Origin of the sequence: Empedobacter sp. UBA7611 (assembly GCF_002484365.1) — a bacterium.
In the GTDB taxonomy this organism is placed as follows: Bacteria; Bacteroidota; Bacteroidia; order Flavobacteriales; family Weeksellaceae; genus Empedobacter; species Empedobacter falsenii_B.
On the sequence record NZ_DLJR01000002.1, the window covers coordinates 1 to 48,878 of the forward strand.

The 48,878-nt window shown below is 31.5% G+C and carries 46 protein-coding genes; 26 read left to right on the top strand and 20 right to left on the bottom strand.

Translation table 11 applies throughout. From position 1 onward, the window contains the following. Positions 1 to 691 precede the first annotated feature (691 nt). The 6 genes from B3R94_RS00075 (at position 692) to B3R94_RS00100 (ending at position 6,290) form a co-directional block, all read left to right on the top strand. On the top strand, positions 692 to 2,074 hold the full coding sequence (locus tag B3R94_RS00075; protein ID WP_291074237.1) for an NAD(P)-binding domain-containing protein: 1,383 nt from the start codon (positions 692 to 694) through the stop codon (positions 2,072 to 2,074). Positions 2,075 to 2,201: 127 nt separating this feature from the next. Next, positions 2,202 to 2,810, top strand: coding sequence for a trimeric intracellular cation channel family protein (locus B3R94_RS00080; protein WP_280036959.1), 609 nt, complete (start codon positions 2,202 to 2,204; stop codon positions 2,808 to 2,810). A 38-nt stretch (positions 2,811 to 2,848) separates the two neighbouring features. Beyond that, positions 2,849 to 3,454 (top strand): trimeric intracellular cation channel family protein, encoded by a 606-nt coding sequence (locus tag B3R94_RS00085; RefSeq protein ID WP_125350023.1) that lies wholly within the window; start codon positions 2,849 to 2,851, stop codon positions 3,452 to 3,454. Between the two features lie 2 nt (positions 3,455 to 3,456). Then, the gene (gene hutG / locus B3R94_RS00090; RefSeq protein ID WP_219035272.1) at positions 3,457 to 4,398 is read left to right on the top strand and encodes a formimidoylglutamase; all 942 of its coding nucleotides are present in this window, start codon (positions 3,457 to 3,459) and stop codon (positions 4,396 to 4,398) included. 124 nt (positions 4,399 to 4,522) lie between these two features. Further along, the gene (locus B3R94_RS00095) at positions 4,523 to 5,389 is read left to right on the top strand and encodes a sigma-70 family RNA polymerase sigma factor (RefSeq protein WP_019975176.1); all 867 of its coding nucleotides are present in this window, start codon (positions 4,523 to 4,525) and stop codon (positions 5,387 to 5,389) included. Positions 5,390 to 5,444: 55 nt separating this feature from the next. Continuing rightward, positions 5,445 to 6,290 carry a lipocalin family protein gene (locus B3R94_RS00100; protein WP_219035271.1) on the top strand — a complete coding sequence of 282 codons (846 nt, stop codon included), beginning with the start codon at positions 5,445 to 5,447 and terminating at the stop codon, positions 6,288 to 6,290. 37 nt (positions 6,291 to 6,327) lie between these two features. On the opposite strand, the gene mgtE is transcribed toward B3R94_RS00100, so the two are convergent. Continuing rightward, the gene (mgtE, locus tag B3R94_RS00105; RefSeq protein WP_125350025.1) at positions 6,328 to 7,647 is read right to left on the bottom strand and encodes a magnesium transporter; all 1,320 of its coding nucleotides are present in this window, start codon (positions 7,645 to 7,647) and stop codon (positions 6,328 to 6,330) included. Positions 7,648 to 7,743: 96 nt separating this feature from the next. Between mgtE and B3R94_RS00110 the strand changes: the two genes are divergently transcribed. The 6 genes from B3R94_RS00110 to B3R94_RS00135 all read left to right on the top strand — a co-directional run bounded on the left by B3R94_RS00110 (position 7,744) and on the right by B3R94_RS00135 (position 11,559). Beyond that, entirely contained in the window at positions 7,744 to 8,133 is a 390-nt protein-coding gene (locus B3R94_RS00110) for a hypothetical protein (protein WP_125350026.1), read from the top strand. A gap of 60 nt (positions 8,134 to 8,193) precedes the next feature. Continuing rightward, positions 8,194 to 8,781 (top strand): hypothetical protein, encoded by a 588-nt coding sequence (locus tag B3R94_RS00115; protein WP_114997834.1) that lies wholly within the window; start codon positions 8,194 to 8,196, stop codon positions 8,779 to 8,781. An 85-nt stretch (positions 8,782 to 8,866) separates the two neighbouring features. After that, positions 8,867 to 9,514 (top strand): ribulose-phosphate 3-epimerase, encoded by a 648-nt coding sequence (gene rpe / locus B3R94_RS00120; protein WP_125350028.1) that lies wholly within the window; start codon positions 8,867 to 8,869, stop codon positions 9,512 to 9,514. 188 nt (positions 9,515 to 9,702) lie between these two features. Next, on the top strand, positions 9,703 to 10,203 hold the full coding sequence (locus B3R94_RS00125) for a regulatory protein RecX (protein ID WP_291047174.1): 501 nt from the start codon (positions 9,703 to 9,705) through the stop codon (positions 10,201 to 10,203). 94 nt (positions 10,204 to 10,297) lie between these two features. Next, on the top strand, positions 10,298 to 10,945 hold the full coding sequence (locus B3R94_RS00130) for a hypothetical protein (protein ID WP_291047175.1): 648 nt from the start codon (positions 10,298 to 10,300) through the stop codon (positions 10,943 to 10,945). Between the two features lie 23 nt (positions 10,946 to 10,968). Further along, positions 10,969 to 11,559 (top strand): hypothetical protein, encoded by a 591-nt coding sequence (locus B3R94_RS00135; protein ID WP_291062286.1) that lies wholly within the window; start codon positions 10,969 to 10,971, stop codon positions 11,557 to 11,559. A gap of 40 nt (positions 11,560 to 11,599) precedes the next feature. Here B3R94_RS00135 and B3R94_RS00140 read toward each other — a convergent pair whose 3' ends face one another. The 4 genes from B3R94_RS00140 to B3R94_RS00155 all read right to left on the bottom strand — a co-directional run bounded on the left by B3R94_RS00140 (position 11,600) and on the right by B3R94_RS00155 (position 14,746). Continuing rightward, positions 11,600 to 12,232, bottom strand: coding sequence for a CatA-like O-acetyltransferase (locus B3R94_RS00140; protein WP_291097801.1), 633 nt, complete (start codon positions 12,230 to 12,232; stop codon positions 11,600 to 11,602). Between the two features lie 29 nt (positions 12,233 to 12,261). Then, positions 12,262 to 12,561 (bottom strand): DMT family transporter, encoded by a 300-nt coding sequence (locus B3R94_RS00145; protein ID WP_260392005.1) that lies wholly within the window; start codon positions 12,559 to 12,561, stop codon positions 12,262 to 12,264. Next, a complete protein-coding gene (locus B3R94_RS00150; protein WP_260392006.1) occupies positions 12,558 to 13,145 on the bottom strand; it encodes a DMT family transporter in 588 nt (195 codons plus the stop codon). The genes B3R94_RS00145 and B3R94_RS00150 overlap by 4 nt, the downstream gene beginning before the upstream one ends. Positions 13,146 to 13,207: 62 nt before the next feature. Next, the gene (locus B3R94_RS00155; RefSeq protein ID WP_291097804.1) at positions 13,208 to 14,746 is read right to left on the bottom strand and encodes a serine hydrolase; all 1,539 of its coding nucleotides are present in this window, start codon (positions 14,744 to 14,746) and stop codon (positions 13,208 to 13,210) included. A gap of 173 nt (positions 14,747 to 14,919) precedes the next feature. Between B3R94_RS00155 and B3R94_RS00160 the strand changes: the two genes are divergently transcribed. Continuing rightward, entirely contained in the window at positions 14,920 to 15,912 is a 993-nt protein-coding gene (locus tag B3R94_RS00160; RefSeq protein ID WP_114997809.1) for a 2-hydroxyacid dehydrogenase, read from the top strand. On the opposite strand, the gene B3R94_RS00165 is transcribed toward B3R94_RS00160, so the two are convergent. The 4 genes from B3R94_RS00165 to B3R94_RS00180 all read right to left on the bottom strand — a co-directional run bounded on the left by B3R94_RS00165 (position 15,907) and on the right by B3R94_RS00180 (position 18,971). Continuing rightward, positions 15,907 to 16,251: a DUF4260 domain-containing protein gene (locus B3R94_RS00165; RefSeq protein ID WP_114997808.1), complete on the bottom strand. Its 345-nt coding sequence runs from the start codon at positions 16,249 to 16,251 to the stop codon at positions 15,907 to 15,909. The two genes, B3R94_RS00160 and B3R94_RS00165, sit on opposite strands and share 6 nt — an antisense overlap. Before the next feature lie 87 nt (positions 16,252 to 16,338). Beyond that, positions 16,339 to 16,662, bottom strand: a complete 324-nt coding sequence (locus tag B3R94_RS00170; protein ID WP_221408221.1) for a monooxygenase — start codon at positions 16,660 to 16,662, stop codon at positions 16,339 to 16,341. Between the two features lie 95 nt (positions 16,663 to 16,757). After that, positions 16,758 to 18,554, bottom strand: coding sequence for a translation elongation factor 4 (gene lepA / locus B3R94_RS00175; RefSeq protein WP_038332533.1), 1,797 nt, complete (start codon positions 18,552 to 18,554; stop codon positions 16,758 to 16,760). A 126-nt stretch (positions 18,555 to 18,680) separates the two neighbouring features. After that, positions 18,681 to 18,971: a helix-turn-helix transcriptional regulator gene (locus tag B3R94_RS00180; RefSeq protein WP_125350036.1), complete on the bottom strand. Its 291-nt coding sequence runs from the start codon at positions 18,969 to 18,971 to the stop codon at positions 18,681 to 18,683. 263 nt (positions 18,972 to 19,234) lie between these two features. On the opposite strand from B3R94_RS00180, the gene B3R94_RS00185 reads away from it, so the two are divergent. From B3R94_RS00185 to prfH, 5 genes are all read left to right on the top strand, one after another. Beyond that, complete coding sequence (locus B3R94_RS00185) at positions 19,235 to 19,798, top strand: glycosyl hydrolase 2 galactose-binding domain-containing protein (protein ID WP_280049416.1); 564 nt, start codon at positions 19,235 to 19,237, stop codon at positions 19,796 to 19,798. Continuing rightward, positions 19,723 to 21,714: a beta-mannosidase gene (locus tag B3R94_RS00190; protein ID WP_407933556.1), complete on the top strand. Its 1,992-nt coding sequence runs from the start codon at positions 19,723 to 19,725 to the stop codon at positions 21,712 to 21,714. The genes B3R94_RS00185 and B3R94_RS00190 overlap by 76 nt, the downstream gene beginning before the upstream one ends. 357 nt (positions 21,715 to 22,071) lie before the next feature. Next, positions 22,072 to 22,833 carry a hypothetical protein gene (locus B3R94_RS00195; protein ID WP_125350038.1) on the top strand — a complete coding sequence of 254 codons (762 nt, stop codon included), beginning with the start codon at positions 22,072 to 22,074 and terminating at the stop codon, positions 22,831 to 22,833. Between the two features lie 2 nt (positions 22,834 to 22,835). Then, positions 22,836 to 24,227 carry an RtcB family protein gene (locus B3R94_RS00200; RefSeq protein ID WP_125350039.1) on the top strand — a complete coding sequence of 464 codons (1,392 nt, stop codon included), beginning with the start codon at positions 22,836 to 22,838 and terminating at the stop codon, positions 24,225 to 24,227. Next, entirely contained in the window at positions 24,227 to 24,853 is a 627-nt protein-coding gene (gene prfH, locus B3R94_RS00205; protein WP_260392007.1) for a peptide chain release factor H, read from the top strand. Before B3R94_RS00200 ends, prfH begins: the two co-directional genes overlap by 1 nt. Before the next feature lie 36 nt (positions 24,854 to 24,889). Here the strand turns inward: prfH and B3R94_RS00210 are convergent, their stop codons facing one another. The 7 genes from B3R94_RS00210 to B3R94_RS00240 form a co-directional block, all read right to left on the bottom strand. Next, the gene (locus tag B3R94_RS00210) at positions 24,890 to 27,277 is read right to left on the bottom strand and encodes a hypothetical protein (RefSeq protein ID WP_114997789.1); all 2,388 of its coding nucleotides are present in this window, start codon (positions 27,275 to 27,277) and stop codon (positions 24,890 to 24,892) included. A gap of 63 nt (positions 27,278 to 27,340) precedes the next feature. Continuing rightward, a complete protein-coding gene (locus tag B3R94_RS00215) occupies positions 27,341 to 32,176 on the bottom strand; it encodes a DNA repair ATPase (protein ID WP_291097814.1) in 4,836 nt (1,611 codons plus the stop codon). Positions 32,177 to 32,261: 85 nt separating this feature from the next. Beyond that, positions 32,262 to 34,346, bottom strand: a complete 2,085-nt coding sequence (locus B3R94_RS00220) for a flotillin family protein (protein ID WP_291097817.1) — start codon at positions 34,344 to 34,346, stop codon at positions 32,262 to 32,264. A gap of 99 nt (positions 34,347 to 34,445) precedes the next feature. Further along, positions 34,446 to 35,138, bottom strand: a complete 693-nt coding sequence (locus B3R94_RS00225) for an OB-fold-containig protein (RefSeq protein WP_291097820.1) — start codon at positions 35,136 to 35,138, stop codon at positions 34,446 to 34,448. A 19-nt stretch (positions 35,139 to 35,157) separates the two neighbouring features. Beyond that, positions 35,158 to 35,355 carry a DUF4177 domain-containing protein gene (locus B3R94_RS00230; protein ID WP_125350043.1) on the bottom strand — a complete coding sequence of 66 codons (198 nt, stop codon included), beginning with the start codon at positions 35,353 to 35,355 and terminating at the stop codon, positions 35,158 to 35,160. A gap of 69 nt (positions 35,356 to 35,424) precedes the next feature. Beyond that, positions 35,425 to 36,129 carry a PspA/IM30 family protein gene (locus tag B3R94_RS00235; protein WP_125350044.1) on the bottom strand — a complete coding sequence of 235 codons (705 nt, stop codon included), beginning with the start codon at positions 36,127 to 36,129 and terminating at the stop codon, positions 35,425 to 35,427. A gap of 12 nt (positions 36,130 to 36,141) precedes the next feature. Continuing rightward, complete coding sequence (locus B3R94_RS00240; protein ID WP_115001905.1) at positions 36,142 to 36,534, bottom strand: molecular chaperone Tir; 393 nt, start codon at positions 36,532 to 36,534, stop codon at positions 36,142 to 36,144. A 93-nt stretch (positions 36,535 to 36,627) separates the two neighbouring features. Here B3R94_RS00240 and B3R94_RS00245 point away from each other — a divergent pair, with 93 nt between their 5' ends. Next, complete coding sequence (locus B3R94_RS00245) at positions 36,628 to 37,287, top strand: helix-turn-helix domain-containing protein (protein ID WP_114997774.1); 660 nt, start codon at positions 36,628 to 36,630, stop codon at positions 37,285 to 37,287. A 162-nt stretch (positions 37,288 to 37,449) separates the two neighbouring features. On the opposite strand, the gene B3R94_RS00250 is transcribed toward B3R94_RS00245, so the two are convergent. Continuing rightward, on the bottom strand, positions 37,450 to 38,658 hold the full coding sequence (locus B3R94_RS00250; protein WP_114997771.1) for an acyltransferase family protein: 1,209 nt from the start codon (positions 38,656 to 38,658) through the stop codon (positions 37,450 to 37,452). 108 nt (positions 38,659 to 38,766) lie between these two features. Here B3R94_RS00250 and aspA point away from each other — a divergent pair, with 108 nt between their 5' ends. Beyond that, a complete protein-coding gene (aspA, locus tag B3R94_RS00255) occupies positions 38,767 to 40,164 on the top strand; it encodes an aspartate ammonia-lyase (RefSeq protein ID WP_291097834.1) in 1,398 nt (465 codons plus the stop codon). 97 nt (positions 40,165 to 40,261) lie between these two features. Here the strand turns inward: aspA and B3R94_RS00260 are convergent, their stop codons facing one another. Beyond that, positions 40,262 to 41,404, bottom strand: coding sequence for a DEAD/DEAH box helicase (locus B3R94_RS00260; protein WP_114997763.1), 1,143 nt, complete (start codon positions 41,402 to 41,404; stop codon positions 40,262 to 40,264). A 243-nt stretch (positions 41,405 to 41,647) separates the two neighbouring features. Between B3R94_RS00260 and B3R94_RS00265 the strand changes: the two genes are divergently transcribed. Both B3R94_RS00265 and B3R94_RS00270 read left to right on the top strand, forming a co-directional pair. Beyond that, positions 41,648 to 42,823 carry a trans-sulfuration enzyme family protein gene (locus B3R94_RS00265; RefSeq protein ID WP_291066683.1) on the top strand — a complete coding sequence of 392 codons (1,176 nt, stop codon included), beginning with the start codon at positions 41,648 to 41,650 and terminating at the stop codon, positions 42,821 to 42,823. Positions 42,824 to 42,916: 93 nt separating this feature from the next. Further along, the gene (locus tag B3R94_RS00270; RefSeq protein ID WP_221854496.1) at positions 42,917 to 43,426 is read left to right on the top strand and encodes a hypothetical protein; all 510 of its coding nucleotides are present in this window, start codon (positions 42,917 to 42,919) and stop codon (positions 43,424 to 43,426) included. A 38-nt stretch (positions 43,427 to 43,464) separates the two neighbouring features. Here B3R94_RS00270 and B3R94_RS00275 read toward each other — a convergent pair whose 3' ends face one another. Continuing rightward, positions 43,465 to 44,481 carry a threonine aldolase family protein gene (locus B3R94_RS00275; protein WP_291097825.1) on the bottom strand — a complete coding sequence of 339 codons (1,017 nt, stop codon included), beginning with the start codon at positions 44,479 to 44,481 and terminating at the stop codon, positions 43,465 to 43,467. A 94-nt stretch (positions 44,482 to 44,575) separates the two neighbouring features. Between B3R94_RS00275 and B3R94_RS00280 the strand changes: the two genes are divergently transcribed. The 3 genes from B3R94_RS00280 to B3R94_RS00290 all read left to right on the top strand — a co-directional run bounded on the left by B3R94_RS00280 (position 44,576) and on the right by B3R94_RS00290 (position 47,016). Beyond that, entirely contained in the window at positions 44,576 to 45,247 is a 672-nt protein-coding gene (locus B3R94_RS00280) for a response regulator transcription factor (RefSeq protein ID WP_221854497.1), read from the top strand. Position 45,248: 1 nt separating this feature from the next. Beyond that, positions 45,249 to 46,523 carry a sensor histidine kinase gene (locus B3R94_RS00285; protein WP_286475721.1) on the top strand — a complete coding sequence of 425 codons (1,275 nt, stop codon included), beginning with the start codon at positions 45,249 to 45,251 and terminating at the stop codon, positions 46,521 to 46,523. Positions 46,524 to 46,587: 64 nt separating this feature from the next. Further along, positions 46,588 to 47,016 (top strand): PepSY-like domain-containing protein, encoded by a 429-nt coding sequence (locus B3R94_RS00290; RefSeq protein WP_180905227.1) that lies wholly within the window; start codon positions 46,588 to 46,590, stop codon positions 47,014 to 47,016. A gap of 55 nt (positions 47,017 to 47,071) precedes the next feature. Here the strand turns inward: B3R94_RS00290 and B3R94_RS00295 are convergent, their stop codons facing one another. Then, on the bottom strand, positions 47,072 to 47,719 hold the full coding sequence (locus tag B3R94_RS00295) for a protein-L-isoaspartate(D-aspartate) O-methyltransferase (RefSeq protein WP_291097828.1): 648 nt from the start codon (positions 47,717 to 47,719) through the stop codon (positions 47,072 to 47,074). A 71-nt stretch (positions 47,720 to 47,790) separates the two neighbouring features. Between B3R94_RS00295 and B3R94_RS00300 the strand changes: the two genes are divergently transcribed. Continuing rightward, positions 47,791 to 48,795, top strand: a complete 1,005-nt coding sequence (locus B3R94_RS00300; RefSeq protein ID WP_291097831.1) for a Gfo/Idh/MocA family protein — start codon at positions 47,791 to 47,793, stop codon at positions 48,793 to 48,795. Positions 48,796 to 48,878 lie beyond the last annotated feature (83 nt).

The following is a 48,878-nucleotide window of genomic DNA, read 5'->3' on the forward strand; positions in this document are numbered from 1 at the left end:
TTTATTAAAAGCCTCAAGATTTATTTCTTGAGGCTTTTTTTGTGGTTATACGTCGCGCTTTAGCTGAACGCTGTAAGCTTTACGCATCTCCAGACTATGTTTTATAAAAAAAGAAGCTTGCTTTCATCCAACAAGAAGCTTCTTCTTAATAAAAAGGAAGCTTCCTTTATAACTTACAACTCATAAATCGAAAAGCCCCTATTTCCCTCAAGTGGATATTTTAACTTCTACTTCTATTCCTGTAAGTCTTAAATCTTATGTCTTATAAATTATAACTTATCACTCAAAACTTACAACTTACAACCCGCGTTAGGGATAGTAGTGGAAATCCTTTTGGAGGAATTGGTTTTCCTGTAATCACTTCCAATTTTCTTCTACAAAAGATTGCAACGGATAGCCCGACCGAAGGGAACGCCTATATAATTACCCTTAGCTTTATGTTTCATTAATATTTGTCCATCTGCTATAATTTTAGTACATTGAAGAATAATTTAATTTGAATAAAATTTTATTTATTCAGCAAGAGGTTTTCTATCTCTTTATATGTTGTAATCATTAGATTACTCATTCTATTCTGTTTTACACAGTTTTTATAGAAGTTAGTTTCTATATCAGGTCGTTTCAGACATAAAAATCAATTACTATCGAGAGATAGTTGAGTAGTTCATATAAGTTTAATTAAAAACAATTCATGAGTTTAAAAGTAGGCATTATCGGGGCTGGACCAAGTGGTTTGGCAATGTTAAGAGCATTTGAGTCAGAAGAGAAAAAAGGTAACAAAATTCCAGAAATTAAATGTTTTGAGAAGCAAGACAACTGGGGAGGAATGTGGAACTACACTTGGCGTACAGGAGTAGGTAAATACGGAGAGCCATTGCATGGCAGTATGTATAAATATTTATGGTCGAATGGACCAAAAGAATGCTTAGAATTTGCAGATTATACATTTTCTGAACACTTTGGTCAAACAATATCTTCTTATCCACCTAGAGAAGTATTATTCGATTATATAGAAGGGAGAATTAAACAAAGTAATGCGCGAAAGTACATTCAGTTTAATACCGTTGCAAGGTGGGTAGATTATGTAGAGGATAAAAAACAGTTTCGCGTTGTTTTTGATGATTTAAAGAAAAATGAAACTTTCGAAGAATATTTCGATTATTTAATTGTCGGAACTGGACATTTTTCTACACCAAATATGCCTTATTTTAAAGGTATCGAGAATTATACAGGAAATGTAATGCATGCGCATGATTTTCGCGGAGCTGATCCATTTAGAGGCAAAGAAATTTTATTGATTGGTAGTAGTTATTCGGCAGAAGATATTGCGGTACAATGCTATAAACACGGAACTAAATCGGTCATAATTTCTTATCGTACAAACCCGATTGATTGTAAATGGCCCGAAGGGATAAAAGAATTGCCTTTAGTGACACATTTTGAAGATAAGAAAGCATTTTTCAAAGACGGAACATCAAAAGAGTTTGATGCAGTAATTATGTGTACAGGTTATCAACACAAATTTCCGTTTTTACCAGATAATTTCCGTTTAAAAACAAAAAACTGTTTGTATCCAGAAGGAATGTATAAAGGTGTAATATCAGATGTTAATGCTCAATTGTTATTTTTGGGAATGCAGGATCAATATTACACATTTAATATGTTTGATGCGCAAGCATGGTTTGCACGTGATTATATTTTAGGACGAATTAATTTACCTTCAAAAGAAGAAATTCAAAAAGATATTCAGAAATGGGTTGATTATGAAAAACAATCGATTTCTGCTGATGATCATGTTGATTTTCAAACTGATTATTTGAAGGATTTAATTCATTTAACTGATTATCCTATGTTCGATTTGGATAAAGTTGCTAATATGTTCAAATCTTGGTTAAAAGATAAAGAAGAAAATATTTTAACTTATCGAGATAAAACCTATACCTCAGTTATGGACGAAACGAAAGCAGAAAAACATCACACACCTTGGATGAAAGAGTTGGATGATAGTTTAGAACGCTATTTGGATGAAGATCCGATTGATGAAAAACAATTAGAAAAAACAAATTATTATTAATATTAACAAAAAGACTAACAAATGTGTTGGTCTTTTTTTATTTTCGATTGTATATTTAAACATCGTTAAAAAAGAAAAGTGTTTATTTTTGACAGAGCACAACACAATATGATTTAATACAATAGAAATGGAGATTCAATATTTTTTCGAATTATTTGGTACACTTTTTTTTGGAATTTCGGGCGCTTTAGCAGCAGATGAAAAATCTGGTAACGATTGGTTTGGTGTAACCTTTATTGCTTTCCTAACTTCAATTGGAGGTGGTACAATTCGTGATATTTTACTTTCCGTTGAAATTATGTGGATAAAGGATGTTAATCTTATTTATGCAGTAGGGATTGGTGTTATTTTAGCGGCAATTTTCTATGAGCCTCTGTTGAAACTTCGTAAAACATTTATGCTTTTTGATACGTTAGGAATTGCTTTATTTACGATTGTTGGTTTAGAAAAAGCTCTAAATCTTGGAATTCATCCTGTAATTGCACCTGTAATGGGAATGTTTACGGCGGTTTTTGGATCCATTATTCGCGATATGATGTTGAACGAAGTTCCTATTATTTTCAAGAAAGAAATTTATGCGTTTGCATGTCTTTGTGGTGCAGTTATTTATATGATTTTATGGAAATTGGGACTTGATCGTAACATCAATTTCTTTATTTCGGGGGCTGTAATTGTCGCAATTCGTTTGACTGCAATTAAGTATAACTTATCATTACCGAAATTCAAAAGCCATTAATTTATAGATTCGTATCTTAGCGAACTAATTTTTTATAGATGGAAATTCAATACATTTTTGAATTATTTGGGACGGTTGTGTTTGCTATTTCTGGTGCTTTAGCTGGAGATGAAAGACAAAAACATGATTGGTTCGGAATTGCTTGTTTTGCTTTTATAACGGCTGTTGGTGGTGGAACTTTACGCGATCTATTTCTTAACAGTTATCCGTTAGTTTGGATAAATGATATGAATGTCATTTACGCAGTTTTTGCTGGAATTTTGTTGGCAGGATTATTTTTTAAATATTTTTCACGATTAAGAATAACATTAATGCTTTTCGATACATTGGGAATTGCTTTATTTACAATTGTAGGTTTGGAAAAAGCGCATTCTTTGGGCGCAAATGATTTTATTTCTGTGATGATGGGAATGATGACCGCTGTAATGGGAGGAATGTTAAGAGATGTTTTGATGAATAGAACGCCTACAGTTTTTGTGAAAGAAATTTATGCAATGGCATGTGTCGCAGGAGGTGTAATGTATTTAATTTTTGAAAGTTTTGGATTAGATCGTAATATCAATTTTATTGTTTCGGGAGCTATTATTGCCGCAATTCGTATTGTTACTGTAAAATATAATTTGTCGTTACCTAAATTTTATTAATCATGCAAAAAACACCATTTAATCAAGAAAATTGGACAGGAAGAATTGATTCTGAAGATGGAGAATTAGGTTTAAGAATTCATCAAGTAATTTCTGATTATGATAAATTTGAATCATCATCTGTTCAACCAAAAGTACTGTTAGGATTTTGTTCGGAAGAAGGTGTTAAACGGAATAAGGGTAGAATTGGTGCGAAAGATTCACCAGATTTGATTCGAAAAAGTTTGGCGAATTTACCTTTACATTTTTCCGAAACTGATTTTATTTTTGATGCTGGAAATATTCATTGTGATGATAATAATTTAGAATCTGCACGTGAAGAACAAATCAATCAAGTGGATAAAATTATCCAACAAAATCATTTTCCGATTGTAATTGGTGGTGGACACGAAACAGCTTTGGGTGATTTTTTGGCTTTAGCAAAATCATACAAAAATATTGGAATTATCAATCTTGATGCGCATTTTGATTTGAGAACGCCAAATCCGCAATCAACTTCTGGAACGCCTTTTTACGAAATGGCAAAGTATTGCGAAGAAAATGAAATGAAGTTCAATTATATTCCAATCGGTATTCAAGAATTAGGAAATACGAAAGCATTATTTCAACGTGCTGAAAATATAGGAGTTAATTTTATTTTGGCAGATGAAGTGCATTTCAATTTGAATAAAGTATTAGATGATTTGAAAACGATTGTTCAACAATTTGATGTGCTTTATGTTTCGTTGGATATGGATGTTTTTGATGCAGCTTATGCGCCAGGTGTAAGTGCAACGACAATTAATGGTTTGACACCTTTTCAGGTTAAATATATTTTGAAGGTTCTAATGAACTCAAACAAAGTGAAAATATTTGATTTAGTTGAATATAATTCGCTTTTTGATGTTGATAACTCGACAGCGAAACTCTCTGCTCAAATGATTTACGAAGTTTTAAGATATTAATTCTGAAATAATTTACAATATTTTGTAACCTTTTTCAGTTATCTGCGTATACATATATAGTGGTGTTGATAAAATGCCAAAAGAAATCGATAATAATCATTAATAATAGGAGGGTTTTAGTTAAATGAGACAGCTTAAAATTACAAAGCAGGTAACAAATCGTGAAACTGCGTCGTTGGATAAATACTTACAAGAGATTGGTAAAGTAGATTTGATTACAGCGGAGGAGGAAGTAGAGTTAGCACAACGTATCAAAGCAGGAGATCGTGTTGCCTTAGAAAAATTAACAAAAGCAAACTTACGTTTCGTGGTATCTGTTGCGAAACAATATCAAAATCAAGGTTTAAGTTTACCAGATTTAATTAATGAAGGAAATTTAGGTTTGATTAAAGCTGCACAACGTTTTGACGAAACACGTGGTTTCAAATTTATCTCGTATGCAGTTTGGTGGATTCGTCAATCTATCTTACAAGCATTAGCAGAGCAATCTCGTATTGTACGTTTACCATTAAATAAAATTGGATCGATCAATAAAATTAATAAAGCCTATGCTTTATTAGAGCAAGAACATGAACGTGCTCCATCTGCAGAAGAAATTTCTGAAGTTTTGGATATGTCTGAAGGTGATGTAAAAGAGTCGATGAAAAACTCTGGTCGTCACGTCTCAATGGACGCACCATTAGTAGAAGGAGAAGATTCTAACTTATACGATGTATTAAACATTGGTGAATCTCCATCTCCAGACGTTCAATTGATGATTGAATCTTTACGTGTAGAGATTGAGCGTGCATTACAAACATTAACGCCTCGCGAAGCTGATTTAATTCGTTTATACTTCGGATTAAACGGTCAACATCCAATGACGTTAGAAGAAATTGGAGAAACGTTTGATTTAACAAGAGAACGTGTTCGTCAAATTAAAGAAAAAGCAATTCGTCGTTTAAAACATACTTCAAGATCTAAGATTTTGAAAACGTATATTGGACGATAGAAACATAAGAAAGCAGCTAAATAAGCTGCTTTTTTTATAAATACTAAAACACTTTATGAGAAACTTTATTTTACTATTTACTCTTATACTTTTTTCAACTTATACTTTCGGTCAAAAGAAAGTTGATCAAAATTTAGTTGGATTTTGGTCTTCTTCAATTCCTAAAACAAAAGCTGATCCTATTGATGGAAAATGGTTAATCAACCGTAAAAATGATGGAACATTTATTTTATATTTTGAGTTGTTGAGTGGTCGAGATTCTATTTATGCAAAAGAAACAGGAACTTGGTGGACAGATAATAATCAGTATTTTGAGGAAGGAAATGAATTAAACTTCAATGATATTTATTTGTATAAAATCAATGAAAATAAAATTGAGTATAGATTAGAAAAAGGAAAATTACCAAGAGGTTTTAAAACGACTAAATATTCAGAAGAAAAAAGTAATAATTTGACAGATTATTATGAAGAAAAGTATTCTGTATATAAAGCTAAAACCATGAAAAAAATCTTTGATATGGAAAGCTCTGTAGATGGGTTTGCATATGATCAGACAGATGGTGAAGCAGACGAACGTTTTGTAGGTATTTGGATAGGTTCGGAAAAAGATAATCAAGTGAAAGGATTATCTAAAGAATGGGCAATGACAAGAAATGCAGACGGAACTTTTGTTTTGGATTTTAAAACTAAAATGAAAGGAAGAAAAACAGAAAATTCTATAGAAAAAGGAAAATGGTGGGTAAAAGATAATAAGTTTTACGAATACCACGAAGATTCTGAATCAACAGATGTTTATGAGTTTCAGATTTTAAATGAAAATCAGATAAAGTTTAAAGCATTTAATATGGCTTTTGAACAAGAAAATGAAACGTACGAATTTATTGATACAAGAAAAAAATAAATGAAAAACTCCAACTAAATTTAGTTGGAGTTTTTTGTTATAATAATTTTCCGCTTAGTAAAATTGCAGCAATTGTAAAATAAATAATCAATCCTGAAACATCAACCAAGGTTGCGACGAAAGGCGAGGATGCTGTTGCGGGATCAAATCCAATTTTTCTCAAAATAAATGGAACTAAAGATCCAGAAAGTGTTCCCCATAAAACAATGACGATTAAAGATAAAGCGACTGTTAAAGCTACATATAGCCAATATTCTCCATAACTATAAATTCCAGTTTTTTGCCAAATTAAGATTCTGATAAAACCAACAAATCCTAGAATTGCACCTAAGATTAATCCCGAAGCAAACTCTTTCTTCATTACATACCACCAATCTTTTAGTTTCAATTCACCCAAAGCCATTGCTCGGATAATTAGTGAAGCCGCTTGAGAACCAGAATTTCCACCACTCGAAATAATCAATGGAACAAATAAAGCCAACACAACTGCTTTTTCGATTTCCTGGTCATAATAACTCATTGCAGAAGCCGTAAACATTTCGCCAATAAATAAGATAACCAGCCAACCTGCGCGCTTTTTGATTAATTCCGCAATAGGTGTTTTAGTATACGAAACATCCAATTCTTCCATACCTCCAAATTTCTGAATATCTTCTGTATCACGCATTTTCATACGATCCAAGATATCGTCAAATGTTACAATTCCGACCAAAACATCATTTTCTGTCACAATTGGCATCGCAGAACGATCGTATTTATCAAAAACTTCTAACGCATCTTCTAAAGGAGTCGTCGTCTTGATTGAAACAAAATTATGATCGATCAAATCTTCTACTTTCGTATCTTCATCAGCCAAAAGAATTTCGCCAATTTTTAAATCATCAATCAATCTATTTTTTCCATCAACAATAAAAATATACGTCAACGTTTCCGCTTTTTTTCCATATTTTTTGATGTGAGCCAAAACTTGTTTTACCGTATAATGTTCTTTTACCTGAATATAATTTGGTGTCATTAAACGTGCAATCGAATCTTCTTTGTATCCAATCAAATTCAGTGCTGTAGCACGTTCTTCAGGATTTAAAAGATTAATGGAATGTTTGATTAATTGATCTGGGAAATTTTCAAAAAGTTCTGTTCGGTCATCAGGATCAAGATTGTTCAAAACCTCGGCTAAATCTTCGTCCGTCAAACTTTTTACAATTTCGTACTGAATATCGGGTTCAAAATAGGAGAATACTTCAACTTTATCATCATTCAAAAGCGAGTAAAAAGCGATGTTTCTTTCTTTTACGTTCAGTGCAGTTAATTGTTCGGCAATATCTGCTGGATGTTGATTAAGCATATTATTTTCCATAAATTTGTTTTTTTATCCCGAGCTGCAAATTAAGTCTTTTTGAGATGAGAAGAAGTATAGATTGGCTACTTTTAAGCTAATTTTAATATAGAAATTATGATGAACAAAGCTGATCAAAACCAAATGAAAGAATATATAAAATCTATGGATGTAGATGACAGATTCGTTGGAATTTGGTCTGGAACTGATCATGGAAAATTTTTTAAAGGCGAAACAAATAGTTGGTTGGTGAATAGAAAAGCTGACGGCACAATGACGGTTAACTTTAAAACGATTTATAGTGATGATCGTGTAACTTTTTCTGAAGACGAAGGCGTTTGGTGTACAATTGGTGATGAATATTACGAGTTTAGAGATTCTGATGAGATGGCAGATATTTATACTTATATTTTTATGTCAAAAGATTCGATTCATTTTATTATCAACGAAGAATTGAAAGACGAAGAACCTTATAACTTTATTGATAATAGAGTTTTCTTGGATTAAAAATAATTTTACTGAATCATTTTTTCTGTTATATTCGTATTGTATTAATTAACACTGAAAATGAAAAAACTATTATTTACTCTCTTATTATCAACTTCACTATTTGCTCAAGAAAAAGCAACAGATTTGTTTAATGCAAACGTTAGTTTTATTGGAATCGGAATTCAATATGAAAAAGCTTTATCCGAAAATTTTACAGCTGTAGGATCTTTAGACTATTTGGGAGGTTTTAAATACAGTTATAGCGATTTTTATGGGAGTGATTTTGAGTATATTTTGACAACAAATATAGCTTTAGAAGGACGTTATTATTATAATTTTGACCGAAGAATTGACAAAGGAAAAAATACCAAAAATAATTCTGGGAATTATATTGCTGTAAAAGGAACTTATACGCCAGATTGGTTAACAATTTCTAATAGTGATAATTTAGGTGTTAATCCACAAGGTTCTATTACGTTCAATTATGGATTTAAACGTTCTTTTGCTCAAAACTTTTTTTATGAGTTTTATACGGGATTAGGACTTTCTCTTTATCAAGAAACATATACAAACTATGATTTTGATAATTATACAACATCAGAAGTAAAGAGTACAAATACAGGAGTTGCCTTAGACTTAGGCTTTCGAGTTGGTTACAATTTCTAAAAAAATATAAATCGTTGAGTTTTCAACGATTTTTTTATTTCATTACCTTTGCACCACAAAATACAAACAAACAACAAATAAGATTATGCCAATAGTAGCACCATCAATTTTAGCAGCCGATTTCGGAAATTTAGCAAAAGACATCGAAATGGTTAATAATTCTCAAGCCGAATGGTTTCATTTAGATGTAATGGACGGCGTTTTTGTTCCGAATATCTCTTACGGAATGCCAATTATTGAGAAAATAAATTCGTTAACAGATAAAGTTTTGGATGTACATTTAATGATTGTTGATCCAGATCGTTACATCTCAACTTTCAAACAAGTTGGCGCAGATATTTTAACGGTACATTACGAAGCGTGTACACATTTACATCGTACAATTCAGGCTATAAAAGCAGAAGGAATGAAAGCAGGAGTGGCGCTTAATCCGCATACACCAGTATCTGTTTTAGAAGATGTGATTAACGATTTAGATTTAGTTCTAATCATGAGTGTTAATCCTGGTTTTGGAGGTCAAAAATTCATTGAAAATACTTACAACAAAGTTTCTAAATTGAAAAAAATGATTACAGAAGCAAATGCAAATGTTATCATCGAAATTGATGGAGGAGTTGGAGTACAAAATGCATCAAAATTGGTAGAAGCTGGTGCAGATGCTTTAGTTGCTGGTTCGGCAGTTTTCAATGCTGAGAATCCAACGGAATATATTGCAGAATTACAAAAAGCTTAATAAAATAGTATTGAGATGTGAGAAATTAGAATTGAGAAGTTCATATTTTTTCCTTCAACTATTTAAAATAAATAATAAAAAACTGAATCAGAAATGATTCAGTTTTTTTGTTGATTCATCTTAAACTTGTTTTGGTATCTTATAAAGTTAATCAAATAATTCTCTCATTAAAATCTTAACTTTGTTGCATGAATTTCTCTAAAGACAACCCAAAAAAGATTTATACGATTGATGAAATCAAAGATAAAATGGCAAAATATTGTCTTTATCAAGATCGTTGTCATTGGGAAGTAGAGAAAAAACTTCGTGATTTTGATTTGATTCCAGAAGCGAAAGATGAGATTATTTTTAAGCTAATTCATTACGGATTCCTGAATGAAGAACGATTTGTTCATAATTTTGTTCGAGGAAAAGTCAATCAAAAAATGTGGGGAAGAAATCGTCTTCGTCAAGAATTAAAAATGCGTCAAATTGATCAAAAATTAATTGAAAAAGCATTTAAAGAAGAAATTGATTTGGATAAATATTGGAATAATTTATTGCATTTAACACAAAAAAAGTTCAATTTATTAGCTTCTGAGCGAGAATCTTTCAAGAAAATAAACAAAGTAAAAGCATATTTAGCGTACAAAGGTTACGAGTTCGATTTGATGAATGATGCTATAGAAACAGTGAAAACAAAAGAGTAATACAATTCATCCTTAAAATTCGACAATTCGGTCAACTATTTTTAAAATTAAAAACGACTTCACTTAATTTTATTCCATAATAAATAAACACATTATGGAAAATTTAGTCAACATCATTATTTACATTCACGCATTTTTTGGAGGAATTGGCTTGGTTGCTGGAACAGCTGTTATGATTATAAAAAAAGGAAATTCGACACACAAAAAAGTGGGAAAAATATTTTCGATTGGTATGTTAGTCAGTTCTGTTCTTTCGTTGATTATTTGTGCTTTTCCAAATCACCACAATTCTTTTCTTTTAATGATTGGTATTTTCACGATTTATATGATTTTGATCGGAAATAGAATTCTAAATTATAAGCGCAAAAACTATTCTAATAATTTGGATAAAATCATTTCTGGAGCAATGTTTATCACATCTATTGTGATGATTGTTTTTGGATTACTTCCACTTTTCACAAGCAATGCAATTGGATTATTGTATTTAATTTTTGGGTTTTTAGGAGGGTTTATGTGTTATCGAGATTTTGTTTTTTACAAGAATACAGAGAATTATAAAAAATGGACAATGAATCATGTTGGAAAAATGGTTGGTGCTTATATCGCTTCAGTAACAGCGTTTTTGGTTGCAGGCGCTGGATTTGGAGACAATATTTATTTTTGGATTGTGCCTTCAATTATCGGAACGATTTATATTTTTTCTTGGTCAAAAAAACTAAATAAAAAAGTTGCAGTGAATTGATTATCTTTAATCAAAACACTTATATGAAGAATTTATATTTTTTACTCTTATTCATTCTTTTTGTTCAATGTGAGCAACCGAGCAGTCAATCTGCTAAAGGTTGGGAAAAGAAGAATGAAATAAAAGCAGATTCAGTTTTTAAAGATGAGAATGTAAATGAAGTTATTGAACAAGCTATTGATATTACAAAAAGTAATCATATACCAATTAGAACAATCTCTCTCTTTTTCGCAAAAGAAAAATTTTATTTATATATTTCTTCGACTGGACAAGATTGTTCAATAGGGAATTATTATACATTACCAATTACTATTCAAAATACAGATTATACTATTCTTTTAGATAAAAATGAAGTATTAGATGAATATATCGATATCTCAAATTTAAATTATATCCCTTTAGATAAAGAAAAAATAATATTCTGCTGTGAAATAAAAGGTTACGCTTTTCGATTTCATAAAGATGAAGAAGGAAAGTATCAATTAAGAAAGTTGGAGCATTTTTATAATTATACGGATGATTTTGTTTTAGAAGAAGATAAAAAATATTTTCCTATTCAATATGAGGAAATTCCAGAACAAGAACCGTTTATTCATCCTAATGATGTAAAATAAAAAAACGAATTTCGAAACTCGAAATTCGTTTTTACTATTTCTAATATTTACCTAATTCTTTTTCAAATTCTTGCAGATAATTTGCCAAATGAAAACCATCTACAAAACCATGATTCGCCTCAATCGAAACAGGCATATACATTTTATCGTTTTGCGTATACACTTTTCCAAAAATAATTCGCGGAATAGATTCTCCTGTTCCAAAGTTACTTGGTTGCACTAATCCCGTAAATCTCGACCATGGAAACGTAGAATGACGAACCAAGCCAATGGTAATTTCTTCATTTTTGATGTGCAAACCAACCGAATTTTCTACACTTTGTATTTGCTCTTGAAGTTGTGCGTTAAATGCATTAAAATCTTCGGTAAAATTCATCAACGCAAAACCAAAAGTTCCGTCTTTTCTACCAATTGTTGTTCCGCAATCTAAATGATCGTACACAAAAATTTCATCATCTTCGATGCGATATTTAAACTCATTAATCTTATTTTCTGCCAACATCGAGCAATGTAAATAGACTGCGAAAAAAGACAATTTATTTGCTTTGGCAAATTTGTACGCTTTAGAACATTCAACCTCCGCAACAACTCCGACATACGGATTATCCATTTTCGAGAACATATTAAAATGCTCTATACGATTCCAACCTTCAGGATTAAATTTCTGTTTCATTGATGCAAAGTTAAAAATAGGATTTACAATTACTTCAATCTTTTTTGTTGATATGCATCACCAATTACATTCAGAGTCACGCCTAGAATAATCATAAAAATTCCTAAAGCCAAACTCAACGAAAAATCTTCACCAAAGATCATAACACTTACAGCAACGGCAACCACAGGTTCTGATGCGCCAAGAATAGAAGTGGCTGTAGAACCAATGTTTTTAATTGCATAAATCAAAGCGATGCTCGAAACAACTGTCGTAACAAACGCAAATATAAAAAAGTTGAAGGTTAATTCTAATGATGGTAAAATGAAGGATTCTTTGTGAATAATCATTTTGTTGCGTAATAAATCGTTGTAAATAGAAACGAATAAAAGCTTAATGTAAAGCCTTTTATATCTCGTACTTTCGATTTGTTGACTGTCACAATATATAATCCGTAACCCAAAGCACTGATAAAAACAATTCCTAATCCGATTGGATTTAGCTCGAATTTTCCTTCTTTGAAACTTAGTAAAATTACACCAGCCAGTACAAAAACAATGGCTACAATAGTTGAAATTGTAATTCTTTCTTTGAAGAAAACAGCCATTATGATGGCAACAATCAACGGATAAACGAATAATAATGTGGAGGCAATTCCAGGAGTTAAATAATCATAACCTAAAAATAAGGCATCCGCTGAGATTCCGTACAATAATCCTAAAATGATTAAAAATGGAATCTGTTTCACATCTATTTTGAATGATTGTTTTTTGATGAATAAATATGTTCCGACAATCAATGCAGAAAAAAAGAATCGATAGAATAATGTGGTATCCATCGAAAAATTTGCTTGTTTTATAGGAAGGATAAATAATGGAATTAATCCATAAGATATGGACGATATTAGCCCATATGCGTAACCTTTGAATTTCATTTTTAATAGAAAAAACGAAGTTCGAATTTCGAACTTCGTAATTGATTAGTATTTATTAAAATTTATTTTCTCGTAAAATCTAAATCTTGGAAATCGTAACTGAAATCTGTTAACGGAGAAATGGCTCTCATTTTGAAACCTGTCATTTTTCCATCTTTCATTTCTGCATAAACAAAAGCGTCTGCATGGAAATAACGATTGTACCATTTTACTGCAAAAGTATTGTCTTTGTAAAATGACATTTCACCAGTTAATTGAGGCGAACGTTTCGATTCAAAAATGATTTTTCCTTTCTTTTCATAAATTACAACATCACCAAACCAATTGTCTTTATACGTTCCGATTACGCTTTTTGAATCAAATTTGATGGCTTTATTTTTTTGATTTGCTTCAACTGTTTTCCAAACTTCATCAGTAATAACATCGGCTTCTTCCACATTTTTCTTCATCATATCATCATACGTTTTTACCCAATCTGTAGATGGATTTTTTAAGTAAAAATCTTTGATTGTATTCGAAATTGCTCGGAAAGCTGCACCCGATTGTTGGTTAGTCAAAATCACAATTCCTAATTTTTCTTGAGGATAAAACATCGTTTGTGTTACAATTCCTTCCAATCCACCAGTATGCGAAACTTCCAATTTTCCGTTCATATCCTGCAATTGCCATCCCAAACCATAGGCTTTGAATAATGAATTATAAGGTGGAGTTGTACGATTTGGTTGTAAAGTTTGTGGCGTTATCATTTCGTTCATTTGTTTTTCCGAAATAATTTGTTTTCCATTCACTTTTCCTTTATCTAAATTGAATTGCAACCATTTTGCAATATCATCAACATTAGAATAAATTCCTGCAGCTGCATCAAAAATAGTGTTCGTATAACGATCAATGACTTGTAATTTTCCGTCAATCGGAACGTGTGGATCAATTGCATTTTTCTTGTCTTTTACTAAGTGCCAATTCGCCGCTGTATTCGTCATTCCAATTGGTTCTAACAATCTTTTTGTTACAAAATCTGTCCAAGATTGCCCCGAAACTCGTTCAATCACAACTCCTGCAATAATATATAATAAATTATCGTAATCATATTTGACACGAAAATCTGAAACTGGTTTTAAAAACTGAATATTAGAAATAATATCTTTAGGAGTGAAATTGTGTCCATCAGGCCAAACCATCAAATCTCCTGCGCCCAAACCTAATCCACTGCGATGCGTTAATAAATCACGAATTGTAAATTCTTTGGTTACATAATCGTTGTACATCTTGAATTCAGGAATGTGCGTAATCACTTTATCATCCCACTTTATTTTTCCTTCATCAACCAAAATTGCCAAGGCCGCTGCTGTAAAAGCTTTCGAGTTAGAAGCAATTCCAAAATTTGTATTAGACTGAACTTTTTCTCCCGTTTTAAGCGATTTTACACCATAACCTTTCGAATGTACAATTGTTCCATCTTTGATAACCGCAACAGACATTCCAGGAACATCAAAAGTTTTCATGGCATTTTCTGTGACTTGATCAATGGTTTGATTCGAAATATTTTGTCCAAAAGCTGTAAAAGAAGCTAATGTGATTGTTGATAAAAGTATATTTTTCATGTGTGAATTTGAATTTTCACGAAGTTAGAAATTTTTATTCATCAGCTTATAGCTTTTAGTAAAATATCAAAAATAGAGGATCAATTAATTTTGAATGATTTAAAACTAAATTATAATCAAGTATAAAGTAATTTACAATTAATTAAAAACGTAAATTAGTTAAAAATAATTTAATGAAAATAGCTTTCTTTTCGTCTAAGCCTTATGACAAAACTTTTTTTGAGGCTGAAAATAAAAATTACGGTTTTGAACTTAATTTTTATGAAACACATTTAGGTCCACATATCGTCAACGCAATTGAAGATGAGCAAGCAGTTTGTGTGTTTGTGAATGATAAAGTGAATCGACAAGTCATTGAAATTTTAGCAAAAAAAGGCGTTAAAATTATAGCTTTGAGATGTGCTGGTTTTAACAATGTCGATTTGGAAGCTGCGAAAGAATTTGGAATTAAAGTTTGTCGCGTCCCTGCATATTCTCCTGAGGCAGTGGCAGAGCATACAATGGCGATGTTGTTAACATTGAACCGAAAAACGCATAAAGCTTATAATCGCGTTCGTGAACAAAATTTTGCATTGAACGGTTTGCTTGGTTTCAATCTTTTTCAAAAGACAATTGGAATTGTTGGAACAGGAAAAATTGGAAAGGCTTTTGTCAATATTGCGAAAGGTTTTGGTTGCAAAATAATTGCGTATGATTTGTATCCAGATCAAGAATTGATGAATAATGGCGTGGAATATGTTGAGCTGGATAAGTTGTTTAAAAGCTCAGATATTATTTCGTTGCATTGTCCGTTGACGCCAGAAAATCATTACATGATTAATCAAGAAACGATTGCGATGATGAAAGATGGCGTAACGATTATTAATACGAGTAGAGGCGGATTAATCAATACACATGAAGCGATTGAAGCTTTGAAAAATCATAAAATTGGTTATTTGGGAATTGATGTTTACGAGCAAGAAGAAAAATTATTTTTCAAAGATTTATCGGCAGAAATTATTCAAGATGATATGATTCAACGATTGATGAGTTTTCCAAATGTTTTGGTCACTGCACATCAAGCTTTTTTTACACAAGAAGCATTGGAACAAATTTCAGAAATTACGATGCGAAGTATTTCAGAGATTAAGGAGAAAGGTTCGACTGATGAGGTTGTGATGTTATAAATCTCCTAAATGAGTGGACTTGAAACCATCATATTTTTTGAGACCAAATCCTAGAAAACGATCGAACGAAATATGAGCGGAAAATATAAATCCAATCATCAAACACCATTCAATATGTAAAAAATAACCAATAAGAATCAATGAAATTGTCGTAAAATAATTATGAATAAAATTATAGGATATTGCACCAATCTTATTTCCAAAAAGATAACCTAACATAAAAATATCGGGAGCAAGAAAAAGAATTGCAAACCACATCCATGATAATTTTAGGAGACTATATAGAACGATCATAAGAATTAATAGAGCAAGTTGTTCTAATTTTAGTATGTTTTTCATGCGATTGGTATTTAATTTATTAGTACAAATATTTTACCAATTGTTACAAAAAAAAGCCACTCTATTGTGAGTGGCTTTGATAATTATTTATATCCCATTATTTAGTGAGGAAAGAGTTTCATTAATAGAAAAGTATTCAACATTGATATTTGTTGCTCCTATTTGTTTTACTCGTTCGCTATGCATTTCAGCATAATTTTGAGCATTTTCTAAAGTGTCAAATATATAAATACCTCCACTTCTTGCAGTGTCTGAATTTTCGATCCATATTTTTGAGATGAATCCTTTTTCAGTATTTATACTTTCTGCTAATGAACGAGCATTTTTTGTTAAATTTTCTCCCATCATTTGAATAGGAAAATCAAAATTTATTTGAATTAAAATCATTATTACTTTTTTATCAAAGTTCATTAAATTGTTTTAAAATATCTGTAATATTTGTTACAGTGAGTTCAAAAAAAAAGAGCTACTTTAAAAAGTAGCTCTTATATAATTATATAAAAATTTTAATCATTCAATTTCAAAACAGCTAAGAAAGCAGATTGCGGAACTTCTACACGTCCAATTTGACGCATTTTCTTCTTACCAGCTTTCTGTTTTTCTAATAATTTACGTTTACGAGAAATATCACCACCATAACATTTCGCCGTAACGTCTTTACGTAACGCTTTGATTGTTTCACGCGCAATAATTTTTGCACCAATCGCTGCCTGAATTGGAATATCAAATTGTTGACGAGGAATTAATTCGCGTAATTTTTCACACATTTTCTTTCCAATATTGTAGGCATTATCAACGTGAATTAAGGCAGATAAAGCATCTACAACTTCACCGTTAATCATGATGTCAACTTTTACCAATTTTGAAGCTTTCATTCCAGAAGGTGCATAATCAAACGATGCATATCCTTTTGAAATAGATTTTAATCGATCATAAAAATCGAAAACAACTTCAGCCAAAGGCATATTGAAAATCATTTCTACTCTATGTTGAGTTAAATAGTTTTGAGATTGTAATTCACCACGTTTCTCAATACATAAACTCATTACAGGACCTACGAATTCAGATTTTGTAATGATTGCTGCTCGAATATATGGTTCTTCAACACGATTTAATCCTGATGGATCTGGTAATTCAGATGGATTATGAACCGGAATCATTTTTTCTGGATCTTTTTCCAAGTACGCTTCATACGAAACGTTAGGAACAGTTGTAATTACCGTCATGTTGAACTCACGTTCTAAACGCTCCTGAATAATTTCTAAGTGTAACATTCCTAAGAATCCACAACGGAAACCGAAACCTAATGCAGCAGAAGATTCAGCCTCAAAAGTTAATGAAGCATCATTCAAACGTAACTTTTCGATAGAAGCACGCAAATCTTCGTAATCTTCTGTGTCAACCGGATAAATACCAGCGAAAACCATTGGTTTTACTTCCTCGAAACCATCAATAGCTTCGCTTGCAGGATTCTCAACTAATGTAATTGTATCTCCAACTTTTACCTCAGAAGCTTCTTTAATTCCAGAAATAATATAACCTACATCTCCAGTTTTAATGACTTTCTTCTCAACTTGATTCAGTTTTAATGTTCCAATTTCATCGGCACCATATTTTTTGTTGGTAGCCATGAATTTTACTTGATCTCCTTTTTTGATTTCTCCATTTACCACTTTGTAAAAAGCTTCAATTCCTCGGAAAGGATTATAAACAGAGTCAAAAATCAAGGCTTGTAACGGTGCATCTGGATCACCAACTGGTGCAGGAACTTTCTCGATAATTGTGTGTAACAATTCTAACACACCTTCACCTGTTTTTCCACTTACACGCAAAACATCTTCGGGATCACAACCAATCAAATCAACAATATCGTCTGTTACTTCTTCTGGATTTGCAGAAGGTAAATCGATTTTGTTCAAAACTGGAATGATTTCCAAATCATTTTCTAAAGCCAAATAAAGGTTAGAAATGGTTTGTGCTTGTATACTTTGTGCAGCATCTACAATTAACAAAGCTCCTTCACAAGCGGCAATCGAACGAGAAACCTCGTAAGAAAAATCCACGTGACCAGGAGTGTCAATTAAATTTAAAATATATTTTTCACCATCTTTTTCATATTCCATTTGGATGGCGTGCGATTTAATTGTGATTCCGCGTTCGCGTTCCAAATCCATATCGTCTAAAGTTTGATTTTGTAACTCACGATCAGAAATCGTGTTTGTTACTTGCAATAAACGATCGGCCAAGGTACTTTTACCATGGTCAATATGGGCGATAATACAGAAATTACGGATATTTTTCATATTCTATTTGTCGAATAGGCAAAAATAATCTTTTCCGTGCAGACTGCAAGTATTTTGAAAAATATTATGAATTATATTTTAATAAATTAACGAGAGTTGAAGTGTGTTTTTTACTAAAAAATAAATCTAGGCAATTATCCGATGAAAAAAAGTATATAATTCATCTTCTTTTACTAGACCAAATTTTTGTTTCAAACGATACTTTGTTATTCGTACACTTTTTGGTTCAATATTAAGAAGAGTTGCAATTTGTTTGGTGTCTAAACCAAGATAGATATACGAACAATATTTCAAATTAAGAGGTGTTAGTTTTTGCTTAGAATGCTCGTTTAGCGTTTTGAAAAAGTTTGAATGTAATTCTTGAATTCTAAATTTAGCACTTTCAAAATCATTATCCATTAAATTTTCTTCTCGCATAACTTGTTTTAAATTGATAGAAGAATCATTTCCATTTTTTTGTAGTTTCCGCTTGATCTTGATTGTACAAATCGGTTGAATAATCAGTTGCTTTTTTCTGAAATTCAAATATAGCCGAGTCAACCTAAGTTTAGCATATTTATTATTCCCATAATTAACGAAGCCTATATTATGTATTCAACAAAAGAAATTGTTTTTAATAATCTCTTTTGTGTTTATATGAATTTTAAACCTAATTTTATCCTTATGAAAATCAGCACAAAATGAGGAGATTACTATTTTTTGTTATTACTTTTTTTACATTTATTCAACTTTCTGCTCAATCGACTCGAAATTTGAATTTAGAGAATTGGACCTTTCAACAAAAAGGAGATTCAAAATGGCTGAAAGCTGAGATTCCTGGTTCTGTTCATACCGATTTGATGTTAAATAATATTATTCCAAATCCTTACAAAGACGTTAATGATGCAAAAGTGCAATGGGTAGAAAACGAAGATTGGAACTACAAAACTTCTTTTGATTTGACTGAAGCCGAACGAAAAGCGCAAAATATTCAGTTAAAATTTAATGGATTGGATACATATGCAAAAGTTTTTCTGAACGGAAAATTAATTCTGGATGCGAATAATATGTTTCGAATTTGGGAAGTTTCGGTCAAAGATTTACTGAAAGATAAAAATAATTTGCTCGAAATACAATTCAAATCGTCGCCTAATGAAGGAAAACGATTAGCAAATCTTCTTCCATATAAATACCAGAAGGTGAGCGTGTTTTTACTCGAAAAGCGCAATATCAGTATGGTTGGGATTGGGGACCAAGATTGGTAACGGTTGCGATTTATAAACCAATTGAACTTATTTCTTGGAATAATTTAAAACTGAATGACTTGTCTTATGAAATTGTCAAATTGGATAAAAATCAAGCGAAAGTAAAGTTTAAATTTATTATCCAATCGGAACAAAATACAGCTGTAGAAATTAATTTTAATCAGAAAATAATCACTCAAAAATTAACCAAAGGAATTAATCATTTTTCGATTGATGAAACGATTCACAATCCAAAATTATGGTGGCCAAATGGAATGGGCGAACAGTATTTATACGATTATCAATTCAAAATTAAACAAGGGAATGAACAGATATTTAAGTATTTAAAATTTGGTTTACGTACGATAGAATTGGTACAAGAAAAAGACGAAGTTGGCTCTAGGTTTTATTTTAAAGTGAATAGGGTTCCAACTTATATAAAAGGTGCAAATTATATTCCGCAAGATAATTTTGTTTCACGAGTTTCAAAAAATGATTATGAAAAGTTGATAAATAGTTCGGTTGAAGCCAATATGAATATGATTCGTATTTGGGGTGGTGGAATTTATGAGGACGATTATTTTTATGAATTATGCGACGAAAAAGGTTTGTTGGTTTGGCAAGATTTTATGTACGCTTGTGCTTTTTATCCTGGCGATCAAGATTTTCTTCACAATGTAAAACAAGAAACAATTGATCAAGTGAATCGCCTAAAAAATCATACTTCTATTGCGCTTTGGTGTGGAAATAATGAAATTGATGAAGCGTGGAAAAATTGGGGATATCAGAAACAAATGGGCTGGTCGAAACAAGATTCGTTGAGTATTTGGAAAGATTATCAAACGACTTTTCATCATATTATTCCGAATGTTTTAGATTCGATTTTACCAAAATCAGAGAATCGCTATTGGCCGTCTTCACCTTCGGTTGGTTGGGGAAGAAAAGAAAGTTTGACGCAAGGAGATTCGCATTATTGGGGCGTTTGGTGGGGAATGGAATCGTTTGAAACGTATGAAAAAAAAGTTCCACGTTTTGCTTCTGAATATGGTTTTCAAGGAATGCCAACGTTGGAAACGGTGAAATCAATGTTTTCTGAAAAAGATACATTGAGTAAAAATTCTGCAATAATTTTAGCGCATCAAAAACATCCAAAAGGTTGGGAAACAATCAACGAATATATGCAGCGAGATTATGTTGTTCCGACCGATTTTGTGCAGTACAACTACGTTTCTCAATTGTTACAAGCACGCGGAATTCAGTTGGCAATTGAAGCACATCGACGTGCAAAACCTTATAATATGGGAAGTTTGTATTGGCAATTGAATGACGTTTGGCCAGTAACTTCGTGGTCGTCTTTGGATAAATTAGGAAATTGGAAAGCGTTACATTATCAAGTGAAAAGAAGTTTCGAAAATGTGCTAATTTCAGTAGAAAAAGAAGAAAATGTGTACAAAATTTATATCGTAAATGACTTATTGAAAGATTTGAAAGGAAAAGTAAAATTTTCTGTGGTAGATTTTAATGGAAATAAACATTGGACTAATGATAAAGATGTAATTATTTTATCAAATTCTTCAACCAAGATAATGGAATTAACTGATGAAATTTTGAAAGGAACTTCTTCAACTAAAGCTTTTCTTCGAATTGAATTTGAATCAAATGGAGAAAAGTATTCGAGAAATTATTTCTTCGAAAAACCGAAAGATTTAGCTTTAACAAAATCAACAATTAAAATCAAAAAGATCAGTCATAACCAATTCGAAATTTCGACAAATGTTTTGGCAAAAGATGTTTATTTACTTGATGAAAATAATCAATTTGATGATAATTTTTTTGATTTAATTCCGAATGAATCTCGTATTATTAGTGGAAAAAACACAATTCAGAATCTAAAAATTTATTCGTTGTATGATACAATGAATGTTAAAAATCAATAATATTTTTCTCCCTATTTTTAGTGAAATTTCACAAAGGATTTGGAAATGTGAATTTTATTGACTTAAATTTGCACTGATAAAAATCATAACGTATAACAATTTAATAACGAAGAAATAAAATGTTCAAAGAAACGACATATCAGTTTTTAGCTATTGCAACAGATTTTGCAATGAGCATTCTTCGTGCTTATAAATCGTAAATAATTTACTTATTATATCAAAAGCCCGGAGGATTCTTCGGGCTTTTTCTTTTATTATTCCATTCTAGATTCAGAATAACTTCTAAAAACTTCCGAAGAAGAAATAGTTAGCGCTAATTATTTCAAAATAATTATTTGCAATTAAATAATCCATTTTATGGAAGATTCAATTTTCTTTTCTACTCAATTACGAACAAAAAGAGCGAGGAAAAGAAGTGTAAAAACAACGAAAGAAAAAAATGTAAGAGAGAAATATAAACGTCAAAAAGAAATTTTTAAAGAACAAAAAGAAATTCCGCTTGTTCTTTTAAAAGAGCCGTGTCAAAAAGGTTTTGAGCGATATTTTGTATTGAGAGAAGATATTAAAAAAGAAAATGAGATTGAGTTTTTTACTCAAATTCTAAAGAAAATAAATACTTCTCAATATGCAGAAACGCGAAAGTTTGTAAAAAAACGAAAACGAAACGGAAAGCGAATTTATGTTCAGAGAATTCAAGAGTTGAAACAATTGCAACCTTACGAATATTCAGGTCCGTATTCAATTTTGAATGATGAAGAACGTCTATATTTTGTGTGTATTCAGGTGTATGATCCCAAGACAAAACGTTTCAAAGGAATTTATGAATTTCTACAACCGTGGCGTTTTCGATTGATTATAAAACCAAATATGATTACGTATTACAAACCGCTTGATATTGATTTGAAGCGCGAAGAAGCGCAAATCGATCATTTTTTTGACAAGTATAAAAATCAAGGAATCCTTTTAAAGAAAATAGTTGGAGGAGGGTATTCGTATGAACGAAAACCAAAATTTAAAAATCCTTTTACAAAAAGGAAATTTTTTAATAATAAAAATTTAGCGATTGAAATCGCTGAAATGCTGATGGAAAAAGAACATCAGTTATCTAAAAGATATTAATCATGGGAAATAAAATCTCTGGAAAGGACTTTATAAAAATAGGCTTTCCAAAAAATAATTCGATCAATATTGCAATTGGGCAAATTCATCGATACAGAAAAAAAGAAAAGAAACAAACGATTATTAACGAAGCAAAAGAAGTTTTACTTGAGCCAGAAAAATACATCGGTCACGGAATTTGGGGAAAAGTTGCGGAAGGATTAATAAAACCAGTTGAGGTTAGATTACAAGAATTAAAAACAACGCGTTCACCTTTTTCGATTTTTGGAGAAAATGAAATTGACGAGCAAGCAAAATTTCAATTATATGATGCATTGAAATTGCCAATTTCGGTAAAAGGAGCTTTGATGCCAGATGCGCATTCGGGGTATGGATTGCCAATCGGAGGTGTCTTAGCGACGGATAATGCGGTGATTCCTTATGGAGTTGGTGTGGATATTGGTTGTAGAATGAGTCTTTCGGTTTACGATTTGCCAGCTAGTTTTTTGAAAGGAAAATCGCATAAATTGATTCAGATTTTGCAAGATCATACCAAATTCGGAATGTATGAAACGCATAAACTAAAAGCGGATCATGAAATTTTTGAACGTTCTATTTTTGATGAAATTCCAATCTTGAAAAGTTTAAAAACAAAAGCTTATCAACAATTAGGAACTTCTGGTGGAGGGAATCATTTTGTTGAATTTGGGATTGTGAAATTAGATGAGGTAAAACCTGAATGGAACTTGATTCCAGGAGAATATTTGGCTGTTTTATCGCATAGTGGTTCGCGTGGTTTGGGTGCAAATATTGCAAAACATTATACGTATTTGGCGACGAAACAATGTCCACTTCCGAAGCAAGTTCAGCATTTGGCTTGGTTAGATTTGGACACGTACGATGGCCAAGAATATTGGGCAGCGATGAATTTGGCTGGCGAATATGCCAAGGCTTGTCACGATGATATTCACCGAAGAATTGCGAAAGCTTTGGGAAAACGTATCGTTTTTAACATCGAAAATCATCACAATTTTGCGTGGAAAGAAATGGTTGAAGGAACGGAACGAATTGTTCATCGTAAAGGAGCGACGCCAGCTGGAAAAGGAATTTTAGGAATTATTCCAGGTTCGATGACCGCGAACGGTTACATTGTTGAAGGTTTGGGAAATGAATTGAGTATTAATTCGGCTTCGCATGGTGCGGGACGAAAAATGTCGCGTGCGAAATGTAAATCAACAATTACTAAAAGTTTTATGAATTCACAATTGAAAGATGCAGGAATTGAGCTGATTGGCGGAAGTGTAGATGAAGCACCTTTGGCATATAAAAACATAAAAACGGTGATGAATTTACAGACTGAATTAGTGAAAGTGTTGGGAACTTTTACACCGAAAATTGTACGAATGGATAAATAATGATGAGGAAAAAAATTATTCAACTTACATCGGGTAGAGGACCAGCGGAATGCAATTTTGTGGTGACTAATGTTTTTAAAAAGTTTTCGGAAGCGTGCACAAAATCTGAAATTAAGTTTGACATAATTGAAAGAGAAATGGATAAAGATTTTCATCAACTTTCATCTGTGATTATAGAACTTGAAGGAAATGATTTAAACACGTTTTTAAAAACTTGGCTTGGAGCAATTTTATGGATTGGTAAAAGTCCATACCGAAAATTTCATCAACGAAAAAATTGGTTTATTGGTTGTTTTGAATTAGAAATTCCGAAAGAAAATTCAATCAATCCGAATGAAATTATATACCAAACAATGCGAAGCTCTGGAAATGGTGGACAAAATGTAAACAAAGTAAATTCGGCTGTTCGTGCGATACATCAACCAAGTGGAATTTCAGTTGTTTCGATGGATTCGCGTTCACAACATCAGAACAAAAAAATTGCAACAACTCGTTTGTTATTGAAATTACAAGGATTTGAAACCAATAAATTGAAGGACTTGGTTCAAAAAAAATGGAATAATCAAACGTCTATTGCAAGAGGAAATCCTGTGAAAATATTCAGAGGAGATAAATTTAGTGAATAAAAAAAAGCCGCTCAATGAGCGGCTTTTAGTTTATTCTTATTCATATTTTTTAAAAAGACTGTTAATCGTTTCTTGAACTTCGTGGATAGAATTTACTTTTTTAGTAAAAGTTATTTTTCCGTCTTCATAAAATTCAACCAAATACTTTTTTTCCGTTTCAGAAATTTTAACGCCCCAATCAGGATTTCCATTTTTATTATATCTCAAACTTGAAAGCACTTTATTTGGACCTTCTATAAATGATTCTTGCCCATAAAGTTTTTGAATATTATTTGATTTAAAAATTCCTACAAATTGATTAAACAAATCATCTATTTTCATCGTTCGATTATAAGCAACAGAAGAATAAATCAATATAATTATTGGATTAACTTCTTTATAAACCTTTTCGATTAAAGGATTCAAACTCTCCGAAGATATATTTTCTTCTTTGAGCAGATTGTTTTCAACTTTATAAATTGTAGAAGAATTCGGTGAACCTTTTTGTACTTCTTTTTGTTGATTGTTGACAATTAATTTTCCGTTTTCATCAAAAACTTCTGCAAAAATTCCATTATTTTTTTCTGTTAATTTAATTGAAGTTTGCTTCTCAAAATCTTTTATCAGGATTTCTTTTCCATTATAATCAAACGTAAATCGGTTAAAAGCGTTCATCGCGAAAAGATTCATTTCAAGATAATTTGCCTTTTCATTTTTGGATCCAATTCGCAATAAAAAACCTTCATCATTATCGAAAAACTCAAAACCATCTACAATTTTGCCATTTTTGTAGACACTTTTTTGATCATATTCATAAAATTGGTAATTATCTAATTGCTTCAAAAAATCAAAAGAATACTGATATTTTAGTTCGCCTTTCTCGTAAAAATCAACCAAAGGAATTTCGTTCAAAATAATCTTATTGATGAAATAACCTTCATAAGGTTTTTCATTTTGAAAAATCCCAGTGTAAGAAGCTTGAGGTTTTTCTTTGATTGAAAAGTTTTTATAAGTTTTCGTTTTTAATTGATTGTTTTCGTACGTTTCAACAACTTTAACATAATCTGAATATTGGTCATATTCTTCTTTTTGAGTCAAGTTTCCATTTTTATAAATTGATAGGATATTATTTTCTACAATCGTACCTTGGTAAGGTTTTCCATTTCTATATTCACTTGTTAAAACAGAATTTTTGCCCGAATATATCTTTCTAAAACCATTCATCAAATCATTTTTCATTTCAAATTCTTCTGTAGGTTTGTCGTCCCAAATATTTGTGAAAATCTGTTGTATTCCGTCTCTTTTCTGATTTTTATAAGTAGAAATTGTTATCTTATTTCCATCAAAATTATAAAAAGTTCCATTGTTTGGCTTTCCATTTATATAATCACCTTTTGCAATGATTTTTGAAGTTTTGCTATCTTTTGTAATTGCTTCATCTACAATTTGCCCGTTTTTCATTTGGTAAATAGAATTGTAACGTCCAATTGTATCATCGAAATTGCCTTCAAATGGTTTATCATCTTTATATTTTAAGATAATTTCTTTTCCATTTGTATAAATTTTTTCTTCAACTCGATTACCATTTTGTTGTTTGCTAACATTACTAATCTTCCCATTTTTATCATACAAAATTTTGGTTACTAGATAATCATTTTCATGAATTGTAGTTTCTGTCTTAGATTTTGGTTGAATTGCAAAACCATTTTTGGTGTAAAATTCAATATCAATTTTTTTCTCTTTCGAACTTTTTTCAATTTCTTTTCCAGTAGAATCCCAATATTTAGAAGGTTCTTGTGAATAATTTTTGTTGATTGTTTCTTTGGCAATTTTCCCATTTTGCCAATAGATAACTTCTTTATAAATTTTATCAGGAGTTTTTTTTGTGTCATTATAAGAAATAGCAGGAGCAGTGACGCTTACAGGTGGCGGAATACTTTCATAATTTTCATAAAAAGGATTATCGTAATATAAATCTGGCCTATTTGGAGAAAAACTTCCGGTAAAATTTCCATTCGTAATTTTACCATTTATTAACTCTTTTCCATTGTGGTAAATTATAATTTCGGTTTTTTCTCCAAAATCTCTGTATTTAATTTTTTTCCAAATAGATCCGTCGGTGTTATAATAGATTAATTCTTTTTGATCACTAAGATTAATATTTTGTCGATAACCATTGTCAAAACCATTTTCATCATACCAAAAAACATCACCAACATATTTGTTTTCATCTTTTGGATAAATATATCCTTGAAATTGAAGTTGTCCATTGTTGTAATAATCCTTAAGCAAAACCAATTCACCATACTTTTTTAACGGTAAAGGACGATAAAAGTTGGATTTGGCTTTCGTTGTTTCTTTCCAATTTTTATCAAAATAAATTGTGTCTTGAGAATAGGAAAAAATTGAACTAAATAGAACAAAAAGAAGGGCTATTTTTTTCATAGTAGATGTTTTGGTTGAGGTTAAATATAAAAAAAAAACTGCTCATTTTGAGCAGTTTTAATATTACTTTTTCAAGATTGCTTGGATAATTCCTTCCAAATTTTCATTGAATTCTAGCAATTGAGCAAAAACTTTATCGTCTTTATTCAAGCCGCCGTGCTTATTATTTTTGACAAACGTTGCTTTTATCGTTTCCCAACGTTCTTTTTCCTGAGAAGTCATCAAACCTGCAATTTCTTTTAAGCGCAAAAGATTCGATTCTGTGTCGGTTGTCAACGTTTGCGATTCACTTTCGTAATGCGCCAAAATCGTTTCATTAATTTCTTTTTCGTTCATCATTGGAACAATTTTCGAAACTAATTTTGACATATTTCTGTACGAACCTTGCATCTTGAAAGGTGGCTCAGTTCTGTAATCATCTTGCATTGCTGCGCTCGCAATATAATTTTGATTGACTTTTACGACAACATTTCTAATCTTAATTACATGTTTCAAAACAGCAATAAAATCATCAATTTCTTGTTTCAAATAATTGCCTTCCAAATCTGGAAGTTGTTCTTGATTTTCAGTTACAAAATTTGTTAACTTGTAAAAATCGGTCAAACTTTTCGAAGTAATTTTATCTAAATAAGGATTATCGCCTGTCGCATTTTCTATCAAACTCAAGTTGAACAACGTTTCCGTATCACCAATTACATCGCCCAAATTATACACATCAGCACGATTGGCTAACATATCTGGAATCTGAAATTTAGAACCGCTTTCCGTATATGGATTTCCAGCCATTACAATGCAAAAACGTTTTCCACGTAGATCGTAGGTTTTACTTTCTCCTTCAAAAATTCCGTCAATTTTTCGCTGTCCATCGGCTAATGAAATAAATTTCTGTAAAAATTCGGCACTCAAATGCTGAATATCGTCCAAATACAACATGACATTATCAGCCATTTCAAACGAAAGATTTATCTTTTTCAATTCCTCTCTTTCTCCAGAAGTTTTGGCTTCGATTGGATCGATTGACGTAATGTTATGTCCAATTGTTGGTCCATTTACTTTCACAAAATGTAAACCCATTGTTTTGGCTAAATATTCCATCAAGGTCGTTTTTCCATAACCTGGCGGAGAGATTAATAACAACATTCCCATACGAGCGGTACGTTTGTTTTCGCCTGCTGTTCCCAATTGTTTGGCTAAATTATTTCCGATTAAAGGAAAATAAACTTCGTTGATTAATTTATTTCTTACAAATGATGTCAAAACTTTTGGTTCAAATTCTGCGATTTTTAAATCTTTTTCATACGACTTAGAAATTTCTTCTTTTAGCTTTTGGAATGATTTAAAATTTGGAACATTAACAGTTGAAAAATGTTCTAATTTCGAAATGATTTTATGATAATTTTGAGTGTAAATTCCGTCAACAATTACCGCATGATTTCCTTTCAAATCTTCAATTTTGATAACAGAATTTCCATCATTTATATGATATTGATCTTTCGAAAATAAAAGCATTGTCGCCGCTTCATTCACTACATTTCTGTATGACGAATAATTTTCGTTTTCATCTATAAAAGAATGAATCCAGTTTTCGATCAAGTAAAATTTCTCTGTTGAAGAAAATTGTTGATCTGAAATCAATGCATTAAAATCGTCCGAATTTTTATTTTTTTCTAAATAATTTACAAACTCTTTTTGAAATTTTTCAGCTTCTCTACTCATCGAAAAAGCATGATATTTCGTGAAAGTTGTAAATAAATAGTGAGAAACTTTTTCTGATGATGTTTGTGATTTATCCCATTCTGTTTCCCAATTTTCAAAAAGCGATTTGATTTCATTTAGAATGTTTTCAAAACGATTTGAATTCGGAAAATTTTTCAAAATTAATTGAGCCGAATTAATCATTGCATTCAACTTATCTTGCAAATTCTTTTCTAAAGAATGGCAAAAAATTTGAGCAGTTGTACGAGTTGGCGCATCAAATTGCAACACATCTAATTTCGAATTTATGTTGACCAATTCAGTAAAAATTCGAAACGCATCAAAATTGTGAACGCCTTTTATATAACCTTCCGAATAATTTTGTTCAATGATTTGATTGATAAATTTTTCAGCATCAAAATCGTTTTCATTTCTTGCTAAAAAAGCTTGATAAGCTAAATATTCAGCACGATAAACCAATTGATTTTCCGAAACAAATTCTTGGTTCCAAATATCTTGGTAACGATAAATCTCATCGTTTTTAACTTTTTGATAGAAACTTGTACCTGTTAAATGATAAAATAATTCGTTGTTACGATTCAACAATGTCAGCGCTAATTGCTGCGTATTGACCGTAAATTTATTTTGACCAAGCGCAATAATATTTTGCCCATCAACAAAAAGTTCAGTTTTATCTCGTAAAACACGAAGCGTATCTTCTTGCGATTTTTTTAATAGATTTTCAAGGTTTTCGGCTTTCGAAACATCTTTTAAATCCTTTAATTCTTGAATGATTTGACGCATTTTATCAATCATTAAATCCGAAGAATAAAACGCTAAAATTTCTTCTTTTTCTGAAAAAGTTTTGGATTTGTTTTCGATATTTCTCAAGACGCGCAAACCAATTTGCTCTAATGAATTGGTGCGTTTATTGGTTTGTTCAACCAATTGTTCGCGTTTCGAATTGAACGCTTTGATTATCTCGTCGCGTTTATCTGCAATTTTTAAAGCGAAATCATCAAAATCAGAGAATTTACTTTCTAATTCTTCGAGCTGAACAATGATTTTTGTATTGTATTCTTCCGTTTTTTCGGCAGTTGTTGATAACTCTAAAAAGTTGACCACACTTTGTTCCAACAACGTAATTTGAGCAGAAAATTCGGCAACCGCTTCCTTGCTTTTTAAGGCAGAAGTTTGACGTGTTAATTGCGCACGAACTTCGTTAAGCGAAGCAAAAATGACAGAAATTTTCTCAATAATTTTTGTTGTTTGCGTGGCGTCTTCAATTTTTAAACTGTTCAGAATGTCAATCAATAACTCTAATTCGGAAGCAATTTTAAGACAAGATTCTTCGATTACTTTAGCGTCAACAACTTTCTCAATCGAAGCCACTAAATTTTTCTGTTCCGCAACTTTTTCTTCATACGGAATCAGCGCTTCATCCAATAAAAGAAACTCAATTGTTTTGGTTGATAAATTTTCGTTGACTTCTTGCAATTGATTTTCTAATTCCTGAACACGTTCTAAATTGATATAACGAATCGAACGTAAATCAATCACTTTTCCTTGAATTTTACGCGCTTCAGCCAAATGTTCAACCAATAAATCCAATTGATTATACGTTGTACTATTTACTTTGAAAACGATTTCTTCAATCGATTTTTCCGTTTTTTCTAACGTTTCTTGCGCAAATTTTTTCTGAACTTGGACTTTTGCAAATTCATCAATCGCTGTATTGGCAACCGTTTTGATTTCTAGCAAAGGAATAGCTAGCTCAAAGGTATCTTTGTCATTGATCCAAAAATATCCATCAACAATATTATTCGCTTTTTTTACAATGTCCTCATACAAACCTTCGTACGAATCTTCTTTGTTAATTAATTGGATAACTTCTTGAGATTCAGCCATTGCTTTTACAATGTCTTTGTTTCCAATTTTGTATAATGGATGATTTGTTTTTTCTTGATTTTCCACCAAACGCTCGACATAAGGCGTTTCCCAAATCTGAACTTGATGATGTCGCGTTGCTTCTTCTTCTGTGCGGAAATAGATTAAACTTCCGTCTTTAAAAATAGTAAAACCATTGCAAACAATAGGCGTTTCGACATTTTGTTGAATGATATTGTACGATAAAAGAATGTATGTATTGGTTTCATCTTGATTGAAAATATACATAAAATCTTCTCCGTTTGGAGAATTTACACGACGGAAAAATTGAAAATTATCTAACTTATTTTCGAATATATGATAGGTTCCGTTTTGTAAATAATAGCCATTCGAAAAAATCAAACCTTGATTGTCTGGCAACAAAACTGCTGCATCCAAAAGAGCAGGAATATTGATGACTTCCTTGGTGCGAACATTGTAAATATACGCTCTGAAATCTTCTTGAAAAGGTTTGATTTTAACCGCAATCAGATTTCCTAAATCGGCGTAATAATATTCGGCATCGTCTAATTGTTGATCTAAATGTGTCACTTTTTCAGTGAAAATTCCTTTTCCTGAATCCGTATTATCTTCAATTTTAAAAGTAATATCACCACCAATTGCTTCGATAAAAATCTTATCTAAAATAGAAATATGTGGAAACTTTCCTAATCGACGATCATCGATAGAAGTTTTTTGCCATTCAAAATCAAATTGATCTGCTTTTTTTACTTCGTGAATGCTGCGATCATCTTGATAAATTAATTTTCCGTCTTTGATTAACCATTTAAACGCTTTCAAATCTTGTGCGCTTTTACTGGTTTGGAAAACCATGTATAGATAATTATCTGTTCTACGAAATTTAGAAAAGATAGAATCGCGGTAATATTTATATAAATTCTGAAAATCTGTAAAGAAATTCTGATCGTTTATTAAGTCGAGAGGTTGAGGAATAAATTGATTTTCTTGAAACAGATAAATACTAAAAACATCGCTCAACTGAATGTCTGTGCGTAAACCGAAATGCACGTTGTAACCAAAAATACACAATTTATCGAACGCGATAATTCCACGTGCGACGCATGTATTTTCTGTCGTAATTCTTTGGTTTGCGCTTAATGCAAAATTGGTAGAATTGAAGACTTCTTTTCGAGCATCATTCAATTTCGTTAATCTTTCCGAAAGAAAATCTTTTTGTGTAAGAAGTCTTTTTCGGATGATTTCGTACGCGCCTGCATCAAGCGTTTCGGTAACGTTAATATTTTTTTCTTCTTGCATTAAATTAAAATCTAGAAGGTGATTAAACTGTAATTAAGAGCGATTGAAACGAATAGATTCAATCACTCTATTATTGTTTAATGGATTAACCTATTTTTTTATTTGAAACACCTAACTGATTCGCAATTCCGAAAAGAGAATTTATAAATCCTGTGTCTTCGCTGTTTCCAGAAGCAGAAGCAGCTTGCTGTAATTTAATTAATGCCGCAGTAATTGTTAAGTTTTTGATGTCGTTTGATGAAATGCCATATTTATCGGCAAGACTTCTCACTTTTCCAGCTAAATCGCTTCCGCCATCTTCGTCAATCAATGCATTTTTGATATCTGTTGCATGTTTCGAATTGTCGATTAAATGATCGAAACCTTTTGCATTTGAAACTTGTTTCACAATATTTTCGAAGAACATTGTTTCTCCACCAACAATGTCAATTTTCGCAGATTTTAATGCAGTTGATAATACTTCAGCTTGCGCTCCAGCAATATCTTTTTGAATGTTGATTTGAGCCAATTCGATGTCTTTTTCTTTTTGTAATTGAAGTTTGAACTCTTCGTGCTCTTTTCCAACACCGTCCAATTTCTTCATTGCTTCTGCTTTTTCTTCGATTCCTTTCGCTTCTGCCAACGCTTTTTCACGTACAACTTCCGCTTGTGCTAAACCTTCTTTGCGTAAAGCTTCCGCTTTTTTCTCGATTACAGTTGCTTCTACCGTTCCTTGTTTTTCTTCCGCTTCTGCTTTCGCAACCATTACTTCTGCTTCCGATAAACCAATTGCAGCTTCTTCTTTGGCTTGTGCTTCTGCAATAATTTTACGCGCTTCCGCTTCTTTTGCAGACGCTTCTTTTTTCGCTTCCGCATCAATTAATAACTCTTGCGCTTTACGTTCAGCAACTTGTTTTTGAGCATCGGCTTCGATAACTTGACGAGCAGCTTCTTGTTCCGCAGCAATTTTAGATGCTTCTGCAGCTTTTACAGTTTCGATTAAACGCTCTTCCGCTTCTTGAGATGCCGCAATAATTCCAGCTTGTTTCTGACGTTCAACTTCACGGTAAACTTCAACATCTTTCACACCTTGTTGCTCTTCAATCACGCCTTTTTCTAAAAGAACACGTTCTTTGATAACGCCTTGAATATTTTTCTTCTCAACTTCGATTGAACGTTCTTTATCAATCTGCGCTAAAGTCACAATTCGCTCACGTTCTGTTTGCTCTAATGCACGATCTTTTTCTACACGTTCCGTTTCGATGGCATCAGTACGAACTTTATTTTTTTCTGCGATAATAATTTGACGCAATTTATTTTCTTCTTGAACTGCTAATTGCTCTTCTGTTGTAATACGAACAGATTCAGCTTTTAGACGTTCTTCTTCACGAACTTTTGCAATTTCTGCTTCTTCGCGTGCTTTTATATTTTCGATTTCTCTGCGTTGACGCTCTTCTTTTTCGGCTAATTGACGCTCTAATTCTAAGATTGCTTCACGTGCTTCAACGTTTTGTTTTTTGATTACTTTTTCTTCTTCACGACGAATTAAATTGGCGTTCATATTTTGTTGAGCCGTTAATTCAGTGATTTTTTTGATTCCTTCAGAATCTAAAATATTGTCTGGACTTAAAAATTGTAATTCAGTTTGTTCTAAATAATCAATTGCACAGTCATCTAAAATATATCCATTCAAATCTGTTCCGATAATATTTAAAATTTCATCTCTAAATTCACGTCTTGCTTCGTATAATTCGATAAAATCGAATTTTTTACCAACTGTTTTTAAGGCTTCTGAGAATTTTGCTTCAAAAATACTTTTTAATGTTTCTGGTTCTGATGCACGTTCTGTTCCTAAGTTTTGTGCAACATTGATTACATCATTCACCGATTTATTAACTCGAACAAAAAATGCAACTTTGATATCTGCACGAATGTTGTCTTTACAAATTAATCCATCATGTTGTTGACGCGCAATGTCAATTTTTTTGATCGAAATGTCCATAATTTCCATTTTATGGAAAACAGGAATTACATACATTCCTTTGTTGAATGCTACTTGCGAACCTCCAACACCAGTACGAACGATGGCTTTTCCTTGCGGAACTTTTTTATAGAAAACGCTTAAAACGACGATGAAAGCAATAAAGATGAAAACGATGACACCAACTGCTAAAAGAATAAAATTTGTCATGAGATTTTTATTATATTTTGATTGATTTAGTTAATAATTAAGGTTAAAATATCTTCGATAATAAACGAAGTAAGTTGAAATAATAGTATCATAATTAGGTTAAATATTGTTTAAAGTAATGTGTTTGATGACGAAATAATAATGATTTGACGGCGATTCGTCAGTAATAATAATGGTGTCACCAAAATTAATTTCTTCGCCATTTTGACTTTTGATGTTAAGCGTAATAATATCTTTCTCGATTTGAAATTCAGCAGAACCTATTTTATCACCAGTGATTTTAGACTTCGATTTTCCGACTCTTCCAATAAAATCTGTTTCGTCTTCTCCGTGATAGCCTAATTCTGCATAAACTCTTACGAGTGGTTTTGTAATCCAATGCATCATAAAATAAGCGATGATGAAAACTGGAATTAAAACTAAAACAGAATACAATCCTAACTTGCTTAATCCAAAAACAATCGAAGAAATAATGGTAATCACCCAACTGATAAATTTGAACAAGGTAATAATCACCATTAACGGAACTTTACCAACATTGATGAATTCTAAACATTTTGCCCAAAAACCTGGTTCGTGATGCACGTCTGCATCAGCATCGTGATCAGCGTCAATTTCGTGGTGGGCATCAACATCATTGATGTCTCCGATATGAAAATCAGAATCTGTTCCAAGATCAATTCCGTCACCAGCTAACAGTTGAAATACCCAATAGACAAGAGAAAATCCCATCAAAATGGTCATAATTCCGTTGGCCAATGGATTAAAAAGAAGGTCTAAAATTTCGGTCATTTAGTGTTAATTTTTAATGTTAAATAGCTCTTCTGAATGTATAATAAATAATTTTCGTTGTGCTGTTGATGGAAAGCGGAGTGGAAGTGATTAATTCCCAGCCTTCATTTCCATATTTATTTAGTAAATCATCCAAAAATGTTTTATCTATTTTGATAGAAAATAAGCCAGCGTTAGGCATTATTTCTATTGTTTTGTATTCATATTTAGATGCCATAGTTTTGATTTTTTAAAAGAGATTAATTTACTAAAAATTTTATAGAAATAATTCACTATAAAAAGTGATTTATTCTTGATTTTTCGACTGAATTTTTAGCTTTAAAGCTTCTAATTCATTTTGAATCAAATCACCTTTCAAGGTTTCGTTAATTTCGTCATCAGCGGTTTTCGAATTGTCCGCTAAACTTCCGTAAGCTTGTGCAAGTGCTTCGTCTTCTTCTACTTTGGCTTTCATGCGTTCTAACATGCTAATTGTGCTATTCGCATCAATTTTTGCCATTTGTTTGTTTACTTGTTTTGTGGCATCAGCAACTTTTACACGAGCTTTTAATGTTGTTAATTCATTTTCCCATTTATTAATGTTGAATTTAAGAACCTCAACGTTTTTGTGCACTTCATTTGCAGATTTTTCATGAATAATCACTTGATTTTCTAATTCAGTAATTTCTTCTAACAATTGATTTTTTAAGCTCAAAGCTTCTTTCGCTAAATTTTCGGCTTGTTCAATTGTAATTTCATTTCGCTCAGCTTTTTCTAACAAAAGAATTGCTTTTCGTTCATAATCTGCAGCTTCTTCTTTCTTTTTGTCGACGCTATTTTGCGAACGAATTGCCATTGCTTTTACCTTTGCGTAAGCCTCTAATGATTGATTAAGATCGTCGCGCATTTCGCGAATTCCTTGTTCTGTCATTTTGATTGGGTCTTCCATTTTTTCGACAACCGAATGTATTTCCGCTTGTCCAATTCTAAAAATACGTTTGAAAATATTCATAGTGATATTGTTTTATTGTTTAGAAAATTCGATTAATTGAGCAGAATATTCGCTCATCAATAAGCTCAAAGAGTTTAACGTTGCTTCAAATTCGTTTTGATCAAGATTCGCAACTTGAAGTGTGTAACGATAAATGACTTTGTTTCCGTCTTCTGTTATTGCAAAAGCACCATGAATGATATCGCGATTTTTCATCAACAACGCTTTTAGCATTTCCAGATTATCATTTGTAATTGTAAATAAATACAACTCGAAAATGATAACAGGTGGTGCAATCCCTACAATCAGATTTTGAACACCATCCAATAAATTTTCAATCATAAAAACACCTTCTTTTTCGTCTTTGTAAGTGATGGTGTAATTGATGTTTTGAATAAAATTTTCAATCTTCGAAAAATAATTCATTTTGTTGTTATTAGTGTTTTTTGTAATTTGTTTCCATAAAATTAAACAATTTGCTAAAATAATTAGCAAATAAAAATGTTAAAATTTTAAATAATGACAAAAATTGGTGAAAATATAAAGAAATTAAGACAAGTTAAGAACTTAACTCAGCAAGCTTTTGCTGATTTATTCGATGTTAGTAGAGGGAATATTTCATCTTACGAAGAAAAACGTGCAGAGCCACGAATTGAAACGATTTCTCTAATTGCTAAATATTTTAGCATTCCGATTAGTCATTTAATCGAAAAAAACTTAACAGTTAACGAAATATTACACTTTGATAATTATTTTGAGGAAGCTGATACATTTCGAAATGTTAAAAATTTGAGCGCGATTCCTTTTTTATCACGAGAAATAATTCAGTTAAAAAAAGAATTATTTTCTAATATAGAAAACTATCCGTCGATCTATTTTCCAATCTATAATTCGCATCAATTTATTGCGTTAGAATATTCTTCGAATATCGCTTCACCTATCGATTTTACAGAAGAAGAATCATCTATTTTATTTTTTGAACATTTGGAAGTGGAAAATTTACATTTGGTAAATGATAAGTTTGGTTTGTATTTGAATGATGATGAAATTTTTGTTGGGAAGTTTACTCAACACGAAAATCAATTGATTTTGGAATTAAATCAATGGAAACAAATTATTTTTGATGTTGAAAATATTCAGCACTTTTATCAGTTTTATGCTGTTTATAAGAAGGTTTAGAAATAATTTTTATAAGTAAGATTGTTTTCTAAATATTAGATGTTTCTACATCGTTTGACTCGCTCAACATGACAAGAAAATCCAATCTAGGCTGATAATTAATGTCATGTCGAGGAATCGAGACATCTCTTCTAAAAACTTATAATTTACTACTCAAGACTTTTAAACTTTAATATAAATCTTCTTTTTATCTAATAAATAAGCTAACCACCAAAAGAAAGCTAAGAAAATTAGCGAATAAACAAATGAACCAATTTCTGGAATTCCAGGAATTTTAGCGCAAACATTTTCGTAGAACCAATCCAATGGTGAAATGAATTTGATTTCTCTTTTGTCGTTTAAACCAGCTTCAATTTTGATTAAACCTAATAATCGAGGTAATAATCCGCTCAAAACAAAGATGAACAAAGGATTTTTTCCAAAAACATCAAAGAATTTCATGAAACCATTTTTGATGCCTAAAATTTCGATGAACCAAATCATAGCGCCAATTGTCAAAATTGCTAAACCAGTTGTGTTGAAAACATAAGAGCTGCTCCAAATCTTTTTATTGTACGGGAAATCCCATTGCCAAACATAACCAATTGTCAATGCAATTGTTCCTAAAACAAATAAACCAGCTAACATTTTATATTGCGGATTGTCAGTTTTTGGTAAAGGACGATTCAACCAATTGATATTTCCTTGTTTCTGAATATAATCACCAACCAAATACCCAAATAAAACCTGTGGAATAGTAGAAATTGTACTGAAAATTCCTTCGGGATCAAACGGAACACCTTCTCCTTTGTAAATATGCGCTAAACCAAGCAATTGATTATCAATTTTAGTTCCGATGAAACCTTCTAATGAATAAGGGGCAGAAGTTCCAAGTCCGAAAGTTAAAACCCAATAAAGTAGAAGAATCGCACAACTTATCAATAAAACTTGTTTTTGTTTAAAATAAAAAGCAATCACCGAAGCGAAAAAATAAGCAATTGCAATTCGTTGTAAAACGCCCATAATTCGGATTCCGCTTTCTTCTGAATCTTTCCATGCTTTGAAAATAAGTTCATTATTATCCCACTTGAAAAATGGCCACCAATTGATGAATAATCCAATTCCGAAAATTAGAATTGTTCGTTTTATTACTTTTTGCCAGAAAATTTGTTGAGGTTGTTGTTGTAATTTTGGAATCACAAAAGCCATTGCATTTCCTACAGCAAACAAAAAGAACGGAAAAACCAAATCTGTAGGCGTGCATCCGTGCCATTCTGCATGCTCCAAAGGATCGAACATAGCCGACCAAGTTCCTGGATTATTTACCAAAATCATCAACGCAACAGTTGCGCCACGAAAAACGTCTAATGAATAATAACGAGCTGCTTTCATCTCTTTTGTGTTAATGTTTTAAAGATATAGATTTTTTGAATTTTTAGACAAAATGCTTTTCAAAAAGATACTAGATTATTCCTTACCTTTAATTGTCAATAACAAACAATAAATAAAATGAGAACGGAGTCTGATTTATTAGGAGAATTACAAATTCCTGAAACGGCTTATTATGGTGTGCAAACGCAACGTGCCATTAATAATTTCAAAATTTCCAATAACTATTTGTCACATTATCCCGAATTTGTAAAAGCGCTTGGTGTTGTGAAATTAGGAGCAGCGCAAGCCAATCACGAATTAGGAATTTTATCGAAAGAATTATTTGATGCGATTTCTTTTGCTTCGAATGAGTTAATAGCTGGTAAATATACAGAGCAATTTCCAATCGATATGATACAAGGTGGTGCGGGAACTTCTACAAATATGAATGCAAATGAAGTAATTGCAAATATTGCTTTGGAGTATTTAGGAAAACAAAAAGGAGAGTATCAATTTTGTTCGCCAAATGATCATGTAAACCTTTCGCAATCTACGAATGATGCCTATCCATCTGCTTTGAAATTAGCATTATTTAATATGAATAAACCTTTGGTTGAGGCATTAACTTCGTTGTATGAGGCACTTGATAAAAAAGGTAAACAATTTGGTAATGTTATAAAAATGGGACGTACGCAATTGCAAGATGCAGTTCCAATGACGCTTGGGCAAGAGTTTGAAGGTTTTTCGAATACATTACATAAAGAAGTTGATAATTTAAACCGAATTGCTGCCGAATTATTAGTAATTAATATGGGTGCAACTGCAATTGGAACTGGATTGAATGCTGTTCCAGGTTATGCACAATTGTGTACAACTAAAATAGCTGAAATCATGAATGAAGATGTTTCGTTGGCTGATAATTTAGTTGAAGCAACTTCGGATACAAGCTCGTTTGTGGATTATTCATCAGCTTTGAAACGTCTTTGTGTGAAGTTGTCGAAAATTTGTAATGATTTACGTTTGTTAACATCTGGTCCGAGAACAGGTTTGTTCGAGATTAATTTACCTCCAAAACAACCAGGATCTTCGATTATGCCAGGGAAAGTAAATCCAGTAATTCCAGAAGTAGTGAATCAAGTTTGTTTTAAAGTGATTGGAAATGATTTATCAATAACAATGGCTGCCGAAGCTGGTCAATTACAATTAAATGTAATGGAGCCAATAATTGGTTTTTCGATTATGGAATCGATTCAATATTTAACAAATGCGATGAATACGCTACGTGTTGAATGTGTAGATGGAATTACAGCGAATGCAGAACATTTGAAAAATGAAGTTCAAAATAGTATTGGAATTGTGACGGCGCTAAATCCTTATATTGGTTATAAAGCAAGTACAAAAATAGCGAAAGAAGCTTTAGAGACTGGTGGAAGTGTTTATCAATTGGTTTTAGATCATGGTTTGTTGTCGAAAGAACGTTTGGACGAAATCCTTGATCCTAAAAATATGCTTGGGCCACATGTGTAAAGTGTATAATGAAAAACGAAAAATGATATAGCAAAAAATTATGAGTAATGAGTTCAGAGAAAACTTAGAACTTGTTACTCATAACTTAAAACTTATTTTAATATCCGTGTAAATTCACATTATCAGTTGGAAGTAAATCAACTTTTTTACCCATTTTTTTCTGAATGATTTTGAAATGATGCAAATCTTCTTCTGTAATCAAACTAATGGCTTTTCCGTTTGCATTTGCACGACCTGTACGCCCGATTCTGTGCACATAATCTAAAGGCGAACGAGGTAATTCGTAATTAATAACAGTTGGTAAACCTTCGATATGAATTCCGCGTCCAATCAAATCAGTTGCAACCAAAACTTTAATATCACCTAGTTTAAAATCTTCCAAATTATCCATTCTAGCGCCTTGGGATTTTTTACTGTGAATCGCCATTGCAGAGATTTTATTCTTTTTTAATTTTTCTACTAAATTATCTGCAGTTCGTGTCGAAGAAACAAAAACCAAAACTTGTTCTAAGTTTTCAGATTTAATTAAATATCTTAAAAAAGGACCTTTTGTTTCGGCATCAACTTTATAAGCAACTTGTTCGATTTGTTCCAAATCAATTTCTTGTTTTTTGATTTCAACAACAATTGGATCAATACTTAATGTAGATTTTATTTCATCAATTTTATCATTCAAAGTCGCAGAAAAAAGAATCGATTGTTTCTTTTTCGGAACACTTTTCAAAATTCGGTTCATTTCATCTCCAAATCCTAATTGGAACATTTTGTCTGCTTCGTCAATCACCAAATATTGCAATTGATCCAATGATAACGCATTATGATCCATCAAATCCAATAAACGACCAGGTGTTGCAATCAAAATTTCTGTACCATACAAATTTTTCATCTGTGGATTAATCGAAGTTCCTCCATACACCGCTTGCGTTTGTACCTCACGGCGTAAAGCAGTTCGCAATCCTGCAAAAGTTTGTTCAATCTGAACTGCTAGTTCACGTGTTGGAACTAAAATTAACGCTTTTATGTTACGAGATTTTTCGTACGATTGATGTTGAATTTTTTGTAGCAAAGGCGCAACAAAACACAAGGTTTTTCCAGAACCAGTTTTTGCAATTCCCATCACATCTTTTCCTTTTAAAATAGATGGAATTGTTTCGGTCTGAATTTCAAAAGGTTTTAAAAAACCAAGTTTTGTAATTGCTTTTGATAAATATGGTGATAATCCTAAATTTTCGAATGACATAAATTGATATAAGATTGCAAAGGTAGAGATTAAATCTGAATGATATTTTATGAAAAATTGTTCAGTTTATCATTTTTGAATTTAATGAAAATAAAAGATTTAAAAACGTTTCTGAAATATTTCTAAAAATCTTTTTAGAAACAGTCAAATTATCGAAACAACGATTGAAAACAGAAATAATTTCTGTTTAAAACTTTATTAAAAGCTTTTTGCTTAATAAAACTATCGTTAACTTTGATTCTTATGAAAAAAGATCAGTCTAAGATAATTCGTGAGCAAGCGCCAAGATCTGCTACTCGCGAGCATTCGGTTCCATTATATTTAACATCAAGTTTTATTTTTGATAGCGCAGAGCAAGGACGTGCAATTTTTGCAGAAGAAGAGCAAGGTATGGTTTATTCACGTTATGCAAATCCAAATACAACAGAGTTTATTAATCGCGTTTGTGCTTTGGAAAAAGCAGATGCAGGTTTAGCTTTTGCTTCGGGAATGGCTGCTGTTTTTGCATCTTTTGCTTCGTATATAAAAAGTGGAGATCATATTGTATCGAGTCGTGCAATTTTTGGTTCTACGCATCAATTAATTACGCAATTATTTCCGCGTTGGGGCGTAACTTATACATATGTAGAAACGCCAAATATCGAGGATTGGGAAAAAGCAATTCAACCAAATACAAAAATTGTTTTCTTAGAATCGCCTTCAAATCCTGGATTAGAATTATTTGATTTAGAATCTTTGGCAAAATTGAAAGAAAAACATCCGAATGTTATTTTTGCAATTGACAATTGTTTCGCAACACCATATTTACAACAACCTTTGCAATTTGGATTTGATTTATCTATTCATTCTGCAACAAAATATATGGACGGACAAGGTCGAGTTTTGGGTGGAGTAGTTGTAGGGGAAGAAGAATTAATCAACGAAATGATGTTTTTTATTCGTCATACAGGTCCAGCGATGTCAGCTTTCAATGCATGGACAATTTCTAAAAGTTTAGAAACGTTGCCACTTCGTATGGATCGTCATTGCGAAAATGCGTTGGCGTTGGCAGAAGCTTTGGAAAATCATGCTGAAATTGCAGATGTAAAATATCCATTTTTACCATCGCATCCGCAATATGAGTTGGCGAAAAAACAAATGAAAGGCGGGGGTGGAATCGTAACATTTGAAGTGAAAGGAGGAAAAGAACGTGCTTTCAGATTTATTGATGCATTAGAAATGATTTTATATACGTCTAATTTAGGAGATTCGAGATCGATTGCAACGCATCCAGCAACTACAACTCACGCAAAATTATCAGATGCAGAACGTGCAGATTTGGGAATTAGGCCAGGTTCTATTCGTTTATCGGTCGGTTTGGAGGATAAAGTGGATATTATCGAAGATATTTTGCAAGCGTTAGAAAAAACTAAGGTTTAATTAATTTATTGATTAGTTGTTGGTTAAATATAAATTTTAATAATTTATTCATTTCAGCACGGACTTTGCATATTCTAAACGAAAGTTTAGAATATGAAGAAGTTTTTAATTTTTGGTTTTGCATTGTTTACAATTTCAAGTTATGCGCAAAATAGACCAAATGATGGAAATAATAGAAATGTCGATATTTTAATTGAAAGATCTGATTATTACGGAATATCAAGTAGTCAAAAAAATAAAATAATTGCTTTAAAAAAACAAGCAAGTAAAGATTTCGAAAGAGTTGGAAGAGATCGTAATTTATCTGGTTACGAAAAAGGTAGAAGAAAAAGAGAGATTTCTTACAATTTACAACGTGATATTGATAAAATCTTAAATGATAATCAACGTTATAAATGGTCAAATTCTCATCGTGACGATTATTATAAAGACCGAATTGATGATCGATTAGAGCGTTTAGAAGACGAATACGAAAGAGATATCAAGCGAATAGAACGTAATTATTCTTACGATAAAAATTTGATGAAACGTAAAAAAGAAATCAGAAAAGCAGAATATAAACGCGCGAAAGAGCGTTTGAAAAATATGAAAGATTATTATTAAAATAAAAGGATCCGAAAATTTATTGGATCCTTTATTTTTTATATTGATTTGATAAAATTTACTACTTGTTTCTCTGGTGTTGTCCAAGAAGTGACTAATCTAATTGCAGAATTTTGTTCATCAATTTTTTGCCAAATATAAAACTCAAAATCTTGTTGTAGTTTTTCGATAATTGAATTTGGTAAAATAGGGAAAATTTGATTGGAAGATGGTTCTGTCAAAAAGTTGTGACCTTTTGCTGAAATAGCATTTGCTAATTTTTCTGCCATTTGATTGGCGTGTTTTCCCATCTCGAAAAATAAATCATCTCGAAACATTTCCGAAAATTGAATTCCTATCAAACGTCCTTTCGCTAACATTCCGCCTTTTTGCTTAATATGATAACGAAAATCTTCGTCCAATTTCAAATTATTTATCACAATTGCTTCACCTAAAAGTGCACCATTTTTAGTTCCGCCAATGTAAAAAACATCTGTAAAATTCGCCATATCTTCAAAGCTTAAATCACATTTAGAAGAAGTTAAAGCAGAAGCTAAACGTGCGCCATCAACAAAAAGGTATAAATTATTTTCTTGGCAAAAATGATAAAGCTTTTGCAATTCCTTTTTTGAATAAACACTTCCAACTTCCGTAGAATTAGAAATATAAACCAATTTTGGCTTTACCATATGCTCGTCCGTATGTGTGGCAAGAATAATCGAAATTTGCTCAGGAGTTATTTTTCCATTATCCGTCGCAATGGTATTTATTTTATGTCCTGTTGCTTCTATCGCGCCCGTTTCGTGAACGGCAATATGCCCGCTTTCGGCTGCAACTACAGATTCGTGTGGTTTTAGAATAGAAGAAATTACAATTAAATTGGCTTGTGTTCCACCAGAAACAAAATGAATTGCTGAATCTTTTTTCAGTCTTTTTTTGATGAACTCTCTTGCTTCATTGCAAAATTCGTCTTCGCCGTAACCAATTGTTTGTTCTAAATTTGTATCGATTAATCGTTGCAAAATTGCTGGGTGAGCACCTTCGCTATAATCATTTTTAAAGCTATATTTTTTCAAAATTGAAATCTTAAATTTTGAGAATAAAAGTAGGAGTTTTCCTAATTCTTTCCTATTTTACTATCTATTTTTACCAATTATTTAAACTGAAGTTATGAAGATTTTAGTCGTAGAAGATGAAATAAAATTGCAAGAAACAATTGTTGAGTTTTTAGAAAAGGAAAAGATGATTGTCGAAACAGCAGATAATTATCAGCAAGCTTTGGATAAAATAATTTCGTTCGATTATGATTGCATTTTATTGGATATGATGTTACCAGACGGTGATGGAATGTCTTTGTTGAAGGAATTGAAGAATCTTCATAAAGAAACTTCGGTGATTATTTTGTCGGCGAAAGATTCGGTTGATGATAAAGTAGAAGGATTATTGGTTGGCGCGGATGATTATTTAGCGAAACCATTTCATTTTGCTGAATTATTGGCTCGAATTAAAGTTGCTTTGCGCAAAAATCTACAAAAAGGAGAGGATGTTTTGAGTTATAAAAATATTCAAATTTTTCCCGAAGATCGTTTGGTAAAAGTAAATAATATCGAACTGAAATTAAACAGAAAGGAATATGATTTGCTGTATTATTTTATGTTGAGACCCGAACGTGTTTTTCAGAAAACAACTTTAGCAGAAAGTGTTTGGGGAGATCATATTGAGCTATCTGATAATTTAGATTTTATTTATTCGCAAATAAAAAATCTAAGAAAAAAAATGAAAGAAGCAAATTCTGAAGCCGATTTACAAGCGGTTTATGGGATTGGTTATAAGTTGATTTAACATGAAAATATCACTAAAAAATTATACATTTCGTTACCTCACATTTTGGTTGCTTATCGTTATTGCGATTTGGGCATTTCTTTTTCATTCCTTGATTTTGGATGAAGTTTATGACAATGTAGATGACGGATTAAAGAATCAAAAAATTGAAATTATTCGAGAAGCTTATCGCGATCCGAATTTATTAAATACAACCGAATTTGGATTAAGTCAATTCAAAATTTCCAAAGTTGATCCAAGTAAATATGATGAAAGAAATCACTTTTCGAATGAGTTGGTTTACATGGGATACGATGATGATATGGAACCTTATCGTATATTGAGAACTGGTTTTTATGACAAAGAAAATCATCCGTATTCATTAGAAATAAGAACCTCAACAGTCGAAGAAGATGAATTGATTTATGATTTATCGATTTCTTTGATTGCGTTGTATGTTTTTATTTTGATTAGTATTTTATTGATTAATCATTTTGGATTGAAAAAAGCCTTCAAACCTTTTGGGCAAATTATTTCTCAATTAAGAAAATATGAAGTAGGAAATAACGAAAAACCAAAACTTGTCGAAACGAATGTGAAAGAATTTTCTTATTTGCAAAAAGAAATTGAGCGAATGATTAATCGAAATGATGAGGTTTTTAATTCACAAAAATTGTTCATCGAAAATGCTTCCCACGAATTGCAAACACCTTTGACAATTGCGCTAAACAAACTTGATTTGCTAATAGAAAATTCAGATTTAAAAGAAAAAGAAGTGATGAGTTTAGTAGAAACCAAGCAAACACTTTGGCGAATGGTGAATCTTAATAAATCATTATTAATGTTATCTCGAATCGAAAATAATCAATACAAAAATAATGTTGAAGTTAATTTTACAACTTTGACAAAAGATTTGATTGAAGATTATGAAGATATTTTAGAAGCAGAAGAAATTAAATTAGAAACAAATTTTAATGCAGATTTTATTCTTGATTTTAATATCGATTTGGCTCGAATTTTAATTTCAAATTTGATTCGAAATGCGATCAAACATAACAATGATGAAAAAATTATTAAGATAGAAAGTGACTCAAATCAATTTATAATTTCGAATACAGGAAAAAACGCAACATTGGATTCTAATCTTATTTTTAGTCGTTTTTATAAACAAGGAACAAGTGATGGAAATAATGGATTAGGGCTTTCGATTGTGGACACGATTATTAGAAATCAACAAAATCTAAAGTTAGATTACAATTATGTGTTTCCTTTTCATCAATTTATTCTGAAAAAATAAATTATTCCCAAATCTTTCCTAATTCACTTTGCAACTTTGTCTTATAATTATAAAATCAAACAAAATGAAAAAGTTTTTAAGTGTTATCATGTTAAGTGCAACGTTGATTTCTTTTGCTCAAGATAAAGCGATAAAATATAACCAAGTTCCAAAAACGGGACAGCAATTTATCAATAAGTATTTTGGTGCAAAACAAGTTGGTTCAGTGATGTTGGACGACGATTATTTTTCGAAAGAATATAAAGTGTATTTGGCAAATGGAACAAAGGTAGAATTTGACGGAGACGGAGCTTGGAAAGAAGTTGATGGAAAACGAAATGCTATTCCAACAGGATTTATTCCAGCTAAAATTTCGAATTATGTGAAAAGAAGTTTTCCGAATACTACAATCACAAAAATTGAAAGAGATCGAAAAGAAATTGAAGTAAAATTGAACAATGGACTTGAATTAAAATTTGATAAAAACGGAAATTTCAAGAAAATTGATGATTAATAAAAAATATATTCAGACAAAAACTCCAACTAAATTTTAGTTGGAGTTTTTTATTTTATTTATCTCGGCTTTCTAACATTGGCACAAATTTGAAATCTCCAAATTCGTAATGTTCAAATTGATTTTCTGATAAACGTATAATCACAATCATTCGTTGCGATTGTTCACCAACAGGAATCACCATTATTCCACCAATATTCAATTGTTTTTTTAATTCTTCTGGAATTTCTGGCGCGCCTGCTGTTACAATAATTTTATCAAAAGGAGCAAAAGAAGGTAAACCTTTGTAACCATCTCCATACGTCTGATAACGTGGCTCGAAATTGATTTTTTTCAACATGATTTTTGAGAAATCAAACAAATCTTTTTGACGTTCAATCGTAAAAACTTCAACACCTAAAGCAACCAAAACCGCAGTTTGATAACCAGAACCAGTTCCAATTTCTAAGACTTTTTCATTAGGTTGAATATCTAATAATTGTGTCTGAAAAGCAACTGTAAACGGATGCGAAATTGTTTGTCCAGCAGCAATCGGAAAAGCTTCGTCGCGATATGCGAATTCGGTAAAAGCGCTGTCTAAAAATAAATGTCGTGGCACTAAATTAATAGCTTCCAGCACGTTTTCATCTTCAATTCCTTTCGAGCGCAACAAATCAACCAACATTTTGCGTCGTCCTCTGTGTTTAAAATCGTCTACAGACATATTCCAAAATTTTTACAAAAATGCATTAAATACAACTTATTCTCATTAATTTTAACGGCAAAATCTACCAAATGTTAAAAGTAGGAGTGATCGGTGCTGGGCACCTTGGAAAAATCCATTTAAAGTTATTAAATCAATCGGAAAGATACGAATTAATTGGCTTCTTTGATTCTTTTGAAGAAAATGGAAAAAAAGTTGAAGCTGAATTTGGGTTTAAATATTTTAGTTCAATGGATGAATTAATTGATGTTGTTGATGTTGTCGATATTGTGACACCAACCTTATCACATTATGAAGTTGCATTGAAAGTGATCGAAAAAAATAAACATTTTTTCATCGAAAAACCAGTTACGCATACCTTAGAAGAGGCAGATCATTTGTTGAAATTGACAAATGAAAAAGGTCTGAAAGCGCAAGTTGGACACGTAGAGCGTTTCAATCCTGCATTTACAGCGGCTGCACCTTTTATAGAAGAACCATTATTTATCGAAACGCATCGTTTGGCAGAATTTAATCCGCGCGGAACAGATGTTCCTGTTGTGTTAGATTTGATGATTCATGATTTAGATGTGATTTTATCGATTGTAAAATCAGAAATTAAATCGATTCATTCGTCTGGAGTATCGGTGATTAGTGATACGCCTGATATTGCAAATGCTAGAATTGAGTTCGAAAATGGTTGTGTGGTTAATGTTTCGACAAGTAGAATGTCAATGAAAAATATGCGAAAAATGCGTGTTTTTCAACGAAATGCGTATATTTCAATTGATTTCTTGACGAAAAAGACTGAAATTATTAAAATGCACAAAGCGCCAGAAAATCCAAGTGAATTTGCAATGATTTTGGAAAATGATAAAGGAGATCGTAGAGAAATTTGTTTTGAACATCCAGAAATTTTACCAAATAATGCAATTTTGGATGAATTGGAAAGTTTTGCGGATTCTATTGTAAACAATTCGCCGATTAAAGTTTCGTTACAAGATGGACGAAATGCATTGAAAGTTGCATTGGAGATTATTGCTTATTTTGAAAAAGAGCAACAAGTCATCAAAAATCAAACAATCGAGAAAGAATAAATCGAAGTTAGATTTTAGAAGTTCGAATTTCGCTAAACGCATGAATATGATGTGATTTTGAAACAAGTTCCTTTAGATTTGAA

What these genes read in the sequence shown, in the direction of transcription:
- B3R94_RS00240 (WP_115001905.1), bottom strand. Translation starts at nt 36,534, where the DNA reads ATGAATTATTTTTCGAAGATTGAAAATTTTATTCAAAACATCAATTAC.
- B3R94_RS00125 (WP_291047174.1), top strand. Translation starts at nt 9,703, where the DNA reads ATGAATTTCTCTAAAGACAACCCAAAAAAGATTTATACGATTGATGAA.
- B3R94_RS00130 (WP_291047175.1), top strand. Translation starts at nt 10,298, where the DNA reads ATGGAAAATTTAGTCAACATCATTATTTACATTCACGCATTTTTTGGA.
- B3R94_RS00225 (WP_291097820.1), bottom strand. Translation starts at nt 35,138, where the DNA reads ATGACCGAAATTTTAGACCTTCTTTTTAATCCATTGGCCAACGGAATT.
- B3R94_RS00295 (WP_291097828.1), bottom strand. Translation starts at nt 47,719, where the DNA reads ATGTCTGTAGACGATTTTAAACACAGAGGACGACGCAAAATGTTGGTT.
- B3R94_RS00165 (WP_114997808.1), bottom strand. Translation starts at nt 16,251, where the DNA reads ATGAAAAACATACTAAAATTAGAACAACTTGCTCTATTAATTCTTATG.
- B3R94_RS00235 (WP_125350044.1), bottom strand. Translation starts at nt 36,129, where the DNA reads ATGAATATTTTCAAACGTATTTTTAGAATTGGACAAGCGGAAATACAT.
- mgtE (WP_125350025.1), bottom strand. Translation starts at nt 7,647, where the DNA reads ATGGAAAATAATATGCTTAATCAACATCCAGCAGATATTGCCGAACAA.
- B3R94_RS00100 (WP_219035271.1), top strand. Translation starts at nt 5,445, where the DNA reads ATGAGAAACTTTATTTTACTATTTACTCTTATACTTTTTTCAACTTAT.
- B3R94_RS00230 (WP_125350043.1), bottom strand. Translation starts at nt 35,355, where the DNA reads ATGGCATCTAAATATGAATACAAAACAATAGAAATAATGCCTAACGCT.
- B3R94_RS00115 (WP_114997834.1), top strand. Translation starts at nt 8,194, where the DNA reads ATGAAAAAACTATTATTTACTCTCTTATTATCAACTTCACTATTTGCT.
- B3R94_RS00145 (WP_260392005.1), bottom strand. Translation starts at nt 12,561, where the DNA reads ATGATTATTCACAAAGAATCCTTCATTTTACCATCATTAGAATTAACC.
- B3R94_RS00170 (WP_221408221.1), bottom strand. Translation starts at nt 16,662, where the DNA reads ATGAACTTTGATAAAAAAGTAATAATGATTTTAATTCAAATAAATTTT.
- B3R94_RS00250 (WP_114997771.1), bottom strand. Translation starts at nt 38,658, where the DNA reads ATGAAAGCAGCTCGTTATTATTCATTAGACGTTTTTCGTGGCGCAACT.
- B3R94_RS00085 (WP_125350023.1), top strand. Translation starts at nt 2,849, where the DNA reads ATGGAAATTCAATACATTTTTGAATTATTTGGGACGGTTGTGTTTGCT.
- B3R94_RS00280 (WP_221854497.1), top strand. Translation starts at nt 44,576, where the DNA reads ATGAAGATTTTAGTCGTAGAAGATGAAATAAAATTGCAAGAAACAATT.
- B3R94_RS00095 (WP_019975176.1), top strand. Translation starts at nt 4,523, where the DNA reads ATGAGACAGCTTAAAATTACAAAGCAGGTAACAAATCGTGAAACTGCG.
- prfH (WP_260392007.1), top strand. Translation starts at nt 24,227, where the DNA reads ATGATGAGGAAAAAAATTATTCAACTTACATCGGGTAGAGGACCAGCG.
- B3R94_RS00150 (WP_260392006.1), bottom strand. Translation starts at nt 13,145, where the DNA reads ATGAAATTCAAAGGTTACGCATATGGGCTAATATCGTCCATATCTTAT.
- hutG (WP_219035272.1), top strand. Translation starts at nt 3,457, where the DNA reads ATGCAAAAAACACCATTTAATCAAGAAAATTGGACAGGAAGAATTGAT.
- B3R94_RS00160 (WP_114997809.1), top strand. Translation starts at nt 14,920, where the DNA reads ATGAAAATAGCTTTCTTTTCGTCTAAGCCTTATGACAAAACTTTTTTT.
- B3R94_RS00220 (WP_291097817.1), bottom strand. Translation starts at nt 34,346, where the DNA reads ATGACAAATTTTATTCTTTTAGCAGTTGGTGTCATCGTTTTCATCTTT.
- B3R94_RS00140 (WP_291097801.1), bottom strand. Translation starts at nt 12,232, where the DNA reads ATGAAACAGAAATTTAATCCTGAAGGTTGGAATCGTATAGAGCATTTT.
- B3R94_RS00290 (WP_180905227.1), top strand. Translation starts at nt 46,588, where the DNA reads ATGAAAAAGTTTTTAAGTGTTATCATGTTAAGTGCAACGTTGATTTCT.
- B3R94_RS00180 (WP_125350036.1), bottom strand. Translation starts at nt 18,971, where the DNA reads ATGCGAGAAGAAAATTTAATGGATAATGATTTTGAAAGTGCTAAATTT.
- B3R94_RS00215 (WP_291097814.1), bottom strand. Translation starts at nt 32,176, where the DNA reads ATGCAAGAAGAAAAAAATATTAACGTTACCGAAACGCTTGATGCAGGC.
- B3R94_RS00260 (WP_114997763.1), bottom strand. Translation starts at nt 41,404, where the DNA reads ATGTCATTCGAAAATTTAGGATTATCACCATATTTATCAAAAGCAATT.
- lepA (WP_038332533.1), bottom strand. Translation starts at nt 18,554, where the DNA reads ATGAAAAATATCCGTAATTTCTGTATTATCGCCCATATTGACCATGGT.
- B3R94_RS00270 (WP_221854496.1), top strand. Translation starts at nt 42,917, where the DNA reads ATGAAGAAGTTTTTAATTTTTGGTTTTGCATTGTTTACAATTTCAAGT.
- B3R94_RS00300 (WP_291097831.1), top strand. Translation starts at nt 47,791, where the DNA reads ATGTTAAAAGTAGGAGTGATCGGTGCTGGGCACCTTGGAAAAATCCAT.
- B3R94_RS00265 (WP_291066683.1), top strand. Translation starts at nt 41,648, where the DNA reads ATGAAAAAAGATCAGTCTAAGATAATTCGTGAGCAAGCGCCAAGATCT.
- rpe (WP_125350028.1), top strand. Translation starts at nt 8,867, where the DNA reads ATGCCAATAGTAGCACCATCAATTTTAGCAGCCGATTTCGGAAATTTA.
- B3R94_RS00110 (WP_125350026.1), top strand. Translation starts at nt 7,744, where the DNA reads ATGATGAACAAAGCTGATCAAAACCAAATGAAAGAATATATAAAATCT.
- B3R94_RS00135 (WP_291062286.1), top strand. Translation starts at nt 10,969, where the DNA reads ATGAAGAATTTATATTTTTTACTCTTATTCATTCTTTTTGTTCAATGT.
- B3R94_RS00285 (WP_286475721.1), top strand. Translation starts at nt 45,249, where the DNA reads ATGAAAATATCACTAAAAAATTATACATTTCGTTACCTCACATTTTGG.
- B3R94_RS00245 (WP_114997774.1), top strand. Translation starts at nt 36,628, where the DNA reads ATGACAAAAATTGGTGAAAATATAAAGAAATTAAGACAAGTTAAGAAC.
- B3R94_RS00210 (WP_114997789.1), bottom strand. Translation starts at nt 27,277, where the DNA reads ATGAAAAAAATAGCCCTTCTTTTTGTTCTATTTAGTTCAATTTTTTCC.
- B3R94_RS00200 (WP_125350039.1), top strand. Translation starts at nt 22,836, where the DNA reads ATGGGAAATAAAATCTCTGGAAAGGACTTTATAAAAATAGGCTTTCCA.
- B3R94_RS00075 (WP_291074237.1), top strand. Translation starts at nt 692, where the DNA reads ATGAGTTTAAAAGTAGGCATTATCGGGGCTGGACCAAGTGGTTTGGCA.
- B3R94_RS00080 (WP_280036959.1), top strand. Translation starts at nt 2,202, where the DNA reads ATGGAGATTCAATATTTTTTCGAATTATTTGGTACACTTTTTTTTGGA.
- B3R94_RS00195 (WP_125350038.1), top strand. Translation starts at nt 22,072, where the DNA reads ATGGAAGATTCAATTTTCTTTTCTACTCAATTACGAACAAAAAGAGCG.
- B3R94_RS00185 (WP_280049416.1), top strand. Translation starts at nt 19,235, where the DNA reads ATGAGGAGATTACTATTTTTTGTTATTACTTTTTTTACATTTATTCAA.
- B3R94_RS00155 (WP_291097804.1), bottom strand. Translation starts at nt 14,746, where the DNA reads ATGAAAAATATACTTTTATCAACAATCACATTAGCTTCTTTTACAGCT.